This window comes from Vibrio sp. 10N.286.48.C11 (genome assembly GCF_041469805.1).
Lineage (GTDB): Bacteria > Pseudomonadota > Gammaproteobacteria > Enterobacterales > Vibrionaceae > Vibrio > Vibrio crassostreae_C.
In genome coordinates this window covers 1-57,671 of sequence record NZ_JBFRLK010000049.1, presented here as the reverse complement: position 1 = coordinate 57,671, position 57,671 = coordinate 1, and the positions used below count along the sequence as shown (strand labels likewise).

The following is a 57,671-nucleotide window of genomic DNA, read 5'->3' as shown; positions in this document are numbered from 1 at the left end:
ATAAAGCCGAATAGAATGATGGCAACCAAACTGACAGCATGTGGATCAGAGAAACGTCGTTTATACCAACGATTGACCATTTCAAGCATCTGACTGCGATTCCTTTTTAGTGATGAGGAGATGGTGGTAATTAGAACAAACCTCTGTCATGACAACATAAGCTTGCTTAGACAAAAAAGTAACAATATCTTTCATCGAGCTGTTATCAGAAACATAAATTGACAATGATTGGCCTACTTCTAACTTTACACTGTGACGCTTGGCTAATAATAACGCCATTGGGCATCGCTCTTGGCGTAAATCTAGAATATTAGGTGTCATTCTTGGGCTCGATGCTTATTATAAGGGTCGTATTGTAATCTGTTTTTGAAAACGCGCCATCATTCATTCATCTTCCTTCATGATAGCGCACGCACTTGGCAAAGGTTAAATCAGATAAAGAACCAATTTCCATTGCACTTGTCTTACTGTCAGAAGAAACGGAGTATTACTGACTAATATGTTTAAACGCGCTCGCTCAATTGCTTGCTTATGCATCGCAGCTACATTAAGCACCCCAACTATGGCGAATACCAATAGTTTGGAGCTACCAGATATCGGTACCGCTGCTGGCGGCACACTCACTATCGACCAAGAGCTTATCTATGGTGATGCCTACATGCGCATCATCAGAAGTAGCCAGCCTATCGTAAACGACCCAGTTCTAAATCTATATATTGATACTCTTGGCCATCGTCTGGTCGCGAACGCAAATGATGTAAAGACACCTTTCCAGTTCTTTATGATCCGTGACCGCAACATCAACGCCTTTGCTTTCTTTGGTGGTTATGTTGCTTTGCACTCAGGTCTATTCCTGCATGCACAATCTGAAAGTGAATTAGCTTCTGTATTAGCGCACGAAATCGCGCACGTAACCCAACGTCACTTAGCGCGTAGTATGGAAGACCAAGCGCGCCGCTCTCCAGCAACCATTGCAGCGCTAGCAGCCTCTGTATTACTGGCAATTGCAGCTCCTGAAGCCGGCATTGCAGCCCTAACGGCAACGACTGCGGGTAATATGCAAAGCCAAATCAACTACACCCGTAGTAATGAAAAAGAAGCCGACCGCTTTGGTATCAACACGCTAGCAAAAGCTGGGTTTGATGTGAATGCGATGCCACGTTTCTTTGGCCGTTTAGCTGATGAATATCGCTATGCGAGCACACCACCGCCAATGCTACTGACTCACCCATTACCAGAAGACCGAATTACCGATTCACGTGCTCGTGCTCGTAGTTACCCGCCACTGAAACTGGCTCCCTCTCTGGACTACCACCTAGCAAGAGCCCGCATTGTTGCGCGCTATGCTGGCATTAATAATGATGCTGCTCTTGATTGGTTTGAGCGTCAGCTAAAGAAAGCCCCTAAAGCTTTGGTTCCGTCATTAGAATATGGCCAAGCACTGGTTTACCTAGACTCTAAAAAATTAGACAAAGCAGAGCCCATCCTGAACAAGCTGATTAACAGCGATCCAACCAACCTGTTTTATCTAGATGCTATTTCGGATCTGCACATCGAGAAGAAGCAGCCTGAGATTGCGATTAAAGAACTTAAATCGGCACTGGTTCGTCAACCAAACAACCCGGTTCTGACCATTAACTACGCCAACGCACTGATTGAAAATGAAGATCTTCAAGAAGCGGTTCGCGTATTGCAGCGTTACACGCACGATAACCCGAATGACACCAATGGCTGGCACTTACTTTCAAAAGTAAATACGAGCCTTGGGAATAGCGACGAAGAACTGGCTGCTCGTGCAGAAATTTTGGCACTGCAAGCCAACTGGAACAAAGCGATTCAGTACTACACGCAAGCAAGCCAAATCGCAGAATTAGGAAGCCTAAAACAAGCACGCTACGACGCTCGAATTGATCAGCTAATGATTCAACGAGAGCGCTTCTTGTCGCTACAATAGAGTGTTTACTGGTAACAGCTCGTTACCAGAATAAAAAGAAAGCTCAACGTTACACAAAAAAGAAGTCACCCCTGGTGGCTTCAGCTAAACAACTAAATCAAAAATAATAATGAGGAAGAACCATGTCTGTCGTGATTTATCATAACCCACGCTGCTCAAAGAGCCGTCAAACTCTAGAAGTGCTTCAGGAAAACGGCGTACAGCCAGAGGTCATCAAATACCTGGAGACTCCGTTAACAGTTGAACAGCTGAAAGTACTGTTCACTCAGCTTGGTTTTGACAGTGTTCGCGACATGATGCGCACCAAAGAAGCGGACTACAAAGAAGCAAACCTTGGCGATGCTTCAGTTACTGATGAAGATCTTTTCGCCGCGATGGCAACCAATCCAAAACTGTTTGAGCGCCCAGTCGTTGTCGCGAACAACAAAGCAAAAATTGGTCGTCCACCAGAGCAAGTGCTAGAGATTCTGTAATCCAATATGAGCATTAACATTCTTGTTCTTTATTACAGTCGCCACGGCAACACACAAGCTCTAGCAAGGCAGATTGCACGAGGGGTTGAATCCATCCCGAACTGCGAAGCTATGCTAAGGACGGTGAACGACGTGTACACAGTAGAAGAGCAGCCTGATTCGCGTTATCAACCAACCGATCCTATTGCCTCGTTACAAGAACTTCGATCTTGTGATGGTTTGGCGCTAGGCAGTCCGGTTTGGTTTGGTAACATGGCCGGGCCAATGAAGCACTTTTGGGATAGCACGACATCAATGTGGATCAATGGTGATCTCATCGATAAGCCAGGTTGTGTATTTACCTCTTCTTCATCATTGCATGGTGGTCAAGAGACAACACAACAAAGCATGATGTTGCCCCTGCTTCATCACGGCATGTTAGTCGTGGGCATCCCCTACTCAGAACCGGCGCTGCACACCACTCAAACTGGTGGTACGCCTTATGGTGCAAGCAGTACTGGAGAGAGCGCTTCACTTAGCAAAGAAGAGATTGAGTTGGCGCAAAACCTAGGTAAACGCCTAGCGCGCATCGCAATAAATCAGAAGGGAATTTCTCAATGATGTATATGCCAGAGAAGGCTATGTCTCCCAAAACCAAGCTATTTCGCTACCTTACTTTAGCGGGCAACTTGTCGCTTTTATTCTGGGTGGTGGCTTGGCAGATGACGCTTTCACCGCACCCTCATCTCAGTAATGTCACACTGGCGATTGCTTGGGCTATCCCGCTGTTATTGCCATTACCGGGCATTTTAGCAGGAAAACCTTATACGCACGCATGGGCAAATTTCGTCTTGATGCTCTATTTCCTACACGCATTAACTATCTTGTATGTAGACGATGGTGAACGTTTATTAGCGGCTGTAGAACTGCTTCTGACGACTCTAGGTTTCGCGGGCAATATCTTATTTACTCGCTTTAGAGCCAAAGAGTTAGGCATCAAGTTGAAGCGTCTTTCTGAAGTAGAAAAGAGAGAAAAAGCTAAGTTCGAGCAATAATATTGAGCCCATGCTTTTAAACTGACCGCTTACAAACAAAAAGCCCTGCGAGATTGCTCTTGCAGGGCTTTTTTCAAGTTTTCATTTCAATCAGTCATGTCAGCTGACAATTATGAGCGAACCCACTCGTATACCAAGCTTGGCTTAGCATGTACTGGCGCAGTGATGGTTAGATCTTCTGTACTAGAATCCTCTAACGTTGCGTCAGGCGTATTCGTTAGCTCAGCATCCTCAGATACCTCGTTGCCCTTAATCACTTGTACGCCTGAGTCAGTTTCGTCACCAACGACTTCAGCAGCGTCTGTTGAATCATCACCTACAGACATTGTGTTGTCTTGAGTTTCAAATTCAGGGCTCACTTCAGGCTCAATGTAAGATTCTTCAACCTTCGCAACTTGGCGAATACTTGCTACTTCTTGCTCAAACTCTTGTTGAGTCGACAATAAGTGAATTCGGAAAGTTACTTCGTTGTTCTGAATCTTCAGAATATCTAGGCTTGCCACCGAGTTTAGACGCTTAAGTGCGTTCTCTAACTGGAAGAAGTCTTGAGCATTATTCAGGCTAATAAACTGCGTTAAAATCGATTCTGATGACTCACTCGCTACCGTCACAGCACTTTTGCCTGCGTAGTAGTTACTGATTTGGTCAACTAACTTCTTAGAAGTCGTGTCGCTGTTACCCGATAGTGAACCACTTACAGGCGATGTTGGTGCACTCGTCAATTGACTTGGCTTTTGATCGTATAGAGCCCAACGTAGGCCTGAAGATTGAGCCTTTATCACCAACACAGCATCAACAGGATAACGCTGACTCGCTTTACTGATTGGCGTAACAAAGCTACCCCACAAATCAGAAGTCGCAATACCCGTAATATCGTCAAAGTCACCCACAGGCAGCGTTAGAGGCAAGCCACGCTCTTTTGCGTTAGCTTGTAAGCTAGCTGCTAACTGTGAGTTAGAGTGTTCCCATACGATGTTCTTGTCGTAGTTGTCCTCTTCCACCAGCCAAACAAGGATGTTTGAACGCGTGTCAGGCCAGTAAGGTAACTGTGCTTGAGTCAACAGAGAACGGATTTGAGCACCGTTAAAACGCATACGCAATGTTGATTGGTCATTGCTTTCGCCAAAACTCATTTGAGACATGTACTGCGAACTCTTGCGCATCGCCTTTTGAATCGTCTCATTCGAAGCGACATCAGTTTGGCCAGTCGCACGTATCAATACCTGCTCCATACCTGTATTTCTTGCCACTTGTTCTGGCTGTTTGTCTTCAGCGTTAATCGCAACTTCAGCACTAAAAATATCTACTTGAGTTAAGGCATAACTCGGAGAGGCTAATAGTCCCATCAACAACAATGCTATGTAGCGCATACTGATCCTAATATTCAAATCTTGTGCCTAGATGATAAGCAACTATGGATTAAGGGGCAAGGTCGTTAGCGCCCACTGTGTTTAATAACCACAAAATATCACCTGGCCATGATAAATCGCTCACTTATAAACTGAATTTCTAGGGCTTAGATGGATATAAAACATCACTAAGAAAAATAAATTTGATCTATCTAGTGTAGCAATCGATTGCTAAGTGATAGAATCCCGCGAATTTTATTTTTCACTTTTCATATAACGACCATTTTTAAGGACATATCATGAAAAATGCTTTGCAAGGTGCGCAAATGCTGTTCGTAGCTTTTGGTGCGCTTGTACTCGTGCCGCTACTAACAGGGCTTGATCCTAACGTTGCACTCTTTGGCGCAGGTATCGGTACCCTTTTATTCCAACTTATTACACGCCGTTCAGTGCCAATCTTCTTAGCGTCTTCTTTCGCATTCATCGCGCCTATCATGTTTGGTATTCAAACATGGGGCGTTGGCGCAACCATGGGTGGCCTAATGGCGGCAGGTGTTGTGTATGTATTGATGGGGGCATTGATTAAAGTAAGAGGCGTTGGCTTCATTCATAAGCTACTTCCACCCGTCGTGGTTGGCCCTGTAATCATGGTTATCGGTTTAGGTCTTGCGCCTGTTGCGGTAAACATGGCGCTTGGTAAGACTGGCGACGGCGCAGTTCAGCTCGTTGATGCAGACGCAGCACTGTGGATCTCTTCGATTTCACTGCTAGTAACGATTGTCATCAGTGTATTCTCGAAAGGCTTCCTAAAACTGCTGCCTATCTTTGGTGGTATTGTTGCGGGTTACATCACTAGCTTGGTATACGGCGCGGTAGACTTCACACCAGTGGCTCAAGCGTCTTGGTTGGCACTACCGAACTTCACTGCACCTGAGTTCAACATCAACGCTATCTTTTTTATGGTATTTGTCGCGATTGCACCTGCCGTTGAGCACGTTGGCGACATGCTTGCTATTTCTAATGTAACCGGCAAAGACTACCTTAAGAAGCCAGGCCTGCACCGCACAATCACAGGCGATGGCGTGGCAACAATCGCAGCTTCTATGCTGGGCGCGCCACCAAACACTACTTACAGTGAAGTAACAGGCGCAGTAATGCTGACGAAAGCATTCAATCCAGTAATCATGACTTGGGCTGCTGTTACTGCCATCGTTCTTGCATTAGTTGGTAAGCTAGGCGCACTACTTCAAACGATTCCGGTTCCAGTAATGGGCGGCATCATGATTCTACTGTTTGGCTCTATCGCAACCGTTGGTCTTAACACGCTAATCAAAAACAATGTTGACCTACACAAATCACGTAACCTTGTGATTGTGGGCATTACTTTAGTCTTTGGTATTGGCGGCATGGCCTTTGGTATCGGTGACTTTAGCCTACAGGGCGTAAGCTTGTGCGGTATCGTTGCGATTCTACTTAACCTAGTACTTCCAGAAGAGCTAGGTGACAACACTGTGGTAGATAAAGCTCAAATCGATTAATGAGTCGGTAAGGCTAGATTCCAAAGAATCACAACCTAACAAGATCAAAAAAGGGAGAGCATCGAATGCTCTCCCTTTTTATTAATACGGTTAATTCAGCGAGTTAAGGAACTGTTTAGAGTCACTTAAGCTGAAACCGAATTACTTAGTACCGAAGATCTTATCGCCAGCATCGCCAAGACCAGGAACAATGTAGCCCTTGTCGTTTAGCTTCTCATCGATTGCAGCCGTGTAAAGCTCAACATCTGGGTGCGCTTTTTCTAGAGCAGCGATACCTTCAGGAGCAGCAACAAGCACAAGAATCTTAAAGTGCTTACAACCTTTCTCTTTCATCAGGTCGATAGTCGCGATCATAGAACCACCTGTCGCAAGCATTGGGTCTACCACTAGAGCAATACGCTCATCGATGTTAGATGCAAGCTTGTTGAAGTATGGTACTGGCTCAAGTGTTTCTTCGTCACGGTAGATACCAACAACGCTGATACGTGCACTTGGGATGTGCTCAAGAACGCCGTCCATCATGCCTAGACCAGCACGTAGGATTGGCACTACCGTTACTTTTTTACCTTTAATTTGGTCAACTTCTACTGGACCGTTCCAACCGTTAATCGTCACACGCTCAGTTTCAAAGTCTGATGTCGCTTCGTATGTTAGAAGGCTACCCACTTCTGTCGCTAGCTCACGAAAACGCTTAGTGCTAATCTCACCTTCACGCATCAGGCCAATTTTATGTTTTACTAGCGGGTGTTTCACTTCAACAACTTTCATTTCCAACTCCGGCAATATTTAAACAAACCTGTAGATTATACACGAACTCTAGGGTTATTTCAGAATCTTTATTCTAATAAAAAAAACCGCGCAAACGTTTGCTCTTCATATTCAAGCCCTGTTAGAATAGCGCCGTTTTCACATCCAACTTAAGTTCGAGGACTATCCCGTGAGTGGTAATACTTCTTCTCTAAGCTACAAAGACGCTGGTGTTGATATCGACGCAGGTAATGCACTAGTAGACCGTATCAAAGGTGCTGTTAAACGCACTCGTCGCCCTGAAGTAATGGGCGGTATTGGTGGCTTTGGCGCCCTATGTGAACTTCCAACGAAATACAAAGAGCCGGTACTTGTTTCAGGTACTGATGGTGTTGGTACTAAACTTCGCCTTGCTTTGGATCTGAAAAAACACGACACCATTGGTATCGACCTAGTGGCAATGTGTGTGAACGACTTAATCGTTCAAGGTGGTGAACCGCTATTCTTCCTAGACTACTACGCAACAGGTAAGCTAGATGTAGATACAGCAGCAGACGTTGTTTCTGGTATTGCTGAAGGCTGTGTTCAAGCTGGCTGTGCACTAATCGGTGGTGAAACTGCTGAAATGCCAGGCATGTACGAAGGCGACGACTACGATGTAGCTGGCTTCTGTGTTGGTGTTGTAGAAAAAGCGGACATCATTGACGGCACTAAAGTAGCAGCAGGCGACGCACTTATCGCTGTTGGCTCAAGTGGTCCACACTCAAACGGTTACTCTTTAATTCGTAAAGTCCTAGAAGTTTCTGGTGCTGATAAGAGTGAAGAACTAGAAGGTCGCACTATCGGTGAGCACCTACTAGAACCAACTAAGATTTACATCAAATCGGCACTTAAGATGATTGCAGAGCATGACATTCATGCTATCTCACACATCACAGGTGGTGGTTTCTGGGAAAACATCCCACGCGTACTTCCTGAAGGTACTAAAGCAGTCATTGATGGCAAGAGCTGGGAATGGCCTGCTATCTTCAACTGGCTACAAGAGAAAGGTAACGTGGAGACATTCGAAATGTACCGCACTTTCAACTGTGGTGTAGGCCTAGTTGTTGCTCTACCTAAAGATCAAGCAGACGCTGCTGTTGAACTACTGAAAGCTGAAGGCGAAAACGCTTGGGTTATCGGTGAGATCGCAAACGCTGAAGCTGGCGAAGAGCAAGTTGAAATTAAATAAGTGATACGCTCACTTACTTAGTTAATCAATGAGGACCTAATGGTCCTCATTTTGCTATTTAGCCCGCAGAAAACCTTAGTTTATGTAGGTACATTGTAAACAATTCAGTTAATCAATCGTATGACCCACTCTATGAAAAACAATCACTCAAATAAAACCAGTCACTCTCAGAAAAACATCGTTGTGTTAGTTTCAGGAAGCGGAAGTAACTTACAGGCTATTTTAGATGCCTGCGATAGCGATATGATTGATGCATCGGTTAAAGCTGTCTTCTCAAACAAAGCAGAGGCTTTTGGATTAGAACGAGCGAAAACCGCAGGTGTTGACGCTCATTCAGTGAATCCAAAAGACTTTGGTTCACGTGAAGAGTTTGACCATGAATTGATGGTTCAGATCGATGCTTACCAGCCAGATTTAATCGTACTCGCTGGCTACATGCGAATCCTGAGTTCAGAGTTTGTTCGTCACTATGCAGGGAAAATGGTCAACATCCACCCTTCTCTGTTGCCGAAATACCCAGGCCTACACACCCACCAGCGTGCCATTGATGCGCAAGACAAAGAACACGGTACTAGCGTCCACTTTGTTACCGAGGAGCTCGATGGCGGCCCTGTGATCTTGCAAGCTAAGGTGCCGGTATTTGAAGATGATGATGCTGATATGTTGGCAAGCCGAGTGCTGACTCAAGAACACTGCATTTACCCTATGGTCTGTAAATGGTTCGCCGAAGATCGTTTATCAATGCTAAATGGGCAAGCTGTCTTAGACGGTAAGGCATTAGGTAAACACGGTTACGCAGAAGAGTAATTCTTCAGAAACTAAATCAAATCCAAAAAAAGACCGCTTACTGATTCATTAGTTCAGTAAGCGGCCTTTTTTATGAGGTTCAAATCATACTATTCGGGATACTTAGCTCAGCTCAATGGTTCAGTTGGCGCTTGGCTTGCTACCTTCTTCGGCGCATAAGCGACATCTTCCAATGCTTTATGATTGTTGCCTATCAGCTCACCAAAATGAAACAGCGCATATTCGCCCGGCTTCATTCTAAACCACTCTTCATTGTCTGTTAGAGGCTGGGTTGCCACCACTGTAACCACATCATTAGGTGTAGTTTCTTCTTGGAAGTTAATCTCAACATCTTCATCAATCAGGCTCGCTTTACCAAAAGGTGCGCGCCTTGTTATCCAGTACAAATGGTTGGTACAGAAGGTCATCACATACTCACCATCACTGAGTAACATGTTGAAAACGCCTTTCTCACGCAGCTTGTCACAACACTCAGCCACAAAGCGAAACATACCTTCCATATCTTGAGGTGGCTCAGGAAAACGCTCTTCGAGTTGTTTGAGTAACCAACAGAAAGAGAGCTCACTGTCTGTCTCGCCGACCGGTCTGAAACGACCACTGATCAGATCGTCGTAATCCGTTAATTGACCATTGTGAGCGAAGGTCCAGTATCGCCCCCAAAGCTCACGAGTAAAAGGGTGTGTATTTTCTAGATTAACACCACCACGGTTCGCTTGACGGATATGACTGACAACGGCTTGGCTTTTAATTGGGTAGTTTTGAACCAACTCAGCGATCTTAGATTCACAGCTAGGGTTAGGATCTTTAAATGTACGAAAACCCTTTCCTTCATAGAAGGTAATACCCCAGCCATCGCGGTGCGGGCCAGTATTGCCTCCACGCTGCATAAGACCAGTAAAGCTAAAACAAATATCAGTTGGCACATTCGCGCTCATACCGAGCAATTCACACATGGTTTAATCTACTCCCTATTAAAACCAATGGAGCCTAAGCTGGGCTCCAAATGTCTGTAAAACTATTATTCCATCTCTTTTTCAACAAGCTGAATCACAATATGAATGATCTTAATGTGAATCTCTTGGATGCGATCTGCGTAACCAAAGTGTGGCACTCGGATTTCGATATCAGCACAACCCGCCATTTTGCCGCCATCTTTACCCGTCAATGCAATCGTCTTCATGCCTTTAGCTTGAGCAGCTTCAATCGCTTTTAGAATATTGGCAGAGTTACCTGAAGTCGACAGACCGAACAACACATCACCTTTACGACCTACCGCTTCTACATAACGAGAAAATACGTGGTCGTAGCCAAAATCATTACTCACGCAAGACAAGTGGCTTGGATCTGAAATCGCAATACCAGCGTAACCTGGACGGTTTTCACGGTATCGGCCTGTTAGCTCTTCCGCGAAGTGCATTGCATCACAGTGTGAGCCACCGTTACCACAAGAAAGCACCTTGCCTTCTTGCTTGAATGAGTCAGCAATCAGTTTTGCCGCCGCTTCAATTTGAGCGATGTTATGGTCGTCACTCAAAAACTTGTTAAGAACGTCAGCAGCTTCGTTTAATTCACTTTTGATTAGGTCTTGGTACATAAGGCTTATCTCTTATTTTTTTTAACGCAACTTAAAGTGCGTGAAATGAGAACTGAGGGTTTTCCCCTCTTTATAACTGAGTTTACCCACAAACATGAAATAGTGTCGACACTTAAGCCCAAAGATTGCCACCTTTATTAGGGTCTCACTGCCGATCCGTCCAAATATTCGCCACCAACCTCTCACAATTAAAACTTTAACTCTATTGAGATCACTTTTTACTCACTTTGGAGTTTTACAAATATTTAATATTTTGTTTACACTTGACTGGTTAGACCTCTTACCTAAAACTTAATAACAATAAGTGATCTCTGAAAAGGAAATCGATCATGAACATATTGCTCTCCCTACTCGGCATGACCGCCATCTTAGGCGTCTGTCTTTACCATAGAGTTAGTCTGGTACGTGCATTAGTTGTATTAACCGGCGCAATGGTAGCATTAACACTGCTTGGCGGCGTGGCTGTTACTGGCTGGCTTTGCTATCTATTAGCCGTTGCGATCTTTGCTGTACCGACCATTCGTCAGACACTGATCAGCCAAAAAGCACTCTCTTTATTTAAGAAAGTTCTACCGGCGATGTCTCAGACAGAAAAAGAAGCACTAGAAGCTGGCACAGTATGGTGGGAAGCAGAGCTGTTCAAAGGCAAACCTGAATGGAAGAAGCTTCAGAACATTGCTGATCCGAAGCTCTCTGAAGCTGAGCAAGCGTTTTTAGATGGCCCAGTAAATACCGTGTGTGAAATGGTCAATGATTACCAAGTGACACATGAGCTTGCTGATTTGCCACCAGAAGTATGGCAATACCTGAAAGACCATAAATTCTTCGCCATGATCATCAAGAAAAAATACGGCGGCTTAGAGTTCTCAGCTTACGCTCAATCTTTGGTTCTACAGAAGCTAACGGGCGTTTCTAGTGTATTGTCATCGACGGTTGGCGTACCTAACTCATTAGGCCCTGGTGAGCTTTTACAACACTACGGTACAGAAGAACAAAGAAACCACTACCTGCCTCGCCTAGCGGAAGGTAAAGAGATCCCTTGTTTCGCACTAACTAGCCCAGAAGCTGGCTCAGACGCTGGCTCTATTCCAGATTACGGTGTGGTTTGTAAAGGCGACTGGCAAGGCGAAGAAGTACTCGGCATGCGCCTAACTTGGAACAAGCGTTACATCACTCTCGCGCCTGTCGCGACGGTATTAGGCTTAGCTTTTAAACTTCGTGACCCGGATGGCCTGCTTGGTGATCAAAAAGATCTTGGTATCACTTGTGCGCTTATCCCAACGGATTTAAAAGGCGTAGAAATTGGCAACCGCCACTTCCCACTAAACGTACCTTTCCAAAATGGCCCGACGCAAGGCGACGATATCTTCGTGCCTATCGATTTCATCATTGGCGGTCAGAAAATGGCCGGTCAAGGCTGGCGTATGCTGGTTGAGTGCCTGTCGGTTGGTCGTGGTATCACACTGCCTTCAAATTCAACTGGTGGCATCAAGTCTGCCGCGCTTGCAACTGGCGCTTACGCTCGTATCCGCCGTCAGTTCAAACAGCCTATTGGACGCATGGAAGGGGTTGAAGAGCCACTTGCACGCCTTGCAGGTAACGCTTATGTAATGGACGCTGCAAGTAACCTAACCGTTGCGGGCATCGACCTTGGTGAAAAGCCTTCGGTTATCTCTGCAATCGTTAAGTACCACTGTACTCACCGTGGCCAGCGCAGCATCATTGATGCGATGGATATCGTCGGTGGTAAAGGCATTTGTTTAGGCCCATCGAACTTCCTAGCTCGTGGCTACCAAGGCTCGCCTATCGCGATTACGGTTGAAGGCGCAAACATCCTGACTCGTTCAATGATCATCTATGGTCAAGGTGCGATTCGCTGTCACCCTTACGTACTGAACGAAATGGAAGCGGCTTATTCTGAAAGCAGCGATGCGCTTGATAAGTTTGATTCAGCGTTAGCAGGGCACGTTAGCTTTACGATGAGCAACCTAGTCCGCAGCTTGTGGTTTGGTTTAACCGATGGTCGTGGTTCTGATGCGCCAACACCTTCAAATAAAACAGATAAACAGACACAGCGTTACTACCAACAGCTAAACCGCTACAGTGCAAACCTAGCGCTACTGTCTGATATTTCAATGGCAGTTCTAGGCGGATCACTGAAGCGTAGAGAACGTTTATCAGCAAGACTGGGTGATATCTTAAGTCAACTTTACCTCGGTTCAGCAACGTTGAAGCGCTTTGAAAGTGAAGGCAGCCACGCTGAAGATCTACCGTTAGTACATTGGGGGATGCAAGATAGCTTACGTCAGACTGAAGTGGCGATTGATGAGTTCTTAGCGAACTTCCCTAACCCTGTGATTGGTCGTCTGCTTCGTGTTGTGCTAATGCCATTTGGTCGTATCCGTCGTGCTCCAAACGACAAGCTCGATAGCAAAGTTGCGCACATTCTACAAACACCAAGCGAAACACGCTCTCGTATCGGTCGCGGCCAATACTTAGAAGCGACGGAATACAACCCAGTAGGTAAGATTGAAAAAGCGCTAGAAGTGATTCTTCAAGCTGAACCTCTGTTCGACAAAGTCTGCAAAGAGACACATCAAAAACGTGCCTTCTTACGACTTGATCTTGTTGCTCAGTTGGGACTTGAGAAAGGTATCTTAACGCAAGACGAAGCAAATCTTCTGATTAGCGCTGAGGAACATAGACTGTACACGATTAACGTGGATGACTTCTCACCAGAGGAGCTTGCAGCAAAGTCTCAGTACCCAGACCAATCGATTGATAACGTCGCTTAAGGTTAGAAAAAGAAACAAAAACGGGACTCCTATGAGTCCCGTTTTTTTTGTTCATGACATCGTTGTCACAAATTTTAATGCTTTATCTAGCGGCTTATTCTCTCAAGACAATCTAATCATCTAAGCGAGTTACTTGGGCGCCTTGAGCTGCATCTCAGGTAACGCTTTTTTCTTCGCCTTGACCTTACGAACCACAAACCAAATCAATAAGCCCAATAGAATAGCGACCACATTACCCACCGCAATAATGATCATACTGCGCTGTCTGTCATCTTCACGTTTTTGAAGGATCATCAACTCTGTTGCGATACGCTTCTGTTCAGTAAGAGCTTCTTCTTGAAGACGTCGTGACTCTGCTAAGTCGATATCTTCAACAACGCTGTACGACTGCTCGGTAATTGGAAAAATCAGCGGGCGCTGACTTGAAGCATCAGTGGCATAAACCATCCCTGACCAATTATAAATTCCTAAATCGCCATTATAAGGCACCTCTAAAGCGACTTTCATTGCGTCGACTTCAGCTTGCCCCTGCTTGTACATCACATATTCATCAGGAGCCTTGTGCTCAACATGAACCGCTAACGAGCTCGGTGCGATCATCCCCTGTTCACCAGACACCACAATAGTATGAGGTAAACCCTCTTTTCGTGATTGAATGAAGGTGCTAGTGATCGGTGTTGGGTAAACCAAGACTTCTTGCTCTTGCGCTCGCAGGAACACGCCATTACCAGAGGTAATACGCGCTCGGTATTTACCGGGCTCGATATCAATTGGCAAAGAGACAGTGAACACACCATCTCCGGCCTTTTCATCAAGATCAGCGCCATCATCGGCAAACTCGCCCATCACAACCGGCACCGGGCGCGCTTCTCTCACCAAAGACTCTTCGTTTTCAACAAACTTAGTAAAGGTAACCTTAAGCTTCACGCGATCGAGAAAATCGCGCAGCACCAGCGGCTTGCCATCAGAAGTCAGTCGAGCGGTAAATTTGATGCGCTCTGTTTGATACAACTTATCTGGGAACTCATTAGCATCCAAAACAAGATGAGACAGTAGCTTGATATTGTTCTTAGGGGAAACTTTACCTATCGCTTGCCAAGGGCCGGGCATCGGATTGTCGATAGAGATAATGTCCATGGACGATTCTTCGTACCAACGGACATTATCAGCATTGCGCCAAGAGTAGTATTTCTTGCCATCAGGGCGAACCAAAACGACAGGTTTAGAGTTATCGGTTCGATAAATCACAAAGGTGACTTGTTCAATACTGGGATCAACTCTAAAACGGTTGTCCAATAAACTCATAACGGATTCTGTTGCTGCATGTAAGCCAAAACTTAACAGCAATAAGCAACCGGTAGCCAATACCCTTAACATACTTTCTCCCTACTGACGCCAGAGGCAGCTTCCGCTTTTCTCGACGAGATCTAAACGACTTTGATGCGCTTCTACTTCATCGGCCGTAGCTCGTAAAACCTTTAGGGATTTTCGACCACTTTCTACTCTTCGTATGCTTTCGGCTTCACCTTCCTGTTGACCAGCGTTAAATTGCAGCGAAGTTTGACCACCCGTCATCAATAAGTAGACGTCGGCTAGGATCTCCGCATCGAGCAATGCGCCGTGGAGAGTGCGGTGCGAGTTATCGATACCGTAACGGTCACATAAGATATCTAGGTTGTTTCTTTTACCTGGGAATATCTTCTTCGCCATTGCCAAGGTATCGGTAACTTTACAGTAGTCATCCGTTTTACCTATCGCTGGGTTGAGCTTCTCAAACTCATAGTCCATGAAGCCCGTATCGAAGGGCGCGTTATGAGCCACCAGCTCCGCACCTTTGATAAAGTCGAGAAACTCTTTATGAATGTCTTGGTATTCAGGCTTATCAATCAAGAATTCATCGGTAATACCGTGAACGCCAATCGCCTCTTCTTGAATCGCACGATCGGGCTTGATGTAGACGTGGAAATGACGCCCGGTCAGCCTACGGTTGATGATCTCTACTGCACCAATTTCAACGATGCGGTGACCCATATAGTGAGGGCCACCTTCTGTATTCATACCGGTGGTTTCGGTATCGAGTACAACAATGCGCTTATTTTCGTTCGAACTGTTTTTTTCGTTCGTGCTTTGTTCTGGAGTGCTACTGGTATTCATAAGGATAACTGTGTCAGACTATGCCGATAATGTGCTTGAGGTAATAGTATCAAATCATGACGAAACAAGTTGAAATTTTCACTGATGGTTCTTGTTTAGGCAACCCTGGTCCCGGCGGCTATGGCATCGTACTTCGCTACAAAAAAGTCGAGAAGACGCTAGCAGAAGGTTTCACGCTAACAACCAATAACCGTATGGAAATGCTCGCCGCTGTCGTTGCTCTCCAAGCCCTCAAAGAACCTTGCTCTGTGATTCTGACCACAGATAGCCAATACGTGCGTCAAGGCATCACACAGTGGATTCATAACTGGAAAAAGCGTGACTGGAAAACAGCCGACAAGAAACCGGTTAAAAATGCCGATCTGTGGCAAAGGCTCGATAAAGAAACCGCTCGCCATAGCGTTGATTGGCGCTGGGTAAAAGGACACGCGGGACACAGAGAAAACGAAATGTGTGATGATTTAGCGCGAAATGCAGCGGAGAATCCGACTCTAGAAGATACGGGCTATCAACCAAGCTAATCGTCTTTTTAATTAGACGCACATTTCAGAAAGCGATTTATAATTTCTTAAACTAATTGACAATTTCTCAATCGAATTGATAGATGAAAAGCCGACAACTAATCGGCTTTTTCTGTTTTTAGCGGATATGACGCTTTGGCTGAATCCATTGTACGGCGCGTATTGGTTCTAAAACTTGCCCCAACAGGCGAGAAACGTCGCTTGAGGTGCCAATGTGGTTTGATGGGTTTTAGCGGGTAAGTACGCTTACGAGCAACAATAAAGTATTGGCTTCCGGCGAAGGATGCACAACCACCTAAGCTGTTCTCCAACCACATCCACATCGCTTGATACTTACTCATCGGAAACAGCGCGTAGGTGTCACAATGAATTACTTCATAGTTAAGTACACCTAACCAGTCTTTAATTCGACTTGGCGTGTACATACGCCCACTCCAAGGCAAGCTGTTCTTTCGCCAAGGCATCAAACTGGCAAGCCCAGTGACACTGATTGGGTTGAAGCCCGTGATAATGATATAGCCATCGTCCATCATCACTCGGTCGACTTCTCTCAATAAGCGATGCGGGTCATTGCTATAATCTAGCTGATGACTCAGTACTACAACATCAAAGCTTTTCTCCAAAAAGGGTAAATTATAGCCATCCGCTATCACATTATGTAATGGGTTCTGGATATCTAGGTTTACTTGATGTTGAATGTTGCATGTGCAGCTAGAAATCTCACTACTGAGGCCACCGAGCTTGAGCATATGGTAACCAAATAGCTTTGGGCACCACTCATCGAGTCGAGTTTGAATAGATTCTCTCAACCAGTCCCCATTGTGCAATTGCGCCCAAGTGTAAGGACGTTCAAACTTCTTTCTGCTACGTGCTGGCTTCATCAATAATCTGTCTCACTTATTCTGTCGCACTAATAGTGACTGGAGAACCAATAATGTTACATATCAAAAGCATACCTGCATTTAACGACAATTACATCTGGCTGATTCAAAATAGCGATCGCCGTTGTGCTGTCGTCGACCCTGGTGATGCGGCTCCAGTATTAGAGTACTTGGCACACCATGAGCTAACTTTAGATGCAATCTTGATTACACACCACCACCACGATCACATTGGTGGTGTTCCAGAACTCGTTAGACAATTTCCCGGCGTGGATGTTGTCGGTCCAAGGAATGAACCTATCCCTACCTTAACTCATCCGGTCGATGATGGTGATCAATTAGAACTGTTTGGCGAAGTATTCCTCGTCCTAGGGCTCAGTGGCCATACTGCGGGTCATATTGGTTATGTGGGCGATGCCAAACTGTTTTGTGGTGATGTGTTGTTCTCTGCGGGCTGTGGCCGAATCATGGAAGGCACACCACAACAGATGTTCGATGCACTGAATAAGATCACGGCTCTGCCTCAAGAAACCGAAGTTTATTGTGCACATGAGTACACTGCAGCCAATATCGCTTTCGCATTAGCCGTAGAGCCTGATAACCAACATTTGCAGCAATATCGCGACCAAGTGAACCGACTTCGCGCTCAAAATAAGTCGACCATCCCCACAAATTTGAGACAAGAGAAGTTTGTGAACCCCTTCCTGCGCTATACCGAGCCAAGTGTAGTGAAATCAGTGTCTAATCGCACCGAGCAGACCGATCCTTTATCGGTATTCACCGCTTTACGTGCGTGGAAGAACGAATTTTAACAAATACAGACTTGTCACTCATAGGGGGTGGCAAGTATTATCATCGGCCGTTAATTAAAAAGGCTGTAACATGCGAGTTAAGTACAGCTGGGCTTTGGTATTACTACTTTCTGGTTGCCAATTAACTCAGTCAGAGAATCCAGACCAAGCTTCCGAGCAAACCAACACATCTCCTACTAAAGAAGTTTCTCAAGCGAACGTTTCATCAGAAGCAACAGCCAAAGAAGATCAAAAAGTTGAAGCACCTGTCGTTACTCCACAAACACAAGAAGATGTTTGGAAACGCATTGCGATGCAACTTGAAATGGAAGTGCCAGACCAAAAGAAGATCGACTACTACCGAACTTGGTATCTCAAGCACCCGAGTCATCTAAAAACAGTATCAAAGCGTGCTGAACCTTTCTTGTATCTGATCACGACTAAGATTGAAGAAAAAGGCTTACCACTAGAATTGGCACTACTACCCGTTGTAGAAAGCTCTTTCGATGCGTTTGCCTACTCTCATGGCAGTGCTGCTGGTCTATGGCAATTCATTTCAGGCACTGGCAAAGACTACGGGCTTGAACAGAACTTTTGGTATGACGGCCGCCGCGATGTTGCCGCCTCTACCGACGCCGCATTGGACTTCCTCTCAGATCTTAACCGACGTTTCGATGGCGACTGGAATCATGCGATTGCTGCCTATAACAGTGGTGGTGGTCGAGTAAACAGCGCAATCCGCAAGAACAAGAAGCTTGGCAAGCCAATCGACTTTTTCTCTTTGGACTTACCAAAAGAGACCAGCAGCTATGTACCTAAACTGCTTGCTCTAGCAGATGTCATTGCCAACCAAGAAAAGTATGGCATCGATATTCCGGCGATCCCGAATAAGCCAGTGCTGACTCTGGTTAACCCTGAAGAACAGCTTGATTTAGCCATTGCTGCGAACTACGCAGGCATTCCTGTCAAAGAACTTCAAGGTTACAACCCGGCTTACAACCAATGGGCAACGGCACCAGAGAAACACCAACAACTATTACTTCCTTTAGATTCAGTTGAGAAATTCAACAAAGAAGTCGCTGCCAATAAAGGCAAAGGCATGAAGTTGGTGCGTTACAAGGTTCAATCTGGTGACAGCATTAGCGTACTGGCAAGCAAATATAACACCACCAGCAAAGTGATCCGCTCTGCGAACGGTTTGAGCAACAACAATATTCGTATTGGCCAGCACTTACTTATCCCAACATCCACCAAAGACGACAAGACATACGCCCTAAGCGCTTCAAATCGCCTAGCAAGCACACAGTCAAAGAGTCGTGGTCAATATAAGCTTAGCCATACTGTAAGAAGTGGGGACAGCCTATGGACGATTGCACGCGCAAATAAGGTCTCTCATCAATCACTGGCTAAGTGGAATGGCATGGGACCACGCGACACGCTTAGAGTTGGTCAAGAACTGGTCATTTGGAAAAATGGCTCAGACGGCGCCATCATCCGTACGATCTTTTATAACGTAAGATCAGGTGACACAGTCAGCGGTATTGCATCAAAGTTCAAAGTAAAAAGTACAGATGTTGTAAAATGGAACACTTTGCAGAACAAAAAATACCTACAGCCAGGACAAAAACTGAAGCTGTATGTTGATGTAACTAAGGTAAGTGTATGAACCCGTCAAGTAACCCACTCGTCATGCTGTTGGATATATTCCGTTCACCAACAGCTTGTTTCTTAGCGCTTTATCAACGAAGTGCTTGGGGATGGCAACCCTACGTCGTATTAATGCTCAGCCCATTTTTGTTTTGGGGTGCTTATTTTTCGAATGTAGATTTTGCCTGGTTAAGTGCAGAGCTATCGCAGCAACTGGCTCAAACGAACCCTGGCCAATTGGCGTTACTTGACAGCAATACCTTACTCGCAAGTGAAATCATCAGCGACGTATTTGGCCGAACATTAACCATCGTTCTATTGGCATTCTGGTTTAACCTAGCAACCAAGCCAAGCCAACATCAGCACAGCTTTTGGCGATGGTTTGCAGCGGCATCTGTTGTTATATTCCCAGCTGTTTTAGGTGATGTAGCAAGCTACGCAAGCCTGATACTCAAGCATGGACATGTGATGAACTACGCTGCCGACTTGAACAGCTTAAATGGCTTGATCAAGTTACCGTTAACCAATGATTGGTCGCAGTTTGCTAGCTCATTACCACTGCTTCTGCCATGGTACATCGTGCTAGGTTATGCTGCGGTATTAACGTGGACTGAGTTTGAACGCGGGCAAGCGCTTGTGATTTCAGGCTTACCATGGGTTGGCTACTACCTAATCTGGGCGCTCTACATTTTAATCTTTTAAGTTGAAGAGATAAGGCTAGCGAAAACTCTCTAGCCTAATGTTCCGTTAGATTTCCCAAGGTAACCACCGTGCGAATGGTTAAGTTCCAATGACTAATAGCTAATCACTATTTAGCCTTAAAGGTCACTCGCATAGGGTTATGATCAGAAGCGTCCGTAATGGGCGCTTTTGCTTTTTCTACCAATAGCCCTCGATAAAACACGTGGTCGAGCACCAGTCCTGTAATGAACTGAGTTCTGTTATCTGGCTCAAAGGCAACTTCCGTCAAACCAACCTTCTCCAACGCATCTTTCAATACAGCAAAGCGAGCTTCACTCCAGCTATTAAAGTCCCCAGCAAAAATAACCGGCCCACGATACTTTTGCTGATTGTCAGTTAAGCTCTTGAGCTGAGCCTCGTAATCTTCGGTACCAAAGGTAAAGTTCACAGCGTGGATATTAATCACAGCCAGCTCTTCGCCATTGCTTAGTTGGTAACGCGACCAAAGCGCAGATTTAGGTAGTTGAAGCCAAGGTTCTTCATGAGTATAAGCACACGCTTCAATCGGCAAATGAGTTGCTAGGTTGAGTACCCCAGCACTTTGCTCAAAGGCCTCAAACGCATTAACACGTGTGCTTCCCCACTGGCCGCTCGTTACCCATTGGCGAAGTCCTTCTGTCATACTCGCTTCTTGCAGCAAGACTAAATCGCTACCTGCCGACAGCTTATTTAACTCACTCTGCCAATTATTTCGGTTTTGCTTGTAGATATTCCACACCGTAATGTCTAAGCCATCAGACACATCAATCGCTTTCGGTGCAGAGTTTTGGTAGCAACTGTAGATGTCGTTACTGGTACTTTGAGAGGAAGTGATTAGATTGGGTTTATTCGGGATCACGAAGATAAAATGAAAACTAACGACAGCAAGCGTTATCAATAACGTGATAACAATGATGGTTTTCTTAAACATACAACACCCTACCAGAAATGAAAAAGGAGCGATAAACGCTCCTTTTAGGGTAATAGTTTTTTTATACGGCGTCTTCGTCTTCTTCGCCAGTACGAATACGTACCACACGTTCAACTTCAGTAATGAAGATCTTACCGTCACCAATTTTACCTGTTTGAGCCGTCTCGATGATGGTATCAACACATTGGTCAGCCACTTCGTCGGTCACAACGATTTCTAGTTTCACTTTAGGTAAAAAGTCGACCATGTACTCTGCGCCGCGGTATAGCTCAGTATGACCTTTTTGACGTCCAAAGCCTTTAACTTCAGATACTGTCATACCCGTAATACCCACTTCTGCAAGTGCTTCACGTACATCATCAAGTTTGAATGGCTTGATAATGGCTTCAATCTTTTTCATGTTCATCCCTTAAACTGTGCGAATGGCTCATTATCGGTTAGCTATAGTAAACATTCAATGAAAAAAGCCAGAGCTTTAAAGCTCTGGCTCGAAATTTATCATCTTGTTTAATCAGCGCTTTGAGAAGGTTTTACTTAAGGCTTGCGTAGTAAGCGGCTAGATTCGCGATGTCTTCATCACTGAGCATTGAAGCTTGAGCCTGCATTACAGCGGCTAAACCACCAGTGCGCTGGCCGTTCTTGTAAGCCTTAATCGATGAAGCGATGTATTGCTCGTTTTGACCTTTAAGGTTTGGATAGCCAGGGATCACTGCGATGCCGTCTGCACCATGACATGCCGCACAGATTGCTGCTTTAGCTTGACCCGCAGCAACATCAGCCGCAAGAGCGTTACCACTCAATAGTCCAAATCCAAGAACTAATCCTAGTGTAATTTTCTTCATTGCATATTCCATTAATTATTTTTATTAAAGTGACGTCGAATTGTGACACAAACTTTTTCTACTTGCTCCAAAGCGCTTCACAATCTTGACCTTCGTAGTTTTTATCTACGAATAAACCTAAAACAGCGATCACTCGATCGCCATCCATTAATATCGGCGTTCTGCGTCTTAACCAACTGGGTACTTGGTACTCTTGAAACAACTTCTTCAGCTTCCTGCTATGACCGCGCCCAACAGGGTGTGCTGACAATCCCTCAGGGTTAAAGATCACTCGCAATGTTCTGCTCGCTGTGTTGAGACTAAAACGTAAACGTTGCACATCACGGTGGTTAGACACACCATCACTCGCCGCTGAAGTTAAGTTTAGCTCCCCTAAACCATCAGGCAGAACTAAGCTCTCTTCCATCGAGATATCGCTTTGCCAGTTCGACAAGTCTTTGGTCTCTTTGACGACATAGAGCTGATGATTAAAACGTCTAACCTCAACCTCATTCAACACTAACTTAGGATTGGCGTCCGCCTGAGCACATGCCACCTCATCCCATATAAGTTTGAGCTGCTTTTGGCTCGGCATCGGTTGATTACAGTGGCTCAGCCACATTCTTAATAGGCGTGCACGCAGTAAATCAGAGTGCTGAGATAATACCTCAATACTTAAGCTGTGCTTCTCAGTTAAAGCTTGTTGTAAGTGAGACTCAAGCAACTCATCCAACAGTAACTCTTGCTCTGCACATAGCTGAGCGCTGCGACTGACCGACTCTCGGAAACTAGGCCAACGCTCGGTCAGTGTCGGAGTGACTTGATGACGAATAAAATTGCGGTCAAAGCGAACGTCTTGATTACTCTCGTCTTCTACCCAAGTTAAAGCCATATCGCGCGCCGCCCCTTCAATATCCGTTCTCGTCACCGACAGCAGTGGGCGAACGATATGAGCATTAGCAAACGGCATCATTTTCGCCATTGAAGAGAGCCCTTTCGGACCACTGCCACGCTTCAACGCCAACAAGAAAGTCTCTACTTGGTCATCGATGTGCTGGCCTGAGACTAATACATCGCCTTGTCTAATATGCTTTTTAAAGGCTTGGTATCGCGCGTCTCGAGCCAGCTTTTCTACGCTCTCTCCACGGCTAATATCTAGCGAAACTCGTTCAATGAACAAGGGCACCGACAAAGCATCACACCATGTTTGGCATTGCTCTGCCCAGTAATCAGCATTGTTGCTTAAGCCATGATGAACATGTACCGCGCAGCACTCAATGTGATGGGACTTAGCGTATTGCGCAGCCAACTCCAACAACACTCGTGAATCGACACCACCACTGAAAGCGACGATCAACCGACAAGGCTTAAGCGCGCTTTGATCAAGTACAGATGTGAAGGTATCAATTAAGTGTGTCATGAGGCTAATAAACCAAGAGATCGTGTGTGAAGGGATAATGTTTTAATAATAAAAAAGGGTTGGCACTGAGTCCAACCCTTTCATCATTTGTTCGTATAGCTAGCCTTATCGCTAAGGCAAGTTATCAGCAGTAGCCGTAGCTCATTAGACGCTGGTAACGACGCTCAAGCAGCGTTTCGTTATCAAACTGCTCTAGCTCTTCTAGCTGTTTAACTAACATGTCTTTCATGTTCTGAGCTGTTTGTGCAGGGTCGCGGTGCGCGCCACCTAGAGGCTCAGGAATGATTTCGTCGATAAGCTCAAGCTCTTTCAGACGAGGAGCAATCAGGCCCATAGCTTCAGCAGCTTGTGGTGCTTTATCTGAATCGCGCCATAGGATTGAAGCACAACCTTCTGGAGAGATTACTGAGTACGTAGAGTACTGAAGCATGTTCACGTAGTCACCAACACCAATCGCTAGTGCACCACCAGAACCGCCTTCACCCACAACGTTACAGATAACAGGAACTGAAAGGCCAGCCATCACTTTTAGGTTTTTAGCGATAGCTTCAGATTGACCACGCTCTTCAGCACCAACACCTGGGTATGCGCCCGCTGTGTCGATGAAAGTAATAATAGGCATGTTGAAACGCTCAGCAGTTTCCATTAGACGTAGCGCCTTACGGTAACCTTCTGGCTTTGGCATACCAAAGTTACGGATCACTTTCTCTTTAGTCTCACGACCTTTCTGGTGACCAATAACCATAACAGGACGGCCATTTAGACGAGCCATACCACCCACAATAGCTTTGTCGTCAGCGTAAGCGCGATCGCCCGCCATCTCTTCAAACTCTGTGAATGCATGCTCCAGGTAATCTTTGGTGTAAGGACGTTGAGGGTGACGAGCAAGTTGAGCTACCTGCCATGCACCTAAGTCACTAAAGATTTTCTGTTTAAGCTCTAAGCTTTTTTTCTCTAGTTGTTCGATTTCTTTGTCTAGATCTACCGCTGTGTCACCACCGTGACGCGAAACGTCACGTAGCGCTTCGATTTTTGCTTCAAGTTCAGCGATAGGCTTTTCAAATTCTAGAAAGTTCAGGCTCATCTATGAATCCTTGTTGATTCAGCTCCGCATTCGCGAAGCTAAATTTTAGTTAAATTCGAGTTCTACTTGGCTATTTCCAAGCAGCTGTTTTAATTCGTCTAGTAATGTATCACTTGGCGTCACGCGCCATTCTGTGCCCAATGTTAACCGCGCTCTAGCGTCGGCACGCTGGTAGTATACATTGACTGGGACCGTTCCGGCTCTATAAGGTTCTAAGATTTGACTAAAGCGTTCAAAAAATTGACCGTTAATTTGGGATTGGTCGATAGATATCGACACCCCACGAGCATATTTCTCACGGGCGCTTCCTAAGTCCATGACCTCGCGCGCGGACATTTTAAGCCCGCCATTGAAATCATCAAAGCTGACCTGTCCGGAAACGACCACAATTTTGTCTTTTTCAAGCAATTCTGCGTAGCGATCGAGCGCATCCGAGAACAACATCACTTCCATTCGGCCCGAACGGTCATCAAGTGTCATCAAACCAATTCGCGTGCCGCGCTTCGTCGTCATCACTCTCGCAGCAATCACCAAGCCTGCAATTGTTAGTGATTGGTCACGACGCGTTGGCGTGGCATCTTTCAAACGACAGCTGGTGTATTTCGCTAACTCTTTGATGTAAGCGTTAACCGGGTGACCCGTTAAATACAAACCAAGCGTTTCACGTTCACCTTCAAGCCAAACCTTCTCAGGCCATTTAGGCACTTGGGTATACTTGTGTTCAACCTCTTCCGGAGCGTCGGTCAACACGCCAAACATATCAGATTGACCAAAAGACTCGGCATGATGATGTTGACTCGCCGCCTTCACCGCATCTTTCAAAGATGCCATCATTGCCGCTCGGTGAGGACCTAATCTATCTAAGGCTCCGGATAGAATCAACTTTTCGATAACACGTTTGTTGACCTTCTTCAGATCAAGGCGTGCACAGAAGTCGAATAAGTCTTTAAAGTAACCGCCTTTATTTCGCGCTTCAATGATCGCTTCAATAGGGCCTTCACCGACCCCTTTGATCGCACCGATGCCATAAACAATCGCGCCATCTTCATCCACATTGAAACGGTATAAACCTGAGTTGATATCTGGTGGTAAAAGCTTGAGCTTCATACGGAAACATTCATCAACAAGGCCGATAACCTTCTCGGTGTTATCCATATCCGCTGTCATTACCGCAGCCATAAATTCCGCTGGGTAGTGCGTTTTCAGCCATAGCGTTTGATAAGAAACCAGTGCGTATGCGGCCGAGTGAGATTTGTTAAAGCCGTAGCCCGCAAATTTCTCTACCAAGTCAAAGATCTTCATGGCCAGTTCGCCATCAACACCATTGGCTTCAGCGCCCTCTTTAAAGGTACCACGCTGCTTTGCCATCTCTTCTGGCTTTTTCTTACCCATAGCACGACGCAACATATCCGCTCCGCCAAGCGTATAACCAGCGAGGATCTGTGCGATTTGCATTACCTGTTCTTGGTACAGGATGATGCCGTACGTAGGTTCTAGTGTCTCTTTAAGCGATTCGTGCTGCCACGTTTCATCTGGGTATGAAACCGCTTCTCGGCCGTGCTTACGGTCGATAAAGTTATCTACCATGCCTGATTGCAGAGGACCCGGACGGAACAAGGCTACCAATGCGATAATATCTTCAAAACAGTCCGGTTGTAGACGTTTGATCAGGTCTTTCATACCACGCGATTCCAGCTGGAATACCGCGGTGGTTTCAGAATTTTGTAATAGGTTAAATGACGCTTGGTCATCAAGAGGAATCGACTCGATACGAACCGGCTCTTTGCCTTCTTTCTTCAGGCGAGGGTTTACAAGGCCTAACGCCCAATCGATGATGGTCAGAGTACGTAGACCCAAGAAGTCGAACTTAACCAAACCGGCGGTTTCAACGTCATTCTTATCGAATTGCGTTACTGGGAAGTTACCTTCTGCATCGGCATAGATTGGCGCAAAATCGGTGATCGTGGTGGGTGAGATAACAACACCGCCCGCGTGCTTACCGGCATTTCGCGTACAACCTTCAAGGATGCGACACTTATCGATCAGCTCACGAACTTCTTCATCGCCATCGTAAAGCTCTGGCAATGCAGGTTCAGCAAGGAATGCTTTCTCTAGCGTCATACCCGGATCTGGCGGTACAAGCTTTGAAATTCGATCGACGAAACCAAACGGGTGACCCAGTACACGGCCTACATCGCGGATTACCGCTTTTGCCGCCATGGTACCAAAGGTGATGATCTGAGAAACGGCATCACGACCGTACATTTCAGCCACGTGATCAATAACTTGGTCACGCTTATCCATACAGAAGTCGATATCGAAATCGGGCATGGATACACGTTCTGGGTTCAAGAAACGTTCGAAAAGTAGATCGTATTCAAGTGGATCGAGATCGGTGATATCCAAGGCGTAAGCTACTAGAGAGCCGGCACCAGAACCACGGCCAGGACCTACTGGCACATCGTTGTCTTTTGACCACTGGATGAACTCCATTACGATCAAGAAGTAACCTGGGAAACCCATGTTGTTAACAACTTCGAGCTCAATCTTGAGTCGCTCATCGTATTCCGGTCTGCGCTCAGCACGCACTTTTTCATCTGGGAATAGGAACGCTAGACGTCGCTCAAGGCCTTCTTCAGATTTCTTGATCAAGAAGTCTTCAATCGCCAAACCTTCCGTTGGGAAGTTAGGCAGGAAGTACTCGCCCAGACGAACCGTTACATTACAACGCTTAGCAATCTCAACACTGTTCTCAAGTGCTTCAGGGATATCGGAGAACAACTCGCACATCTCTTCTTCGCTACGAAGATACTGTTGCGCGCTGTAATTTTTAGGACGACGAGGATCGACCATAGTGAAACCATCATGAATTGCCACGCGGATTTCATGGGCATCAAACAGGTCTTCAGTTAGGAATACTACTTCGTTGGTTGCAACAACAGGCAAGTCTTCCTGCTCAGCCAGTTCCAACGCAAAGTGCAGGTAAGACTCTTCATCCGGACGTCCGGTACGAATCAGCTCAAGGTAAAAACGATCAGGGAAGTATGTTTTGTAAAACTTGACATTGCTTGCAACCAGTTCACGGTTACCTTTCAGTAACGCTTTACCGATCTCACCTTCCTTCGCACCCGATAGAATGATCAGGCCTTCTGCATTCTCAATCAGCCACTCTTTATCAATAACAGGCTGATGCTGAACGTGACCACGAAGGTAAGCTTTCGAGATAAGTAGCGTTAGGTTGTTATAACCTTTGTTGTCCGTTGCGATAACGGTGAGCTTGGTCAACTCGTCACCGAACTCCGGAGACTGCATCAAGAAGTCAGCACCAATAATAGGTTTAACCCCACACCCATGGGCAGTACCGTAAAACTTCACCAAACCACACAGGTTGGTAAAGTCGGTCAATGCTAGAGCAGGCATACCCATTTCAGCGACTTTTTTAACTAATGGTGGCACCTTGGATAGTCCATCCACCATCGAAAAGTCACTGTGTACGCGTAGGTGAACAAATTTTGGATCTGACATTATTTTTCCTGAGTTCTAGGTTTGAGCCTAGGATTACAACTGTGTGTATTCTATTTTTTTCTAATACAAGTTAGCAACTTTATTAGATGCCAAGCTCTAGTTAACGTAAAGCTCTAATCTATACCAAGAATACGTTTTACTGGCTTAAAGCTCTTGCGGTAATGCTCGGTTACACCATGTTTTTCAATCGCTTCGAAATGCGCTTTGGTCGGGTAACCTTTATGCTTAGCAAAACCAAACTCTGGATGAAGTTTATCAAGATCTTCCATCTCTTGGTCACGAACGACTTTTGCGATAATAGACGCCGCACTGATTTCAGCCACTCGCAAGTCACCCTTCACAATCGCAAGACCATCCATCGGCAGTTCTGGGACACGGTTTCCATCTATCAACGCCATATCAGGTTGAACGCTCAAACCTGCGATAGCGCGCTGCATAGCTACCATCGTCGCTTGCAGAATATTCAACTCATCAATTTCTTGTGGAGAGCAACGACCGACAGACCACGCTAAAGCTTTCTCTTTGATTTCTGGAAGCAGCGCAAGACGCTTTTTCTCAGATAATTTCTTTGAGTCGTTCAAGCCTTCAATTGGGTTGTTTGGATCGAGGATAACCGCAGCAGTCACCACGTCGCCAACCAAAGGCCCGCGCCCTACTTCATCAACACCAGCAAATAACGGGTAGCCTTGAGGATACTCAAAAGGAGGAAGCTCTTTTTTCTCTTTTACTGCCATAATTCTTCTCTTAATGTTCTGTAAACAAGCACTTTATGACTCAACACATGGTCGATCTATCAATTTCAATACCGCATTAGCGGCTTGTTTATCCGCGTCTTTACGAATCCAATGATGCATCTCGGTAAAGCGTTCGATTAATGCGCTGTTATCAGCGGATAGCATCTTATCGACAGACGGAAACAAGAAATCTGGGTGACACTCTTCAAGAATATGCTCTTTCACAATCTCTTCGCCAGCCAAAATGTTCGGCAACGATACGAACTCAGTAATCGATAATTTCTTAACAATATAACCCGTCAGTTTATTTACTTTGTAGCCAACGACCATTGGGCGTTTCAGCAACATGCATTCGAGAGCAACAGTACCCGAAGCTAACAGAACAGAATCAGCAGCGGTAATCACGTTGGTGGCGGTATCTTCTACCAATGTAAATTCAAGTTCAGGTGCCGTCGATTGCCAAATTTCAGTGAACTGCTTTTTACGTTGCTCATTAACGAGCGCAACAACAAAGTTGATATCAGGGTATTTTTGCTTAATACGCTGGCAAGTCTCAATAAAGGGTTGAGCAATCAAACTCATCTCACCACCGCGACTACCCGGTAATACGGCTAACCAAGGCTTATCTTGATCTAAACCTAAAAGCTCGCGAGCTTCTTTTTTATTCGGTTCGAGTGGAATGGTGTCTGCCAATGTATGGCCAACAAATTCACAAGCAACATTATATTTATCATAAAACGCTTTCTCAAATGGCAAGAAAGCCAGTACCAAGTCGGTTGCTTTGTCGATTTTAAAGATACGCTTTGGACGCCATGCCCATACTGAAGGGCTGACATAATGAACGGTCTTAATGCCGGCGTTCTTAAGATCCAATTCAAGTCTTAGGTTGAAATCTGGCGCATCGATACCAACGAAGACATCTGGCGGGTTTTGAGTGAAATACTTAACCAGTTCCGCTTTCACTTTTAACAAACGAGGTAAACGACCAAGCACTTCTACAAGCCCCATCACGGCAAGCTCTTCCATTTCGAAAAGAGACTCACAACCAAGCGCTTTCATTTTTGGTCCACCAATACCCACGAATTCAGCATTCGGATATTGTGATTTGACCGCTTTAATAAAACCCTCGCCAAGCGTGTCACCAGAGAGTTCTCCGACGACGATACCTACGCGTAGAGGTTCATTCGAAACAAAGTCCGAGCTATTGGTTGCTGCTTCTTGCTGTGCCATAGTTTTCCAATTCCCTTCTTGCCTAAAACAAAAAAGACCGCCCAATGAGTAGCGATCTTTTTGTTATACCAATCTGATTAAGTCATTATTGTCGTACTTGCGCTGATTGGTAAACAATCATATCAAGTATTAACGAATAATACCGCGCTCAGAGTTCTCTAGCATTTCTAGCATAGGAGTAACCGAAGTAAACTCTTTCGCCATTTCAACTAAAGCCGCTTTCGCTTCTTCAAGTGTTTTACCTGAACGGTATAACTCTTTGTACGCTTTCTGTAGTGCACGAATTTCTGGTTTCTCAAATCCGTTACGCTTCAGGCCCACTAGGTTAAGACCAAATGGAGCCGCATGGTTACCCTGTGCAAGCACGTACGGCAGTACATCTTGAACAACTGCAGAACAGCCACCAATGTAGGCGTAAGCACCTATTGAACAGAACGGGTGAATCGCAGATAGCGCCATTACACCAGCGTAGTCACCCACTGTTACGTGACCGCCAAGAATAGCGTTGTTACCAATGTGAGTATGGTTACCAACAATAACATCGTGTGCTACGTGAGCATTAACACAAAGTAAGTTGTCATCACCGATCACTGTGGTTGCTTTGTCTTGAGTTGTACCACGGTGGATTTGAACCGCCTCACGAATCACGTTGCGATCACCGATCACAACTGTTGTCTCTTCGCCACCGTATTTCTTATCTTGGTTCTCTTCACCGATAACTGCGTGTGGGAAGATGCGGTTTTCTTTACCAATGGTTGTGTGACCTTTGATCACCACATGCGACATCACTTCAGTGTCGTCACCAATTGTCACGTTACCAGCAATGTAAGTGAAAGGCCCAACCGTCACGTTAGCACCGATAGTTACATCACCTTCGATTACTGCTGCCGGGTGAATTTTCGCTGTTTCATGAATCATATTAAAACTCTCTACGAGCACATTTAAGTTCAGCTGAACATACAACTACGCCGTCAACCTTAGCAACACCATTAAACGATGCGATGCCACGACGTTCTTTTAAGAATTCAACTTCGATAACCAGTTGGTCACCAGGTACTACTGGCTTACGGAATTTTGCTTTATCAACACTTGCAAAGTAGTAAAGCTCGTTGCCAGAAGGCGCACCAAAAGATTTAAATGCTAGAAGGCCTGTTGCTTGTGCCATTGCTTCTAAGATCAACACGCCTGGGAATACAGGAAGTTGTGGGAAGTGGCCTGTGAACTGAGGTTCGTTAACAGAGACATTCTTAATCGCAGTCAGTGTTTTTTCTTTTTCAAAGCTAGTCACACGATCAACCATTAAGAATGGGTAGCGATGAGGTAATAGTTCCTGAATTTCAGTAATGTTCATCGTTGTCTGTTCAGTAGTCAAAGTCGTATTCCTATATATATTCTTTATTTAATTAGAAGGATTATAAACGAAAAAGACTCGCTGTACGCGAGCCTTTTATTAGAAATGCTGGAATTATGATTCCGCGCTCTTCTCGATAAGTTTTTCAACGGTTTTCAAACGCTTGTTCATTTCATCAATTCGATGAACACGCGTTGCTGTTTTACGCCAATCTTTATTTGGCTGTAAAGGAATACCTGAAGAGTACATGCCTTTCTCAGTGATGCTGCGCATTACCATCCCCATACCGGTGATTGTAACGCCATCAACGATTTCAATGTGACCATTAATCACACTGCCGCCACCAATAATACAGTACTTACCTATCGTCGTGCTGCCTGCGATGATAGTACCACCCGCAAGAGCAGAACCATATCCGATGTGAACATTGTGAGCAATTTGAAGTTGGTTATCTAAGATAACGTTATCTTCAATGATTGTGTCATCTAATGCACCACGGTCAATGGTAGTACACGCGCCGATTTCTACGCGGTTACCAATGCGAACAGAACCCACTTGCGGGATCTTAACCCACTCACCTTTCTCGTTCGCATAGCCAAAGCCATCAGAGCCAATAACAGTACTTGATTGGATCAGACATCCTTCACCAATCACAACTTCATGGTAAACACTTACGTTAGCCCACAGCTTAGTGCCTGCGCCAATTTTTGCATTTTTACCAATAAAGCAACCAGCACCGATGATCACATCATCACTAAGTACTACACCAGACTCAATCACAGCGTTCGCGCCAATAGACACATTTTGTCCAATGGTTGCTTCGCTAGAGATTGAAGCAGAATCAGCAATAGCCGCTGCGGGAGCAGGAGTAGTATCAAGCGCTTGAGCAACTTTAGCAAAAGCAACATAAGGGTCATTAACCACAATCACGTTAGTCTTGCACAGTTCACGCTCACTCTCTTTAACCATAATAGCGGACGCTTTACAGTCACCTAGGTGCTTGCTGTACTTCACGTTAGAAAGGAACGTAATGTTACCTTCTTGCGCTTTATCCATCGGAGCGACTGCTGAAACGGTAATTGTACCATCTCCGTGTAGCTCTCCCCCGGTAATCGTTGCCAATTCGGCTAAAGTCAGATTCTTCATAAAACTTATTTCAGTGCTTTAATTACTTTCTCAGAGATGTTGTATTCTGGCTTGCCGTATTGCAGAGCTTGAATATCAACGATCATGTCGTAGCCTTCTTTCTCTGCAACTTTCGTTACAGCATCTTGAATCACTTTGAATAGCTTCTGCTTCTCTTGTGCTTCACGACGTTGGCTTGCTTTTTCTAGTGCTTGAGCTTTGATTTTGTACTTGCTGTCTAGTTGGCCTACTTCGATACGTAGCTTCTCAACTTCGTCAGGACCTAGTAGCTCGCCATCACGCTTAAGCTTTTCAATCTTCGTTTTAGCTTCAGCTTGAATGCTCTGTAGCTCAGCCGCTTTATCTTTGAACTCTTCCTGCATTTTTTGAAGAACAACTTCACGCTGAGGTAGAGCCTGGAATACTTGTGCAGTGTTTACATAACCCACTTTTTGCGCAGCTTCAGCAGCTGTTGCAAAGAAAGAAGAGCTAAGAACTACAAGGCCTAAACCTGCTGCTTTAATCATATTTTTCAAAATATTGTCCTTTAAATATTAGAAAGTTCTACCAATGGTAAATGTGAAGAACTCTTCATCATCACCTTCGTAAACTTTAATTGGTTTCGCTAGAGAGAAAACCAGTGGGCCCATTGGTGACATCCATTGAAGAGCGGCACCATAAGATGAACGGTAATTTGTTGGGTCAGAGTAATCGTAGTAGTACTGGCTGCCACTATTTGGTGCGCCGCGGTCTACGAACTCTGTGTCCCATACACTTGCCATGTCGAAGAAAACACTGGTTCGAATCTGGCTGCGCGCTTCATCAGAAGCAAACGGCGTTGGTACAATTAACTCTAAGCTTGCTAAGGCAACCGCGTTACCACCCACTGAATCATCAGTAGCGGTATCATAGGTTGGGTTATTACCTGTGCTGCTGCCGTAAACGGCTTTCGGGCCAGCTGAGTTAGAGCCAAAACCACGTAGGGTTGTAAAACCACCTGCGTAGTAGTTCTCGTAGAATGGGAACAAGTTATCGTTACCATTTGTTTGACCATAACCATTACCATAGCCTAATCGGCCGCGCATCAATAGTGTGAACTCATGCTTTTTGGTCAGCGGGATGTAATGTTTTACATCGTACTGCATTTTGAAGTACTGAGCATCAGAGCCTGGTACCGTCATTTTAGCGAAAGCACGTTGGTGGTTACCCTCTGTTGGGAAGAAACCACGGTTCAAGTTGTTACGCGTCCAAGAGATATTGATATCGAAGTCATCAGTTAAGATGTGCTCATCACCGTATTGGTCGATACTTCTCGCAAACTGTTCAACCTGGATATAAGTCGGTACGTTACCGATCTTGTTGTGCGTATAGCCAACACCGAACTCAATGCGGTTCAGCTCATCCATAGGGAAACCCCAGGTTAAGCTCGTACCATAACTTTGGTTGGTATAGTCGACGATGCCCGCTTCAGAGGCTTCAAATTCGTTGTAGAAGATCTTACCGCCTAAGCTCACACCATCAAGGTTCCAGTATGGGTCACGGTAGTCTAAGCTCACGTTCTTTTGGTAATCATTCATCATGGCACTTACGCCAACACGGTTACCTGAACCTGCAAAGTTATCTTGTTGCAAACCAACTTGGAAACTAACACCTGATTCAGTACCGTAGCCAACACCAAAGTTGATACTGCCTGAGTTCGCTTCCTTAACGTTGTAAACCAAATCAACTTGGTCTTCACTGCCAGGAACACGCACTGTTTGTACATCAACCGTTTCAAAGAAACCTAAACGGTTAAGACGGCTCTTACCGGTATCAATGGACTTAGAGTTAAGCCAGCTGCCTTCCATTTGACGCATTTCACGACGCAGTACTTCGTCTTTCGTTGAGTTGTTACCCGTGAATCGAATATCACGAACATAGATACGGCTGCCCGCTTCTACATTGATAACCAACGACACTTCTTTGGTCTCATCGTCAAATTCAGGAATCGTGCGAACTTGTGGGTACGCGTAGCCAGATTCACCAAGAATTCGTTTTACGTTCTCTTCCAAAGACGTTACCGAAGAACCGTTGTACGTATCGCCGTCTTCGAATGGCACTAACGCTTCGAAGTCAGCCTCACGACCGATTAATTCACCACGGAAAGAGACATCTTTAACGGTGTAGGCTTCGCCTTCATCGAGGCCAAGCGTGATGTAAACACCTTTTTTGTCTGGAGAGATCGCCACCTGCGTAGAGTCAACCTTAAACTTAAGGTAACCACGGTCAAGGTAGTAAGATTTCAGCGCTTCGATATCACCGGCTAATACTTGCTTTTGGTATTTTTCATCCGCAAGGAAATTCCACCATGCAACATCAACATTCAGATTGAAACGACTAAGCAGTTCAGAGTCAGAGAAGACTTCATTACCGATAAAGTTGATTTGCTGAATCTTAGCGGATACGCCCTCAGTAAACACAAACTTAAGGTCAGAACGGTTACGTGGCAGAGGTGTCACAACCGCTTTTACTGTCGCGTTGTACTTACCAACACTGTAGTAAAAATCTTCAAGGCCTTTTTCAATGTTACTCAGCGTTGTACGGTCAAGAGCTTCACCTTCACGAACACCAGACGCATCTAGATTCTGCTGAAGCTGTTCTTCTTTAATCGCTTTGTTACCAGAGAATGAGATGCTTGCGATGGTCGGTCGTTCTTGAACTTGAACAATCAATACACCTTCATCACGCAGTACTTTAACGTCCTCGAAGTTACCTGAAGCATACAGTGCACGAATGATCTCAGATACATCGCTTTCATCCACTTCATCGCCAATACGCACTGGCATTTTCAGTAGAGCAGCACCAAGTGCAACACGCTGTAAACCTTCGATCTTGATATCTTGAACCACAAAGTTTTGTGCTCCGTTCGCAGCCACACTAGTGGCCAATAGACTTGCGAACAGAATTTGCTTAATCGCCATACTTATTCTAATTATTCCTTGCTACTACCAATGCCTGTGAGAAACCATTCACAGACGAGTAAAATCATTAAATATTGCCAGAGCCATCAAAGAGAAGAGGATTGCACCTCCCACTCTGTATCCCATTTCCTGAACTTTTTCAGGCACCGGTTTACGAGTAACGGCCTCAATAGCGAAAAAGAGCAAATGTCCGCCATCAAGCATAGGCAGCGGAACCAAATTAATAATCCCCAAGTTAACACTAATCAGAGCCAAAAAGCCTAAGAAGTAAACCAAACCGTAATCGGCGGTTGTCCCTGCACCTTTAGCTATTGAAATCGGGCCACTCAAGTTATTTAAGCCAACATCACCAACGATGAGCTTCTTAAGCATTGTCAGCGTCAAACCAATGATTTGACCTGTTTTATCAAATGCTTTTCCTACAGACTCAATTACACCAAATTGTAACTCAAAGCGATAATCTTCTGGCCATTCTGCGACTTCCGGAGCAATACCTGCATAGCCGATTGTCGAACCATCAGAAAGCTCTCGACTTTTTGGTGTCATAACCAATGACTGCTCGGCACCATTTCGCAATACGACCAAGTCCAATGATGTCATTGGATTAGCACGAATTAACTCAACAACCGACTGCCACTGTTCAATAGGTTGCCCGTTAATCTCAACAATTTTATCGCCAGCTTCAAGACCTGCATCGTATGCAGCGCCATCATCAATGATTTGAGCCAGTACGGTCGATATCTCTGGAGAATACGGTCTAAAGCCCAGCGTTGTCATTGCAGATTCAGTTTCTGGGTTGAACGACCAGTCTGAAATATCCAATGTCATTTGTTGCTCAAAGCCGATGTCGTCTTGAGAAGCAACCGTCACTGTCATGGATTGATCACCAATGTGCGATATCAACCCCATATTGACTGATTCCCAATCTGCGGTTTTGATTCCTGAAATAGATTTAAGTTCCATTCCAGTTTCAATTCCGGCTTGTGCAGCAATAGATTGTGGAGTGACTTCACCAATCACGGGCTTAACCGCGGGTACGCCAATCAAAAATACTAACCAATACGCGAACACCGCAAAGATAAAGTTGAATGCAGGGCCTGCACCCACAATCGCCGTTCGTTTCCAAAGCGGCTTCTTGTCGAAAGCGTATTGCTGTTGATCTTCAGAAAGATCGTCAACACGACCATCGAGCATCTTAACGTAGCCGCCCAGTGGAATCACTGACAAGCTGTATTCAGTACCATCACGGCCCACTTTACTCCAGATTGATTTACCAAAACCAATCGAGAATTTTTCAACTTTCACACCACAACGACGAGCGACCCAGAAGTGTCCAAACTCATGAACAGCAACCAGAATGCCAAGCGCTACGATAAAAGATGCGAAGTTCCACAGAATTCCACTCATGCTAGCTGCTCTTTAATAAATTGAATGGCTATTTGACGAGACATATTATCGAGCTCGAGAAGGCTTTCCAAGCTATCTAAACCCTCAGAGTTATGTTGTTCACATACTTTGCTCATAACGTGTTCGTTAATGACAGCAATATCGGTAAACTTCACCTGATTGTTCAAGAAAGCATCGACCGCGATCTCGTTTGCTGCATTAATGGCTGTTGTCGCATGCTGACCTAAGTAGCACGCTTCAATCGCTAACCTCAAACACGGGTAACGACTGAAATCTGGTTCTAAGAAGGTAAGCTCACCCACTTTAGTAAAGTCTAAAGGCTTAACACCCGCCTCGGTACGATTAGGGTAAGACATCGTCAAAGCGATTGGCGTTGCCATATCTGGTTCGCCCATTTGAGCAAGCACAGAGCCATCCTTGTACTGAACCATCGAGTGAATCACAGACTGCGGGTGAATGATGACCTTTAACTGCTCCTGAGAAGCATTAAATAGCCATTTCGCTTCAATGTACTCTAGCCCTTTATTCATCATAGTCGCAGAATCGACAGAGATCTTAGGCCCCATAGACCAGTTAGGGTGTGCAATTGCGCGTTCAGGAGTCACTGATTCGAGTTCAGCCACATCGGTATAACGGAAAGGACCACCAGAACCAGTCAGAAGAATATGGTTAATGCCGTTTTCTTCAAGGTTACAGCGGCCTAGGTTAGTTTGTACGTTCTGCGGAAGGCATTGGAAAATAGCATTATGCTCGCTATCGACAGGAAGCAGCTCTGCACCGTATTTTTCCACGGCGTCGATAAACAACTGCCCAGACATCACCAAAGCTTCTTTGTTTGCAAGCAAGATACGCTTGCCCGCTTTAACCGCAGACATAGTAGGAAGTAAACCAGCGGCACCAACAATCGCGGCCATTACCGTGTCCACTTCCTCTAGAGAAGCAACCTGACACATGCCTTCAGTGCCTGAAAGTACTTTTACGTTAGGGTAACTCACGGACAACACTTCAGTCAGTTGAGACGCTGCATCAGAGCAAGCCATAGCAACATAGCTTGGTTGCCACTTTTCAACTAACGCCAGCATCTTTTCAACATTCGAGCCTGCAGCCAGTGCAACCACTGAATAGAGATCTGGGTTTTGCTCAACGACTTTTAGTGTACTTGCACCAATTGAGCCGGTAGCGCCAAGGATAGTTAGATTTCGCATCACATATGACCGTAGAAATGTAATAAAGGGCAGAATCACTGCCCTTTTTTATTAGAATGCTAAATAAAGCAGAGCAAAGACAGGGAATGCAGCCGTTAAGCTATCTATTCTATCTAGTATACCACCATGACCAGGAATCAGATTACTGCTGTCTTTCACCCCAGAAACACGCTTAAACATGCTTTCAACAAGGTCACCTAGAACAGAAATAACAACGGTCACAAGGGTAATAACAATCATGTGAAGTGGGCTTGTGAATTGGATGTCAAACAAGTCAGCAAAGATCCAAGCCACGATCACCGCAGTAATAATGCCACCGATAAGACCTTCAATCGTCTTATTAGGGCTTACCGCTGGTGCCATTTTACGCTTACCAAAACTCTTTCCTGAAAAGTATGCGCCGCTATCTGCAGCCCAAACAAGCAAGCAAACAAACATCACCAGTTTAGCACCGTGGTAAGGATCAGCATCGATACCGTTAGCACGCAGGATAACCACACTCCAGAAGAATGGCAGCAGAGTCAGCACACCAAAGGCGTGACGAAGAAGAGAAGAGTCTTTCCATGCAGGCATAGACTTAGGATAAGTCACCGCCATGCCACTCGCGATTACCCACCAAATCGAGCCAATCGTTAGAATGGCGTAGTGAGCAGTAGACAAGTTATTAAGGCTAAATGCATCAAAAGGGATAAAAGCAAAACTTGCAGCACTTACCACAACCGTTGGAATCAACGCTACATAACGTGATTTGCTTTCAACAAACTGAGTCCACTCCCAAAAACCCAATAGCGAGATTACCGCTAGTGAAAGAATAAATGTAGGAAGTGATAACTCGAAAATACCTAGAATAACTAGGGGAGCTAAAATCAACGCCGTAATAATTCGTTGTTTCAAACCAAAAAATCCTTATTAACTGTCCATCAGAGCTTTAATTTGCTCACCGGTGCATCCAAAACGACGCTCACGGTTAACAAACCAAGTCACAGCTTCTACTAAGCTGTCTTCATTAAAGTCTGGCCAGAATTGTTCAGTGAAATACATTTCGGCGTAAGCCAACTGCCAAAGCATAAAATTACTAATGCGGCATTCGCCACTGGTACGGATAAGTAGATCGACTTCAGGAATATCTGCCATTGTCAGGTGCTGTGTAATCATAGCTTCATCAATGTCATCTACATTAATATCACCAGACTTTACCTGTTGAGCAATAGAGGTCATTGCTTGCTGAATATCCCACTTACCGCCGTAGTTAGCTGCAATATTAATAACCATACCCGTATTGGTGCTAGTCAAAGCTTCCGCTTCTTCTATCTTCTTTTGTAGTCGATCATTGAAACGACTTTTATCACCAATAACACGAAGTTGTAGATTATTTTTATGAAGCTTTTTAACTTCACTCGACAGCACTGAAATAAACAGTTCCATCAAGATACCGACTTCTTCTTCAGGACGACGCCAGTTTTCGCTACTAAATGCAAAAAGAGTAACGGCTTTGATGCCAAGTCTGGCTGCAGAAGAGATAGTTTTACGAACGGCTTGAACACCGTTTTTATGGCCAAAGACGCGAGGCTTGCCCTGAGCTTTTGCCCAGCGACCATTACCATCCATAATGATAGCAATGTGTTTAGGAAGAGAGTCTGTGAACGCTTGAGAATTATGCATAAAAGAGTGAATCAAATTCTAATAGTCGAACAGAGTAGCATAAAAAAACGCTGCACCGTGAGTACAGCGTTTTTCCGGAAAGAAAAGAATATGGAAAATTAAACTTCCATCAACTCTTTTTCTTTAACAGCTAGAACTTCGTCTACGTTCTTAACCGCAGCGTCAGTTAGCTTTTGAATTTCGTCTTGTGCTTTACGATCTTCATCTTCAGAGATTTCTTTATCTTTAAGAAGTGCTTTTAGATCGCCATTCGCGTCACGACGGATGTTACGGATAGCAACACGGCCACCTTCAGCTTCGCCACGAACGATTTTAACTAGGTCTTTACGACGCTCTTCCGTTAGCGGTGGAAGTGGAACACGGATAACCGTACCAGCAGACATAGGGTTTAGGCCTAGGTCAGATGTCAGGATTGCTTTTTCAACTAGAGGAGTCAGTGTTTTATCAAACACTGTAATAGCTAGTGTACGTGCATCTTCAGCGATAACGTTAGCTACTTGAGTCAAAGGCGTTGGAGCACCGTAGTACTCAACAGTAAGACCAGAAAGTAGGCTCGGGTGCGCACGGCCTGTACGAATCTTTTGCAGGCTGTTTTTTAGTGCATCAACACTTTTTACCATGCGCTCTTGAGCGTCTTTTTTGATTTCGTTAATCACAATTTCACCTTGATTATGTTCTTTCTTCAAGAAAGCTTTTTATTTGGAGTGATAAGGATAAGCTTACCAAGGTACAACACCTCAGTAAGCCCGAAAAATTAGTCAGCGTCGCTGATTAATGTACCTTCAGTTTCACCCATAACCACGCGACGTAGTGCGCCTGGTTTATTCATGTTAAATACACGGATTGGCATTTTGTGATCACGTGCTAGCGTAAATGCAGCCAAGTCCATTACTTTAAGTTCTTTATCAAGAACCGTGTTGTAAGACAACGTATCATACAACTCTGCGTCTGGGTTTGCTACAGGGTCAGAAGTAAATACACCATCTACTTTTGTCGCTTTTAGAACTACGTCAGCTTCGATTTCGATACCACGTAGACATGCAGCAGAATCCGTAGTGAAGAATGGGTTACCCGTACCAGCAGAGAAGATCACAACGCGACCTTGACGTAGTTGGCTGATTGCATCTGCCCAGTTGTAGTCGTCACACACACCTTTAAGAGGGATTGCAGACATTACACGTGCGTTTACGTAAGCACGGTGAAGAGCGTCACGCATTGCAAGGCCGTTCATTACCGTTGCAAGCATACCCATGTGGTCACCAACAACGCGGTTCATGCCAGCTTCAGCAAGACCAGCACCACGGAACAAGTTACCGCCACCGATAACAACACCAACTTGAACGCCTAGTTCAACCAATTCTTTTACTTCTTGAGCCATACGATCAAGGATCGTTGGGTCAATACCAAAACCTTCTTCGCCTTGTAGCGCTTCACCGCTAAGTTTTAACAGAATACGTTGATACACTGGTTTAGGGTTCGTAGTCATGGAGTTTACCTTCCAAAGAGTTGATGATTAACAGTCATGGATAAAAACTGAGTAAGTCAGTTTGCATTCATAACCACTAACGTTGCCTTCAAAAATAGTTCACTATTCATAAAAAGACCGCAGCATTTGCCACGGTCTTTTTTCAAACAATACGCTAAGGATTAACCTTTTTGTACCGCTGCAACTTCGTCAGCGAAGCTCATTTCAGCAGCTTTCTCGATACCTTCACCAACTTCTAGACGTACGAAGTTAGATACTGCAGCGCCTTTTTCTTTAAGGATTTCGCCAACAGTTTTCTTAGGTTCCATGATGAAAGCTTGACCAGTTAGAGAGATTTCGCCCGTGAATTTCTTCATACGGCCGATAACCATTTTCTCAGCGATCTCTTGAGGCTTGCCTTCGTTCATAGCGATTTCAACTTGAACTTCTTTCTCTTTAGCAACTACGTCTGCTGGTACGTCTTCTGGGTTAACAAACTCAGGACGAGAAGCAGCAACGTGCATAGCAACGTGCTTAAGAGTTTCAGCTTCGCCTTCACCAGCTACAACAACACCGATTTTCTCACCGTGACGGTAAGAAGCTAGTGCAGCACCTTCAACGTAAGCTACGCGACGGATGTTGATGTTTTCGCCGATTTTAGCAATTAGAGCAACGCGAGTTTCTTCGAACTGTGCTTGTAGCTCTTCTACAGAAGCTTTAGAAGCTACTGCTGCAGCTGCAACTTCTTCTGCAAACGCAGTGAAGCTAGCATCTTTTGCTACGAAGTCAGTTTGGCAGTTAACTTCAAGAAGAACAGCTACACCGTTCTCTTCTTTGATGATGATTGCGCCTTCAGCAGCAACGTTACCAGCTTTCTTAGCTGCTTTCGCTGCGCCAGATTTACGCATGTTTTCAATTGCTAGTTCGATGTCAGCGTTTGCTTCTACAAGCGCTTTCTTACATTCCATCATGCCAGCGCCAGTGCGCTCGCGAAGTTCTTTAACTAGAGCAGCAGTTACAGTTGCCATTCTCTATTCCTCGGTTGATTCGAAAATAAGGTAAAAATCAGGGGCCAAAATGAGGCCCCCGATCTAACTATAACTTAGCTTACATTTAATAAAGATTTCAAAATCTATATTAGCTAAGCCAAGCGTGATTCAGAGCCGCTATTATTCAGCTTCTACAAAACCATCTTTTTCAGCAGCTACAGCAGCAACGTCTTTGTTACGACCTTCTTTAACCGCGTCTGCAGCAGCGTTTAGGTAAAGCTGTACTGCACGGATTGCATCGTCGTTACCTGGGATAACGAAGTCAACGCCGTCTGGGTTAGAGTTAGTATCAACTACAGCGTAAACTGGGATACCTAGGTTGTTTGCTTCTTTAACTGCGATGTGTTCGTGATCAGCATCGATTACGAATAGAGCGTCTGGTAGGCCGCCCATGTTCTTGATACCACCAAGAGACTTCTCTAGCTTCTCCATTTCACGAGTGCGCATTAGAGCTTCTTTCTTAGTTAGCTTGTCGAAAGTACCGTCTTGAGCTTGCGCTTCAAGTTCTTTCAGACGCTTGATAGACTGACGAACAGTTTTGTAGTTCGTTAGCATACCGCCTAACCAGCGGTTGTTAACGTAGAACTGGTTGCTGTTTACAGCAGCTTCTTTAACAGCTTCAGATGCAGCGCGCTTAGTACCAACGAAAAGAACTTTACCTTTCTTCTCACCAACTTTAGCGATTTCTGCTAGAGCTTCGTTGAACATTGGTACAGTTTTTTCTAGGTTGATGATATGTACTTTGTTACGAGCACCAAAGATGAATGGCTTCATTTTTGGGTTCCAGTAACGAGTTTGGTGACCGAAGTGAACACCAGCTTTAAGCATATCGCGCATTGATACAGTTGCCATTTTAAAATCCTCTATGGGGTTAGGCCTCCACATCCCCCATGAATCCGACCCCTAACAACTAACCACTTTTCAGCCGTTATCTGTGTTGTTGAGGCACCCCGGAACATGTGTCGGAATGTGTGTGATTTAAAGAAATAAGTTAGTGGACATAAAGCTTGTTTCGCCAATTGGAGAAAACAGTCCTGATGTCCGGCGCGCTTTATACCATATTTTGTCTATCTATGGCTAGAAAAAATTCTAAAAATGGCGACTGCTATACTGATCTCTAAAGGTAAATTTTCTCTATAAAATAGTGTCTATATCAAGCAGGTTCTGCATCTGTTAACCGAACATTATTTAATCACGTTAACAGTATCCTCCAGTATTGTACGGACATGGTAATGTTGCGCTAAATTGCTGCACTGATAGAATAGCCCCAATATGCACACTTAGGTGCTACCAAATTAAGAGATATGCAATGGCTGTAAAAATTAAAACTGCTGAAGAAATTGAAAAAATGCGCGTCGCCGGCAAGCTGGCCGCTGACATTATTGAGATGATCGAACCTCACATCCAAGTGGGTACCACGACGGAAGAGCTCAATACGCTTTGTCATGAGTACGCTCTAGAAAGAGGTGCATACTCTGCGCCACTCGATTACCACGGTTTCCCTAAGTCTATCTGTACGTCTATCAATCATATTGTGTGTCACGGCATTCCCGCGTCACAAGACGAGACGGGTAGCACAGGTCAATTCAAACCTGCGGTACTCAAAGATGGCGACATTCTGAACGTTGATATCACAGTTATCATCCCTGATGACGCAAATGCCGATCTTAGTACTCGCCCTCAAGGCTACCACGGTGACACCTCTAAGATGTTCCTAGTGGGTGAGGTTTCACCTGCAAACAAGCGTCTGTGCATGGTGGCTCAAGAAGCACTTTACGAAGGCATGCGCCAAGTTAAGCCAGGTGTTCAACTTGGTCAAATCGGTACTGCTATCGAGAAGTACATCAAAACAAACAACAAGAACAACCCACGCGCTAAGTTCTCTATTGTTAAAGATTACTGTGGTCACGGCATTGGTTCTGAATTCCACGAAGATCCACAAGTAGTTCACTACAAGAACAGCGATCGCACCGTGCTAAAAGCAGGCATGTGCTTCACTATCGAGCCAATGATCAACGCGGGTAAGTTTGGCTGTCGTCTTGATGACGAAGATAGCTGGACAGTATACACAGCAGACAGCAAGAACTCGGCTCAATGGGAGCACACTCTGGTTGTAACTGATACTGGTTGTGAAGTACTAACACTGCGCAGCGATGATACAATCCCACGTATCATGAAGAACGCTTAGTTCACCGAACTGAGCGCATCAGCCTTTTAAAAATATCCTCGCATTGTCGAGGATATTTTTTATCCACTCAATTTCGATTTTCCATCAGCTTCTGTTAAATTGTTTACTATTCTCATTTGCTTGCACGGATAGCAGACTATGCCTTATCAATGCCCTCTTACGTTCAATGACGAACAAATTGAAATCTGCGAATTAAAAAATCAGCTCGAGATCTTCACGCAGTATCAAAAAAATGAATTTCTGAACCACCATCCCGTCACCGATTTGGTTCTACTGCGCTCCGAATACATGGATTTACTTCTCAATCGTTTGTGGGAAAATTTCGGATTCAACAAACTGCCTCATATTTCACTTGTCGCAGTGGGTGGTTATGGTCGTGGCGAACTGCATCCTTTGTCTGACATTGATATTCTCATTGTCTCGCAAAAAACACTACCACCAGCTCTTGGTGAAAAGGTCAGTCAATTCATTACTCTACTTTGGGATTTAAAGCTCGAAGTTGGCCATGCTGTGCGAACTATTACTGAGTGTCTCGATATCGGCACCGATGATTTAACCGTCGCGACCAACCTACAAGAGTCGCGATTGTTATGTGGTAGTGAAGACACTTTCCAAGAACTAAAACTGAAGATTCATTCCGATTCATTTTGGCCAAGTGAGACGTTTTACAAAGCCAAGATTCAAGAACAGAGAGAGCGTCATGCTCGCTACCACGACACCACCTATAATTTAGAACCGGACATCAAATCGACTCCGGGAGGGCTCAGAGACATCCATACCCTGAGCTGGGTTGCGCGTCGCCACTTCGGCGCGACCTCTTTGTTAGAGATGAGCAAATACGGCTTTCTGACCGATGCTGAATATCGTGAGCTCGTTGAGTGCCAAGATTTTTTATGGCGTGTTCGCTTTGCATTGCATATTGAACTGCGCCGTTACGACAACCGTTTAACGTTCGCGCATCAAGCTCAAGTCGCTGAACATCTGGGTTATACGGGTGAAGGAAACCGTGGTGTTGAGATGATGATGAAAGAGTTCTACCGAACCCTTCGTCGTGTTGCTGAACTGAATAAGATGCTGCTTAAGCTGTTCGATCAAGCGATCATCAATGGCGGTCAAACCCAAGACGCTGAAATTCTCGATAGTGATTTCCAACGTCGAGGTTCGTTGATCGAAGCGCGCAAGCCTGCCCTATTCCAAGCAAGACCAGAAACCATTCTCGATATGTTCATCCATATCGCCAATGACTCGACTATCGAAGGGGTAAGTCCACCAACATTGCGACAACTGCGTACGGCACGCCGTCGATTGAACCGATTCCTGCATACCATTCCTGAAGCTCGTGACAAGTTCATGGATCTAGTTCGCCACCCTAATGCCCTGCACAAAGCCTTTAGCTTAATGCACAAACTGGGCGTGCTCTCTGCGTACTTACCGCAGTGGAGCCAGATCGTTGGTCAGATGCAGTTTGACCTATTCCATGTTTACACCGTGGATGAGCACAGTATCCGCCTGCTCAAGCACATCAACCGCTTTGGTCAAATCGAAAACCACGATAAGCACCCTATCTGCTGTGAAGTCTATCCTCGAGTACAGAAGAAAGAGTTGCTGATCCTTGCCGCTATCTTCCATGACATCGGCAAAGGCCGCGGCGGAGACCACTCTGAGATAGGTGCGGTTGACGCTTACTCTTTCTGTATTGAACACGGGCTATCGAAGCCTGAAGCCAAACAAGTCGCGTGGTTGGTACAAAATCACCTATTGATGTCAGTAACGGCTCAACGTCGTGATATCTACGACCCAGATGTGATCACCGAATTCGCCAAAAAAGTGCGTGATGAAGAGTCACTCGAGCTACTGGTTTGTTTAACCGTTGCCGATATCTGTGCGACTAACCCTGAGCTATGGAACAGTTGGAAACGAACCCTGTTAGCTGAGCTGTTCCACTCAACGCAGCGAGCACTGCGCCGCGGCTTGGAAAACCCTGTCGATGTCAGAGACCGTATTCGTCACAACCAACAAATGGCATCAGCACTGCTGCGTAAAGAAGGCTTCACCGCTCGTGAGATTGAAGTGTTGTGGCAACGCTTTAAGGCCGATTATTTCTTGCGTCACACACATAAACAAATCGCTTGGCACTGTGAGCACTTACTTCGCCTAGAAGACCCAAGCCAACCGTTAGTGCTGATCAGTAAGAAAGCGACGCGCGGTGGCACAGAAGTGTTCGTTTATTGTAAAGACCAAGCAGCACTGTTTGCGACCGTGGTTGCCGAACTCGACAGACGTAACTTTAACGTTCATGACGCGCAGGTCATGGTTAGCAAAGATGGTCATGTTTTGGATACCTTTATCGTACTAGACCAGCACGGCGAAGCGATTGATGAAGCAAGACACAAAGCCGTTGCTAAACATCTGACTCATGTATTGACTGATGGCCGCCCGACTAAGATTAAGACGCGTCGCACGCCACGTAACTTGCAGCACTTTAAGGTCAAAACCTTAGTTGAGTTCCTACCAACCAAGAGCAAAAAGCGCACCTTGATGGAGTTAAGAGCGCTCGATACGCCGGGGTTATTGGCTCAAGTCGGTGCAACCTTTGCGGAGCTAGACATCAACTTGCACGGTGCCAAAATCACCACCATAGGTGAGCGAGCAGAGGATTTGTTTATTCTGACCAGTGAAGCCGGGGGAAGACTGTCTGAAGAGCAAGAGCAGGCGCTAAGAGAACGATTAACCGAGCACGTTTCTGAACTCGCACCTTAGAAAGCGAATTCAGTCTAAAAGCAGGTTTAATAACCAAATAAGTGTGGGCAAAGATAGAGAGCGATCTTGCCCACAACTTACAATCAATTCACAGATATCAACTATCTAGCTCGTCGTTAGGCTGCTACATTGATCAAGTCAATTACATAAAAGTATTACATTCATAACCTAGAGGTCGCTTATGTATCCAAACCTCACTGGCTTAGGTATCCACGAACCTAAACAGATTGAACGTTACTCCCTTCGCCAAGAAGCGCACAAAGATATCCTGAAGATTTACTTTCGTAAGCAGAAAGGTGAACTGTTCGCGAAAAGCGTTAAATTTAAGTACCCACGACAAGTAAAAAGTGTGCTTGTTAGCGGTGGCAATAATCAATACAAAGAAGTGACTGAGATTAACCGCAACCTCACTCTTGTGATTGATGAACTCAACAAAATCACCAAACCGACGCCAACGGCTGAGGTGGATGTGAAGCAGAAGATCCTTACCGACTTACGCCATCTAGAGAAAGTGGTATCAAGCAAGATCGCTGAGATCGAAGCTGATCTAGAAAAGCTAAAATGATCCCGCGACTAACTATTACTGTTAACTAACCAACATTAGTTATGCCGTTAAGGTTATACAGATACAAAAAGGGCTGATATCACTATCAGCCCTTTGTTTTTTATTCTATTTTCTCTATTCACTTAGACTGGAGATTGCCTAAACACGCGAGACTTACTTAGACAAGCAAGTTTGAGCATCGATTAAGTTAGTATCCCACTCAAAGGTTTCAAACAACCTTAGCCAAGTTTCATCAAGGTTGGCCTTCATCACCAACTCTTCTTTTGTGAAAGGATGGATAAAGCGAAGCTCAGAAGCGTGCAACAACAAACGATGCGAATCTAAATCATCACGGAACAGTCGATTGTGCTTACCATCACCATGTGAAGTATCACCGACAATCGGATGTCTTAGATGAGCCATGTGACGACGCAGCTGATGTTTGCGACCTGTCTTTGGCATCATCTCAACCAAGCAGTAGCGGCTCGTAGGAAAGCGTCCTGTTGAATATGGCACTTCTACTTTTGCTAGCGGTTCATAGACTGTCACTGCCTCTTGCGCTTCTTTGTCTTCTTTCGCGAACTTATCTGCGATCTTATCCAGCTCAACCTTAAGTGCATAATCGAGCGTATCGCCCTCTTCTATCCAACCACGGACAATCGCATGATAGGTTTTTTGCATCTCATGATTAGCGAACATTGGCATCACCTGTGAAGCAACCTCACTCGACAACGCAAACACCAACACACCCGATGTCGGTCTGTCTAAGCGGTGTAATGGAAATACATGCTGACCAATTTGATCGCGCAATGTCTGCATAACAAATTGCGTTTCGTGTTTATCCAACCATGAACGATGCACTAGCATGCCAGCGGGCTTATTCACCGCGACAAAGTACTCATCTTGATAAATGATCTCTAACATTACGCACATACCTCATCAATGCTCTGAATTGTCACTAGCAGTTCGACTTTGTCTGCCTCATTTTTCCACACTTCACCAAAATAAGGATGGATAGCAAAGCCTTTCGGTAGGCTCATTTGGGCATCCATCATTGCGTTGATCTTAACGATAAAGATCCACTGCAACCACTCTTCCGGTTGTAACGAATCAATCCCGAAAGGTTCAACGCTCGCCAGAGCTTCATCCGAAGGCGGAAGCGTGCTCCATAGCGAACATTGGCGCATTTGTTCTTCTAGTTGTTGAAGTAAAAGAGGTAACTTTGTGGCTGCTGTCATTTTTCACCAAGTTATTTATCTAGTGACCTTGAAATTGGGGCATAGAGTACCATCTATTTAGGAAAGAAAGTTAGGAGCTTTATTACTATGGAAACGATTCACACGCTCACTCAGTTACTAAAGAATAGCGGTTGCCAGTACGATATCTACGACCTAGGTCGCCGTATTCAGAAGATCGACAACACCTTATTCTCTGATGTTGAGCAAGGGAAACAGCCGTACCCATTTCCACTTCAGAAACAAGCTCACTTAGCGATTAGTTACTGGAACGAACACAAGCAACCTTGGATCTGGTTCCTAAAATTCAAACTGGACGAAAGAGGCCTATTACATCAAGGTGATGTCGGCAATTTCCTTAAGTTTGTTATCGAAGCGATGGGCACACGTTTGAACGGTGAGATCAGCGAAGAGCAACAACAAAAGCTGTCAAACAACCCATATACCTTCAAGCCTTCAGAAGACAAAATGGCCGTGTTCCATAGCCAAGTAAGAGCAGGTTTAGACCTTGCAACGAGCCAATACTACGAACACGCTCAACACTACTTCACAGGCGATCTAGGCTGGGACAACTGGAAAACCGTTGGCCTACAAGGCATCACTGATATGTGTGCTCGTTTAGGCAGCCAACAAAATGGTGTCGCGATTCGCAAAGCATTGAATAAGCTGCCTTCAGAACCTCTATACGCGACTCTCGGGGCGCTTGAGCATACGCAAATCAATGACAAGCTCGCTCAACGCTTACAAGAAATGGCAGAGAATGAGATTAACAGTCAAGAGCCAGATCTGTTCTTACTGTCAGCACTGGTACGTGCCCTTTCTGGCGCAGAGCAAAGCACAACCAACGCCGTAATTAACCAAGTTCTGGCTAGCCCGCGCTTAAGCCACCAAGAAGTATTGATTGGTTTGGCTGGTCGCAGCTGGCACGCACTGCAAGATCCTGCGATTGCTGAGCAGTTCTTGCTGCGTCTCGCACAAACGGGCAACCAAAACTTGTTCAATCAGTTATTTGCAGATTTAGTGATGATTCCGACACTGAGAATGGTATTTTTACCATTATTGAACTCGAACCCATCACCAGAACTCGCCAATGCACTTGTAGAATTACAACAAGCGGCTAAGTCGCAATAGATACCAGACAGAACAGCTCAGTAGCTCATAACAAAAAGCTCAAATCACGAACGGAATAGAGAGATAAAAGGAAGTATGGATTAAATGATAGATAACTTATTGGCTATTTTGATGCTGTGCTTCTTTTGCTTTCTGTTTTGGCAACAGCGCAGGCAATCCGAGCTTGCGAAAGCTGCCATTGCGAGAAAATGTAAAGAGCTCGACTTACAGCTATTAAGTGTTGCCTTTAGTGGTCATAAACTTAAGATGCGCCATGAGCTCACCACCATTTGGCGCTGGCACACCGTGTATCAATTTGAGTTTTCAGCGTTAGGTGATGACCTGTACCAAGGGAAACTGACCATGGTGGGCTTCCGTTCTATGCGGTTTGAGCTACAGCCTCATAGAATGTAACGTCGCAATACGCGGTATAACTATATTCATGATAAGGGCCAAACTGATCTTGTTTGGTCTCTTTAAATGCAAAGCCTAACTTTTCAAGTAACTTAATTGATGGGTTATGACCAACATTAACGGTCGCGACAACATTCGTTAGGTGTTCTTCAAAACAAACCAAACTAAAGAAAGGTTTTAGCACTTCACTAGCAAGGCCTTGATTCCAAAACTCCTTGTCCAGAATAAATCCCAGTTCATGCTTCCCTTCTTCAGACGAAACAAACAAATGCCCGAGGTATTCGCGGGTTTGGTTGTGGATAATGGCTCGGCAAAAACCAACGTTGTCGTTCAGTATTTCTTGAAATAGGTGTTTTGCAGAGGCAATAGAATGCGGCCCGTTCATTTCAGCACGATTGATGGGGCAGCAATTCAACTTGATAAAGTCATGTTCTAACTGCTCGGTATAAGGTACCAACAGCGTTCTTGAGGTTGCTATCGTCATAAAACACTCCTTGTGTTGACCATTAGCAGAAAAGCAGATGTCGCGTGCTTAGATAAAAGCTCCTGAATTAAAGAGAGCCCCTAGATAGAGAAAAAGCCTTAGGAAAAGAAAAGCCCCGACACCGAAGTGTCAGGGCTAGGGTCTTACTCGCAGCAGTCCGGCTACTAATTAATGCTCCATGCATCATCCATAATAGTGGCTGTAATCCTTCAGCTCTTTCCTTTACTTCGCCGTCCTAGCGGTGTCCAATCATCCTGAAAGCTAACAATCCTAGTTAGCGCACATCACTTGTTCCGTGAGCGGTGTCCTTTACATCGTCCTGATGCTAATCCAACCCTTTAATCCTAAAGGTGTCCATTGTCATTCCGTTGCAGCTAACTTCCTGTTAACTGACTGTATCCCTACAATGTCCTTACGCTCCATGCTTGATCACTCAATCCTAAGTAACCAAATCTTCATCCTGAAGATAACCAAATCCTTGGTGCTTTCCTGTTCCGTGTCAGAATCCTTCCGACAAGGTTTAATTTACGCGATTTAGGATTTCGGACAATAGATTTGCATCACATTTTGAATTCAAGAAAGTTGTTAATTATATAAAACAATTAAAATTCAACACCTTAACCATGTGCACATCAATCTCTCTAGCGATGTATTCGTGTTATCTCACAACCTTTGTAAGAGATCTCTTACAAGCCATGGGCGGTTTTATGATTCGCTATCATTCACCAGAGCGAGTAAAATGACTAAAGACTAAAAATGGAGATCAACATGCTGACAAAAGATGTTTCTGAAGAGTTGAAATCAGTGCTTGAAGGACTGCAAGCGCAAGGGAAAGAGCCGACAGTTGCTTTAGTTAAGGCTCGTATGAGCACATCCGTTCCGATGCCCGCTTTAATCACGACCATCAAGAGCTGGAAAAGCGCAAATCGTGTTCCTAAAGTTGAAGTCGCGACACAAGAAGAGCCAGCACTTGATCGTGTTAGCCAACTGGAAAAGCAAATCCTTGAACTCACTGCTCGCGTTGCCATGCTTGAAGCTAAACTAACTGATCAATAAGGCAACTGAGCAATAAGTTGACCGATAAATAAGCTAACAGAGAAATTAGAACACTATGAAGATATGGGTTGATGCGGACGCTTGTCCAAAGGTTATCCGAGAAACAATCGTACGCGCAGCTGAGCGCACAGGGGTTGAATGTACCTTTGTGGCAAACCATCTGGTTCCCGTTCCTAAACGCAATAACATTCACTCAATTCAAGTGCCAAGCGGGTTTGATATTGCTGATGATGAAATCGTAAAGCGCACTGAACCCGGCGATCTTGTGATTACATCCGATATCCCTCTGGCTGACGAAGTGATCACTAAAGGTGGGCAAGCACTCAGCTCTCGTGGTGAGCTTTACACCAAAGAGACCATTAAAGCGCGTCTGAACATTCGTGACTTTATGGATACCATGCGCTCAAGTGGCATCCAAACGGGTGGACCAAGTGCCCTTTCTCAAACCGACCGTCGTGAGTTTGCCAACCACTTAGATAGAATTCTAGCCAAACGCTAGCTGGCTCATCCGAGCTTAACCTAGTTCTATCTCTCCATAAAAAATCAAAAAACCTGCAAACAATGCAGGTTTTTTTAATATCAATTAGAAGAAGGTTTCCCCTACTCTACAACTAAGGCGTGTAGTACGTTGCAGCACCTGGACCTACTGGTAGGCCAAATACGAATACCCAAACGTAGAACATTAAGCTCCAACCAACCAAGAATACGATTGAGTATGGAAGCATAGTTGCAATCAGAGTACCGATACCTAGGTTCTTCATGTAACGCGTCGCTACAGCTAGGATAAGACCAAAGTAGCTCATCATTGGTGTAATGATGTTGGTTGTTGAATCACCGATACGGTAAGCCGCTTGAATCGTTTCAGGTGCGTAGCCTACTAGCATTAGCATTGGAACGAAGATTGGCGCTGTTACTGCCCACTGTGCAGAAGCTGAACCGATCATCAGGTTAATGAAACCACACATTAGGATGAATGCGAAGAACAACATTGGACCCGTTAGGCCGATATCCTGAAGGAATGTTGCGCCGCCTACAGCAACCACTTGACCAAAGTTCGTCCACTTAAAGAAAGCAACAAACTGTGCAGCAAAGAATACAAGAACGATGTACATGCCCATTGAAGACATCGACGTTGCCATTGCATTAATCACATCACGGTCATTCTTCATTGAACCGGTAATTTTGCCGTAAACAAAACCAGGAATAGCAAAGAATACAAAGATAAACGCGACGATACTTTTCAGGAATGGAGAGCCTGAAATCGTGCCCGCCTCTGAACGTAGAACACCGTCAGCAGGAACAACAGTCCAAGCTAAAAGCGCACTCACGATTAATACAGCGACACCCGCCAATCTAAGGCCTTTCTTCTCAATAGCAGTAAGCTTACCCATTGAGTCATTTGAAAGATCTTCAGACGCGTCTTCGACATTGTATTTACCCAGTTTAGGTTCAACAATCTTCTCTGTTACCAATGCGCCGGCAATCGAGATAAAGAAGGTCGAAATAAACATGAAGTACCAGTTTGATTCAGGGCCAACAGAGTAAGATGGATCAAGCATTTGTGCTGCTGTTTCTGTGATACCAGAAAGCAGTGGATCAACCGTACCGATAAGTAGATTTGCAGAATAACCACCAGATACACCAGCAAATGCTGCCGCTAGACCTGCTAATGGGTGACGACCCAATGAGTGGAAAAGCATTGCTGCAAGAGGGATAAGTACTACGTAACCCAGCTCTGAAGCCGTGTTAGAGATAATACCGGCAAATACCACGGTTACAGTAACCATGCGCTGAGATGCGCCCATTACCATGCCGCGCATTGCCGCAGATAATAGACCTGAGTGCTCAGCAATCGCAACACCTAGCATTGCAACAAGTACAGTACCAAGTGGCGCAAAGCCAACAAAGTTCGAAACTAGATTCGTTACGATGAGTTGTAAGCCTTCAGCATTAAGTAAGCTTACAACGTGGATCATACCATCAGCAGCACGACCACTAGCACCTTCAGGGCGAGGGTCCATGACAGACACTTCAAAGTAACCAGCAATACCTGAAGAAACTAGGATTGCGACACAGAAGATAGCAAAAAGAGTGATTGGGTGGGGTAAAAGGTTCCCCAAATATTCAACGCTGTCTAAAAAGCGTGTGAAAATAGGTTTTTTTGGTGCGTTGTTTTTTATTGAAGCAGATGAACTCATCTGTTCCCTCCTTGTGTAGTTATTCCTGTGCAATTGTGACAAAGATGTTCAAATTGCCAGCGAAGGGTACGCGACAAAAATATCAATTAGAAATTCAAAATGTTACAAAGTGTGTAACAAACGACGACTTTTAACTCTATTTGAACAATTAATTAGCAAATAAATCTATATTAAACACAAAAACTAGATTTATAATTTACAACAACGCATTCACTAGAAATATAACTCACAATATAACCCATTGATTCACTTGAAAATAAAACACATCGTACGTTAAATACACACTCGATATCCGGTTAAGTTCCTCTCGAAGGAAAAGAAAAACAGACAAATGAATGAAGTTTGACTTTCCCCTCGTTTTTACACACATGTCACATCATATTGACGGTTATTTTTGAACCGCTTTAAATCTTGGATTGGATTTACAGATCACATAGTGACGCCCTCTACGCTTAACTATCTGGCAATCAGGGTGACGGCTTTTCGCACTTTTAAGTGATTTAACAACTTTCATTATTTAGCTCCCTTACCTAATTGACCAAAACGACGAGTGAAGTTCGCAACGCGTCCCTCTTTATGTAGCACTCGTTGTTTGCCCGTATAGAAAGGATGCGACTTTGGCGACACCTCAATCGTGAAGTAAGGGCAAGTATTGCCGACTTCCCATTCGATAGTACGGTCTGTTTTTAGCGTTGAGCCGATTAAGAAGTACTCATCGACACTGGTGTCATGAAAAACCACGGGACGGTAATCTGGATGGATATTCGGTTTCATTGTATTCCCCTTAAATAACCAACTTGATATGTTATAACACTACAAGTGACAATTGTTATCAAAAGAAAAACAAGCGATTTTATGATATTTTTCCGTCTTAATCGTAATCAGAGAACACCCAACTATGTACACAATTGAACCTGTTGGCTTTATTGAGTCTCCTTATAAAGAGAAGTTCGCTGTGCCAAGGCAGCCCAGGTTGGTACCCACATCCACCTCAAGAGTCAGATTGGTTGATGCAGCAAACTGCCTTGAGTCTGTTCGTGATATAGAGCAATTTAGCCATGTTTGGTTACTATTTCTGTTCGACAAGAACCTTGAAGCAGGCTGGAAACCAACTGTGAGGCCACCTCGCCTTGGCGGGAATGAACGTATTGGTGTATTCGCGTCACGTGCCACATTCAGACCAAATGGAATTGGCATGTCTGCGGTTGAACTAAAAGGTGTGTCTCAAGAGAAAGGACAGACTTGGTTGGATCTCGGCAGCGTCGACTTAGTAGACGGTACACCGATCATCGACATCAAGCCTTATATCCCCTATTCAGATTCGATTCCGGATGCATTGGGAGGGTTTGCCGCCGATGAACCAGAAGTGCTCGACGTTAACTTTTCGCAGCAAGCTCAAAGTAAGCTCGCAAGCCATCCACAAGCGCGCCATATCATTCAGGTGATCAAAGAAGTATTAGGCCAAGATCCGCGACCTGCCTATAAAAAAGGCAAGCCTGACAACAAGGAATATGCGGTAAATTTGTTCAATCTTAACGTGAAATTCGTGGTTGAAACGCTTTTCATCAATGTAACTGACATTGAACGCTTTTGAGATCCCAAATAGGCTGATATTATATGCGGCTATATCAGATTTGCTGTGGTTACGAACGACAGCAAGTTTTCTTTTATCAATGATGAAACGGATACCATAGAATGCGTACCAGTAACTACCTTCTTTCTACTCTGAAAGAGACTCCAAACGACGCAGAAGTTATCAGCCACCAGCTGATGCTACGTGCAGGTATGATCCGTAAGCTAGCTTCAGGTTTATATACTTGGCTACCTACTGGTCTACGTGTACTGCGTAAAGTCGAAAATATCGTTCGCCAAGAGATCGATAATGCAGGTGCCGTTGAAATCTTGATGCCCGTAGTTCAACCGTTTGAGCTTTGGGAAGAGACTGGCCGTTCTGAAAAGATGGGGCCTGAGCTACTTCGTTTCACAGACCGTCACTCTCGTCCATTTGTTCTTAGCCCAACAGCTGAAGAAGTGGTAACGAGTCTAGTACGTAACGAGATCAGCTCTTACAAACAGCTACCTCTAAATCTGTACCAAATCCAGACTAAATTCCGTGATGAGCGCCGCCCTCGTTTTGGCGTAATGCGTGCACGTGAATTCTCTATGATGGATGCGTACAGCTTTGATATCGACAAAGAAGGCTTAGAAAAGTCTTACCAAGCGATGCACGATGCTTACTGTAAAGCATTCGACCGCATGGGCCTTGAATACCGCCCGGTATTAGCAGACTCTGGCGCAATCGGCGGCAGCGGCTCTCAAGAGTTCCACGTTCTTGCTGAAAGCGGCGAAGACCTAATCGCATTCTCTTCTGAATCTGATTACGCAGCGAACATCGAGAAAGCAGAAGCACTAGCTCCTACTGAAGAAGTTGCAGCGCCTACTCAAGAGATGGAATTGGTTGATACGCCAAACGCAAAAACAATCGCAGAACTTGTAGAGCAGCACGGTCTAGCAATCGAGAAGACAGTTAAGACTCTATTCGTTAAAGCATCTGATGAAGTAGAAGCAGATATTATTGCTCTAATCATCCGTGGTGACCACGAGCTTAACGAAGTGAAAGCAGAAAACCTTCCACAGGTTGCTTCTCCGCTAGAGATGGCTTCTGAAGAAGAAATCCGCGCACTTGTTGGTGCAGGTCCTGGTTCACTTGGACCTGTTGGCCTAGAGCTACCATTCATCGTTGACCGCTCTGTTGCTGTAATGAGTGACTTCGGCGCTGGCGCAAACGTAGATGGTAAGCACTACTTCGGCATCAACTGGGGTCGTGACGTTGAGCTTGCTCAAGTTGAAGACCTACGTAACGTTGTTGAAGGCGACCTTAGCCCATGTGGTCAAGGTACTATCCAACTTAAGCGTGGTATCGAAGTTGGTCACATCTTCCAACTAGGTAATACTTACTCTAAAGCAATGAACTGTAACGTGCTTGGTCCTGATGGTAAGAGCGTAATCCTAGAAATGGGTTGTTACGGTATCGGTGTTTCACGTGTTGTTGCATCTGCTATCGAGCAAAACCACGATAAATTCGGTATCACTTGGCCAGACGCACTAGCGCCGTTCCAAGTTGCTATCGTACCAATGAACATGCACAAATCGGAGCGCGTTAAAGAAGCAGCTGAGAAGCTATACGCTGAATTAACAGCTATGGGTATCGAAGTTTTATTCGATGACCGTAAAGAGCGCCCTGGTGTTATGTTTAAAGATATCGAGCTTGTGGGTATCCCTCACACTATCGTTATCGGCGATCGCAGCATGGACGAAGGTAACTTCGAATACAAAAACCGTCGTACTGGTGATAAAGAAGCTATCGCAATGGACACGGTTATCGAGCACCTTAAGGCTCAACTAGCTTAGTAATCCGATTACTGACTAGATAAACATTGAAAGGCTGCCGTTAGGTGGTAATGCCGTTCACTTAAG

Annotated in this window: 57 protein-coding genes (1 of these 57 running past the window's edge); 21 read left to right on the top strand and 36 right to left on the bottom strand. The window is 45.0% G+C overall.

Annotation, left to right across the window (positions count from 1 at the left end; translation table 11 throughout):
- Positions 1-89: the beginning of an AI-2E family transporter gene (locus AB4209_RS14040; protein ID WP_372056238.1), read on the bottom strand. 988 nt of this gene lie to the left of the window's left edge; 89 of the gene's 1,077 nt are visible here — the first part of the coding sequence; it begins with the start codon at positions 87-89; the stop codon falls past the left edge of the window.
- Positions 82-321: a sulfurtransferase TusA family protein gene (locus AB4209_RS14035; protein ID WP_010436581.1), complete on the bottom strand. Its 240-nt coding sequence runs from the start codon at positions 319-321 to the stop codon at positions 82-84. The genes AB4209_RS14040 and AB4209_RS14035 overlap by 8 nt, the downstream gene beginning before the upstream one ends.
- Positions 322-499: 178 nt before the next feature.
- Between AB4209_RS14035 and AB4209_RS14030 the strand changes: the two genes are divergently transcribed.
- From AB4209_RS14030 to AB4209_RS14015, 4 genes are all read left to right on the top strand, one after another.
- On the top strand, positions 500-1,954 hold the full coding sequence (locus AB4209_RS14030) for a M48 family metallopeptidase (protein ID WP_017060710.1): 1,455 nt from the start codon (positions 500-502) through the stop codon (positions 1,952-1,954).
- Between the two features lie 122 nt (positions 1,955-2,076).
- Positions 2,077-2,427, top strand: coding sequence for an arsenate reductase (glutaredoxin) (arsC, locus tag AB4209_RS14025; protein ID WP_017060711.1), 351 nt, complete (start codon positions 2,077-2,079; stop codon positions 2,425-2,427).
- A 6-nt stretch (positions 2,428-2,433) separates the two neighbouring features.
- A complete protein-coding gene (wrbA, locus tag AB4209_RS14020) occupies positions 2,434-3,027 on the top strand; it encodes an NAD(P)H:quinone oxidoreductase (RefSeq protein ID WP_017060712.1) in 594 nt (197 codons plus the stop codon).
- Positions 3,024-3,461 carry a DUF2069 domain-containing protein gene (locus AB4209_RS14015; protein ID WP_372056236.1) on the top strand — a complete coding sequence of 146 codons (438 nt, stop codon included), beginning with the start codon at positions 3,024-3,026 and terminating at the stop codon, positions 3,459-3,461. Before wrbA ends, AB4209_RS14015 begins: the two co-directional genes overlap by 4 nt.
- 110 nt (positions 3,462-3,571) lie before the next feature.
- Here the strand turns inward: AB4209_RS14015 and AB4209_RS14010 are convergent, their stop codons facing one another.
- Complete coding sequence (locus tag AB4209_RS14010) at positions 3,572-4,831, bottom strand: DUF2066 domain-containing protein (protein ID WP_017060714.1); 1,260 nt, start codon at positions 4,829-4,831, stop codon at positions 3,572-3,574.
- A 278-nt stretch (positions 4,832-5,109) separates the two neighbouring features.
- Here AB4209_RS14010 and AB4209_RS14005 point away from each other — a divergent pair, with 278 nt between their 5' ends.
- A complete protein-coding gene (locus AB4209_RS14005) occupies positions 5,110-6,348 on the top strand; it encodes a uracil-xanthine permease family protein (protein ID WP_065583985.1) in 1,239 nt (412 codons plus the stop codon).
- A gap of 141 nt (positions 6,349-6,489) precedes the next feature.
- Here AB4209_RS14005 and upp read toward each other — a convergent pair whose 3' ends face one another.
- A complete protein-coding gene (gene upp / locus AB4209_RS14000; protein WP_017060716.1) occupies positions 6,490-7,116 on the bottom strand; it encodes a uracil phosphoribosyltransferase in 627 nt (208 codons plus the stop codon).
- 169 nt (positions 7,117-7,285) lie between these two features.
- Here upp and purM point away from each other — a divergent pair, with 169 nt between their 5' ends.
- Together purM and purN are read left to right on the top strand one after the other, a co-directional pair.
- Entirely contained in the window at positions 7,286-8,326 is a 1,041-nt protein-coding gene (gene purM, locus AB4209_RS13995; RefSeq protein ID WP_008222945.1) for a phosphoribosylformylglycinamidine cyclo-ligase, read from the top strand.
- A gap of 132 nt (positions 8,327-8,458) precedes the next feature.
- The gene (purN, locus tag AB4209_RS13990) at positions 8,459-9,133 is read left to right on the top strand and encodes a phosphoribosylglycinamide formyltransferase (protein ID WP_102333440.1); all 675 of its coding nucleotides are present in this window, start codon (positions 8,459-8,461) and stop codon (positions 9,131-9,133) included.
- Between the two features lie 107 nt (positions 9,134-9,240).
- Here purN and AB4209_RS13985 read toward each other — a convergent pair whose 3' ends face one another.
- Complete coding sequence (locus AB4209_RS13985) at positions 9,241-10,086, bottom strand: class II glutamine amidotransferase (protein ID WP_102333435.1); 846 nt, start codon at positions 10,084-10,086, stop codon at positions 9,241-9,243.
- A 65-nt stretch (positions 10,087-10,151) separates the two neighbouring features.
- Entirely contained in the window at positions 10,152-10,727 is a 576-nt protein-coding gene (lpcA, locus tag AB4209_RS13980) for a D-sedoheptulose 7-phosphate isomerase (RefSeq protein ID WP_017063379.1), read from the bottom strand.
- A 329-nt stretch (positions 10,728-11,056) separates the two neighbouring features.
- On the opposite strand from lpcA, the gene fadE reads away from it, so the two are divergent.
- Positions 11,057-13,522, top strand: coding sequence for an acyl-CoA dehydrogenase FadE (fadE, locus tag AB4209_RS13975; protein ID WP_059019960.1), 2,466 nt, complete (start codon positions 11,057-11,059; stop codon positions 13,520-13,522).
- A gap of 129 nt (positions 13,523-13,651) precedes the next feature.
- On the opposite strand, the gene AB4209_RS13970 is transcribed toward fadE, so the two are convergent.
- Complete coding sequence (locus AB4209_RS13970) at positions 13,652-14,899, bottom strand: TIGR03503 family protein (RefSeq protein WP_372056234.1); 1,248 nt, start codon at positions 14,897-14,899, stop codon at positions 13,652-13,654.
- A 9-nt stretch (positions 14,900-14,908) separates the two neighbouring features.
- A complete protein-coding gene (gene dnaQ, locus AB4209_RS13965) occupies positions 14,909-15,676 on the bottom strand; it encodes a DNA polymerase III subunit epsilon (RefSeq protein ID WP_017060722.1) in 768 nt (255 codons plus the stop codon).
- A 56-nt stretch (positions 15,677-15,732) separates the two neighbouring features.
- On the opposite strand from dnaQ, the gene rnhA reads away from it, so the two are divergent.
- A complete protein-coding gene (gene rnhA / locus AB4209_RS13960) occupies positions 15,733-16,197 on the top strand; it encodes a ribonuclease HI (protein ID WP_017060723.1) in 465 nt (154 codons plus the stop codon).
- Between the two features lie 98 nt (positions 16,198-16,295).
- On the opposite strand, the gene AB4209_RS13955 is transcribed toward rnhA, so the two are convergent.
- Positions 16,296-17,078 carry a class I SAM-dependent methyltransferase gene (locus AB4209_RS13955; RefSeq protein WP_372056232.1) on the bottom strand — a complete coding sequence of 261 codons (783 nt, stop codon included), beginning with the start codon at positions 17,076-17,078 and terminating at the stop codon, positions 16,296-16,298.
- Between the two features lie 53 nt (positions 17,079-17,131).
- On the opposite strand from AB4209_RS13955, the gene gloB reads away from it, so the two are divergent.
- The 3 genes from gloB (at position 17,132) to AB4209_RS13940 (ending at position 20,218) form a co-directional block, all read left to right on the top strand.
- Positions 17,132-17,890, top strand: coding sequence for a hydroxyacylglutathione hydrolase (gene gloB, locus AB4209_RS13950; protein ID WP_017060725.1), 759 nt, complete (start codon positions 17,132-17,134; stop codon positions 17,888-17,890).
- Between the two features lie 70 nt (positions 17,891-17,960).
- Positions 17,961-19,535, top strand: coding sequence for a LysM peptidoglycan-binding domain-containing protein (locus AB4209_RS13945; RefSeq protein WP_372056230.1), 1,575 nt, complete (start codon positions 17,961-17,963; stop codon positions 19,533-19,535).
- Positions 19,532-20,218, top strand: a complete 687-nt coding sequence (locus AB4209_RS13940; protein ID WP_372056228.1) for a YIP1 family protein — start codon at positions 19,532-19,534, stop codon at positions 20,216-20,218. The genes AB4209_RS13945 and AB4209_RS13940 overlap by 4 nt, the downstream gene beginning before the upstream one ends.
- Positions 20,219-20,324: 106 nt before the next feature.
- Here the strand turns inward: AB4209_RS13940 and AB4209_RS13935 are convergent, their stop codons facing one another.
- From AB4209_RS13935 to rpsB, 21 genes are all read right to left on the bottom strand, one after another.
- On the bottom strand, positions 20,325-21,167 hold the full coding sequence (locus AB4209_RS13935) for an endonuclease/exonuclease/phosphatase family protein (protein ID WP_372056227.1): 843 nt from the start codon (positions 21,165-21,167) through the stop codon (positions 20,325-20,327).
- A gap of 61 nt (positions 21,168-21,228) precedes the next feature.
- Entirely contained in the window at positions 21,229-21,567 is a 339-nt protein-coding gene (gene glnB, locus AB4209_RS13930; RefSeq protein ID WP_017063373.1) for a nitrogen regulatory protein P-II, read from the bottom strand.
- Positions 21,568-21,697: 130 nt separating this feature from the next.
- Positions 21,698-22,021: a cytochrome c gene (locus AB4209_RS13925; protein WP_170791809.1), complete on the bottom strand. Its 324-nt coding sequence runs from the start codon at positions 22,019-22,021 to the stop codon at positions 21,698-21,700.
- Positions 22,022-22,067: 46 nt separating this feature from the next.
- Entirely contained in the window at positions 22,068-23,408 is a 1,341-nt protein-coding gene (gene tilS / locus AB4209_RS13920) for a tRNA lysidine(34) synthetase TilS (RefSeq protein WP_372056225.1), read from the bottom strand.
- A gap of 124 nt (positions 23,409-23,532) precedes the next feature.
- Entirely contained in the window at positions 23,533-24,492 is a 960-nt protein-coding gene (gene accA, locus AB4209_RS13915) for an acetyl-CoA carboxylase carboxyl transferase subunit alpha (protein WP_017060731.1), read from the bottom strand.
- Positions 24,493-24,537: 45 nt separating this feature from the next.
- Positions 24,538-28,017 (bottom strand): DNA polymerase III subunit alpha, encoded by a 3,480-nt coding sequence (dnaE, locus tag AB4209_RS13910; protein WP_017063372.1) that lies wholly within the window; start codon positions 28,015-28,017, stop codon positions 24,538-24,540.
- Positions 28,018-28,130: 113 nt separating this feature from the next.
- Positions 28,131-28,751 (bottom strand): ribonuclease HII, encoded by a 621-nt coding sequence (gene rnhB / locus AB4209_RS13905; protein WP_372056223.1) that lies wholly within the window; start codon positions 28,749-28,751, stop codon positions 28,131-28,133.
- Positions 28,752-28,784: 33 nt separating this feature from the next.
- Positions 28,785-29,981, bottom strand: a complete 1,197-nt coding sequence (gene lpxB / locus AB4209_RS13900) for a lipid-A-disaccharide synthase (RefSeq protein ID WP_004734339.1) — start codon at positions 29,979-29,981, stop codon at positions 28,785-28,787.
- 129 nt (positions 29,982-30,110) lie between these two features.
- Complete coding sequence (gene lpxA, locus AB4209_RS13895) at positions 30,111-30,899, bottom strand: acyl-ACP--UDP-N-acetylglucosamine O-acyltransferase (RefSeq protein ID WP_004734340.1); 789 nt, start codon at positions 30,897-30,899, stop codon at positions 30,111-30,113.
- Position 30,900: 1 nt separating this feature from the next.
- Complete coding sequence (gene fabZ / locus AB4209_RS13890) at positions 30,901-31,353, bottom strand: 3-hydroxyacyl-ACP dehydratase FabZ (RefSeq protein ID WP_009847408.1); 453 nt, start codon at positions 31,351-31,353, stop codon at positions 30,901-30,903.
- Positions 31,354-31,446: 93 nt separating this feature from the next.
- Positions 31,447-32,478: a UDP-3-O-(3-hydroxymyristoyl)glucosamine N-acyltransferase gene (gene lpxD / locus AB4209_RS13885; RefSeq protein ID WP_171732507.1), complete on the bottom strand. Its 1,032-nt coding sequence runs from the start codon at positions 32,476-32,478 to the stop codon at positions 31,447-31,449.
- Positions 32,479-32,483: 5 nt separating this feature from the next.
- On the bottom strand, positions 32,484-32,984 hold the full coding sequence (locus AB4209_RS13880) for an OmpH family outer membrane protein (RefSeq protein ID WP_017056311.1): 501 nt from the start codon (positions 32,982-32,984) through the stop codon (positions 32,484-32,486).
- Between the two features lie 27 nt (positions 32,985-33,011).
- Positions 33,012-35,417 (bottom strand): outer membrane protein assembly factor BamA, encoded by a 2,406-nt coding sequence (bamA, locus tag AB4209_RS13875; RefSeq protein ID WP_372056220.1) that lies wholly within the window; start codon positions 35,415-35,417, stop codon positions 33,012-33,014.
- Between the two features lie 48 nt (positions 35,418-35,465).
- On the bottom strand, positions 35,466-36,824 hold the full coding sequence (gene rseP / locus AB4209_RS13870) for a sigma E protease regulator RseP (RefSeq protein WP_017060736.1): 1,359 nt from the start codon (positions 36,822-36,824) through the stop codon (positions 35,466-35,468).
- Positions 36,821-38,029, bottom strand: coding sequence for a 1-deoxy-D-xylulose-5-phosphate reductoisomerase (gene ispC, locus AB4209_RS13865; protein WP_017060737.1), 1,209 nt, complete (start codon positions 38,027-38,029; stop codon positions 36,821-36,823). The genes rseP and ispC overlap by 4 nt, the downstream gene beginning before the upstream one ends.
- Before the next feature lie 51 nt (positions 38,030-38,080).
- Positions 38,081-38,923: a phosphatidate cytidylyltransferase gene (locus tag AB4209_RS13860; protein WP_017063365.1), complete on the bottom strand. Its 843-nt coding sequence runs from the start codon at positions 38,921-38,923 to the stop codon at positions 38,081-38,083.
- A 15-nt stretch (positions 38,924-38,938) separates the two neighbouring features.
- Positions 38,939-39,691: an isoprenyl transferase gene (locus AB4209_RS13855; RefSeq protein ID WP_017063364.1), complete on the bottom strand. Its 753-nt coding sequence runs from the start codon at positions 39,689-39,691 to the stop codon at positions 38,939-38,941.
- Positions 39,692-39,789: 98 nt separating this feature from the next.
- On the bottom strand, positions 39,790-40,347 hold the full coding sequence (gene frr / locus AB4209_RS13850; RefSeq protein ID WP_017060741.1) for a ribosome recycling factor: 558 nt from the start codon (positions 40,345-40,347) through the stop codon (positions 39,790-39,792).
- A gap of 98 nt (positions 40,348-40,445) precedes the next feature.
- Positions 40,446-41,177 (bottom strand): UMP kinase, encoded by a 732-nt coding sequence (gene pyrH, locus AB4209_RS13845; RefSeq protein ID WP_017060742.1) that lies wholly within the window; start codon positions 41,175-41,177, stop codon positions 40,446-40,448.
- Between the two features lie 161 nt (positions 41,178-41,338).
- On the bottom strand, positions 41,339-42,184 hold the full coding sequence (gene tsf / locus AB4209_RS13840; protein ID WP_372056218.1) for a translation elongation factor Ts: 846 nt from the start codon (positions 42,182-42,184) through the stop codon (positions 41,339-41,341).
- Between the two features lie 141 nt (positions 42,185-42,325).
- Entirely contained in the window at positions 42,326-43,057 is a 732-nt protein-coding gene (gene rpsB / locus AB4209_RS13835) for a 30S ribosomal protein S2 (RefSeq protein ID WP_032546326.1), read from the bottom strand.
- 457 nt (positions 43,058-43,514) lie between these two features.
- Here rpsB and map point away from each other — a divergent pair, with 457 nt between their 5' ends.
- The 3 genes from map to AB4209_RS13820 all read left to right on the top strand — a co-directional run bounded on the left by map (position 43,515) and on the right by AB4209_RS13820 (position 47,718).
- On the top strand, positions 43,515-44,393 hold the full coding sequence (map, locus tag AB4209_RS13830; protein WP_017060743.1) for a type I methionyl aminopeptidase: 879 nt from the start codon (positions 43,515-43,517) through the stop codon (positions 44,391-44,393).
- Between the two features lie 138 nt (positions 44,394-44,531).
- Entirely contained in the window at positions 44,532-47,153 is a 2,622-nt protein-coding gene (glnD, locus tag AB4209_RS13825; protein WP_372056216.1) for a bifunctional uridylyltransferase/uridylyl-removing protein GlnD, read from the top strand.
- Positions 47,154-47,334: 181 nt separating this feature from the next.
- Positions 47,335-47,718 carry a DUF3461 family protein gene (locus AB4209_RS13820; RefSeq protein WP_004734354.1) on the top strand — a complete coding sequence of 128 codons (384 nt, stop codon included), beginning with the start codon at positions 47,335-47,337 and terminating at the stop codon, positions 47,716-47,718.
- Positions 47,719-47,871: 153 nt separating this feature from the next.
- Here AB4209_RS13820 and truC read toward each other — a convergent pair whose 3' ends face one another.
- Together truC and AB4209_RS13810 are read right to left on the bottom strand one after the other, a co-directional pair.
- Positions 47,872-48,621, bottom strand: coding sequence for a tRNA pseudouridine(65) synthase TruC (truC, locus tag AB4209_RS13815; protein ID WP_017060745.1), 750 nt, complete (start codon positions 48,619-48,621; stop codon positions 47,872-47,874).
- On the bottom strand, positions 48,621-48,935 hold the full coding sequence (locus AB4209_RS13810) for a YqcC family protein (protein ID WP_017063358.1): 315 nt from the start codon (positions 48,933-48,935) through the stop codon (positions 48,621-48,623). Before AB4209_RS13810 ends, truC begins: the two co-directional genes overlap by 1 nt.
- Positions 48,936-49,022: 87 nt before the next feature.
- Between AB4209_RS13810 and AB4209_RS13805 the strand changes: the two genes are divergently transcribed.
- Together AB4209_RS13805 and AB4209_RS13800 are read left to right on the top strand one after the other, a co-directional pair.
- Entirely contained in the window at positions 49,023-50,063 is a 1,041-nt protein-coding gene (locus AB4209_RS13805; protein ID WP_017060747.1) for a DUF3549 family protein, read from the top strand.
- 84 nt (positions 50,064-50,147) lie between these two features.
- Positions 50,148-50,456: a DUF3301 domain-containing protein gene (locus AB4209_RS13800; protein WP_017060748.1), complete on the top strand. Its 309-nt coding sequence runs from the start codon at positions 50,148-50,150 to the stop codon at positions 50,454-50,456.
- On the opposite strand, the gene AB4209_RS13795 is transcribed toward AB4209_RS13800, so the two are convergent.
- A complete protein-coding gene (locus tag AB4209_RS13795; RefSeq protein ID WP_017060749.1) occupies positions 50,422-50,940 on the bottom strand; it encodes a GNAT family N-acetyltransferase in 519 nt (172 codons plus the stop codon). The two genes, AB4209_RS13800 and AB4209_RS13795, sit on opposite strands and share 35 nt — an antisense overlap.
- Positions 50,941-51,708: 768 nt before the next feature.
- Between AB4209_RS13795 and AB4209_RS13790 the strand changes: the two genes are divergently transcribed.
- Both AB4209_RS13790 and AB4209_RS13785 read left to right on the top strand, forming a co-directional pair.
- On the top strand, positions 51,709-51,996 hold the full coding sequence (locus tag AB4209_RS13790) for a hypothetical protein (protein WP_017069390.1): 288 nt from the start codon (positions 51,709-51,711) through the stop codon (positions 51,994-51,996).
- Between the two features lie 55 nt (positions 51,997-52,051).
- Positions 52,052-52,495 carry a YaiI/YqxD family protein gene (locus tag AB4209_RS13785; protein WP_017063355.1) on the top strand — a complete coding sequence of 148 codons (444 nt, stop codon included), beginning with the start codon at positions 52,052-52,054 and terminating at the stop codon, positions 52,493-52,495.
- Positions 52,496-52,607: 112 nt separating this feature from the next.
- Here the strand turns inward: AB4209_RS13785 and AB4209_RS13780 are convergent, their stop codons facing one another.
- From AB4209_RS13780 to AB4209_RS13770, 3 genes are all read right to left on the bottom strand, one after another.
- The gene (locus AB4209_RS13780) at positions 52,608-54,194 is read right to left on the bottom strand and encodes an AbgT family transporter (protein ID WP_372056213.1); all 1,587 of its coding nucleotides are present in this window, start codon (positions 54,192-54,194) and stop codon (positions 52,608-52,610) included.
- A 388-nt stretch (positions 54,195-54,582) separates the two neighbouring features.
- On the bottom strand, positions 54,583-54,708 hold the full coding sequence (ykgO, locus tag AB4209_RS13775; protein WP_010436457.1) for a type B 50S ribosomal protein L36: 126 nt from the start codon (positions 54,706-54,708) through the stop codon (positions 54,583-54,585).
- Positions 54,708-54,968 (bottom strand): type B 50S ribosomal protein L31, encoded by a 261-nt coding sequence (locus AB4209_RS13770; RefSeq protein ID WP_136982694.1) that lies wholly within the window; start codon positions 54,966-54,968, stop codon positions 54,708-54,710. The genes ykgO and AB4209_RS13770 overlap by 1 nt, the downstream gene beginning before the upstream one ends.
- A 124-nt stretch (positions 54,969-55,092) precedes the next feature.
- Between AB4209_RS13770 and tsaA the strand changes: the two genes are divergently transcribed.
- Both tsaA and AB4209_RS13760 read left to right on the top strand, forming a co-directional pair.
- Positions 55,093-55,788, top strand: coding sequence for a tRNA (N6-threonylcarbamoyladenosine(37)-N6)-methyltransferase TrmO (tsaA, locus tag AB4209_RS13765; RefSeq protein WP_017063354.1), 696 nt, complete (start codon positions 55,093-55,095; stop codon positions 55,786-55,788).
- A 101-nt stretch (positions 55,789-55,889) separates the two neighbouring features.
- Positions 55,890-57,605 (top strand): proline--tRNA ligase, encoded by a 1,716-nt coding sequence (locus AB4209_RS13760; RefSeq protein ID WP_010436451.1) that lies wholly within the window; start codon positions 55,890-55,892, stop codon positions 57,603-57,605.
- Positions 57,606-57,671 lie beyond the last annotated feature (66 nt).

Coding starts and splice junctions, on each gene's coding strand:
- AB4209_RS14035 (WP_010436581.1), bottom strand. CDS start 321: ATGACACCTAATATTCTAGATTTACGCCAAGAGCGATGCCCAATGGCG.
- AB4209_RS14030 (WP_017060710.1), top strand. CDS start 500: ATGTTTAAACGCGCTCGCTCAATTGCTTGCTTATGCATCGCAGCTACA.
- arsC (WP_017060711.1), top strand. CDS start 2,077: ATGTCTGTCGTGATTTATCATAACCCACGCTGCTCAAAGAGCCGTCAA.
- wrbA (WP_017060712.1), top strand. CDS start 2,434: ATGAGCATTAACATTCTTGTTCTTTATTACAGTCGCCACGGCAACACA.
- AB4209_RS14015 (WP_372056236.1), top strand. CDS start 3,024: ATGATGTATATGCCAGAGAAGGCTATGTCTCCCAAAACCAAGCTATTT.
- AB4209_RS14010 (WP_017060714.1), bottom strand. CDS start 4,831: ATGCGCTACATAGCATTGTTGTTGATGGGACTATTAGCCTCTCCGAGT.
- AB4209_RS14005 (WP_065583985.1), top strand. CDS start 5,110: ATGAAAAATGCTTTGCAAGGTGCGCAAATGCTGTTCGTAGCTTTTGGT.
- upp (WP_017060716.1), bottom strand. CDS start 7,116: ATGAAAGTTGTTGAAGTGAAACACCCGCTAGTAAAACATAAAATTGGC.
- purN (WP_102333440.1), top strand. CDS start 8,459: ATGAAAAACAATCACTCAAATAAAACCAGTCACTCTCAGAAAAACATC.
- AB4209_RS13985 (WP_102333435.1), bottom strand. CDS start 10,086: ATGTGTGAATTGCTCGGTATGAGCGCGAATGTGCCAACTGATATTTGT.
- lpcA (WP_017063379.1), bottom strand. CDS start 10,727: ATGTACCAAGACCTAATCAAAAGTGAATTAAACGAAGCTGCTGACGTT.
- fadE (WP_059019960.1), top strand. CDS start 11,057: ATGAACATATTGCTCTCCCTACTCGGCATGACCGCCATCTTAGGCGTC.
- AB4209_RS13970 (WP_372056234.1), bottom strand. CDS start 14,899: ATGTTAAGGGTATTGGCTACCGGTTGCTTATTGCTGTTAAGTTTTGGC.
- dnaQ (WP_017060722.1), bottom strand. CDS start 15,676: ATGAATACCAGTAGCACTCCAGAACAAAGCACGAACGAAAAAAACAGT.
- rnhA (WP_017060723.1), top strand. CDS start 15,733: ATGACGAAACAAGTTGAAATTTTCACTGATGGTTCTTGTTTAGGCAAC.
- AB4209_RS13955 (WP_372056232.1), bottom strand. CDS start 17,078: ATGAAGCCAGCACGTAGCAGAAAGAAGTTTGAACGTCCTTACACTTGG.
- gloB (WP_017060725.1), top strand. CDS start 17,132: ATGTTACATATCAAAAGCATACCTGCATTTAACGACAATTACATCTGG.
- AB4209_RS13945 (WP_372056230.1), top strand. CDS start 17,961: ATGCGAGTTAAGTACAGCTGGGCTTTGGTATTACTACTTTCTGGTTGC.
- AB4209_RS13940 (WP_372056228.1), top strand. CDS start 19,532: ATGAACCCGTCAAGTAACCCACTCGTCATGCTGTTGGATATATTCCGT.
- AB4209_RS13935 (WP_372056227.1), bottom strand. CDS start 21,167: ATGTTTAAGAAAACCATCATTGTTATCACGTTATTGATAACGCTTGCT.
- glnB (WP_017063373.1), bottom strand. CDS start 21,567: ATGAAAAAGATTGAAGCCATTATCAAGCCATTCAAACTTGATGATGTA.
- AB4209_RS13925 (WP_170791809.1), bottom strand. CDS start 22,021: ATGGAATATGCAATGAAGAAAATTACACTAGGATTAGTTCTTGGATTT.
- tilS (WP_372056225.1), bottom strand. CDS start 23,408: ATGACACACTTAATTGATACCTTCACATCTGTACTTGATCAAAGCGCG.
- accA (WP_017060731.1), bottom strand. CDS start 24,492: ATGAGCCTGAACTTTCTAGAATTTGAAAAGCCTATCGCTGAACTTGAA.
- dnaE (WP_017063372.1), bottom strand. CDS start 28,017: ATGTCAGATCCAAAATTTGTTCACCTACGCGTACACAGTGACTTTTCG.
- rnhB (WP_372056223.1), bottom strand. CDS start 28,751: ATGGCAGTAAAAGAGAAAAAAGAGCTTCCTCCTTTTGAGTATCCTCAA.
- lpxB (WP_004734339.1), bottom strand. CDS start 29,981: ATGGCACAGCAAGAAGCAGCAACCAATAGCTCGGACTTTGTTTCGAAT.
- lpxA (WP_004734340.1), bottom strand. CDS start 30,899: ATGATTCATGAAACAGCGAAAATTCACCCGGCAGCAGTAATCGAAGGT.
- lpxD (WP_171732507.1), bottom strand. CDS start 32,478: ATGAAGAATCTGACTTTAGCCGAATTGGCAACGATTACCGGGGGAGAG.
- AB4209_RS13880 (WP_017056311.1), bottom strand. CDS start 32,984: ATGATTAAAGCAGCAGGTTTAGGCCTTGTAGTTCTTAGCTCTTCTTTC.
- bamA (WP_372056220.1), bottom strand. CDS start 35,417: ATGGCGATTAAGCAAATTCTGTTCGCAAGTCTATTGGCCACTAGTGTG.
- rseP (WP_017060736.1), bottom strand. CDS start 36,824: ATGAGTGGAATTCTGTGGAACTTCGCATCTTTTATCGTAGCGCTTGGC.
- ispC (WP_017060737.1), bottom strand. CDS start 38,029: ATGCGAAATCTAACTATCCTTGGCGCTACCGGCTCAATTGGTGCAAGT.
- AB4209_RS13855 (WP_017063364.1), bottom strand. CDS start 39,691: ATGCATAATTCTCAAGCGTTCACAGACTCTCTTCCTAAACACATTGCT.
- pyrH (WP_017060742.1), bottom strand. CDS start 41,177: ATGACTACGAACCCTAAACCAGTGTATCAACGTATTCTGTTAAAACTT.
- tsf (WP_372056218.1), bottom strand. CDS start 42,184: ATGGCAACTGTAACTGCTGCTCTAGTTAAAGAACTTCGCGAGCGCACT.
- rpsB (WP_032546326.1), bottom strand. CDS start 43,057: ATGGCAACTGTATCAATGCGCGATATGCTTAAAGCTGGTGTTCACTTC.
- map (WP_017060743.1), top strand. CDS start 43,515: ATGGCTGTAAAAATTAAAACTGCTGAAGAAATTGAAAAAATGCGCGTC.
- glnD (WP_372056216.1), top strand. CDS start 44,532: ATGCCTTATCAATGCCCTCTTACGTTCAATGACGAACAAATTGAAATC.
- AB4209_RS13820 (WP_004734354.1), top strand. CDS start 47,335: ATGTATCCAAACCTCACTGGCTTAGGTATCCACGAACCTAAACAGATT.
- truC (WP_017060745.1), bottom strand. CDS start 48,621: ATGTTAGAGATCATTTATCAAGATGAGTACTTTGTCGCGGTGAATAAG.
- AB4209_RS13810 (WP_017063358.1), bottom strand. CDS start 48,935: ATGACAGCAGCCACAAAGTTACCTCTTTTACTTCAACAACTAGAAGAA.
- AB4209_RS13805 (WP_017060747.1), top strand. CDS start 49,023: ATGGAAACGATTCACACGCTCACTCAGTTACTAAAGAATAGCGGTTGC.
- AB4209_RS13800 (WP_017060748.1), top strand. CDS start 50,148: ATGATAGATAACTTATTGGCTATTTTGATGCTGTGCTTCTTTTGCTTT.
- AB4209_RS13795 (WP_017060749.1), bottom strand. CDS start 50,940: ATGACGATAGCAACCTCAAGAACGCTGTTGGTACCTTATACCGAGCAG.
- AB4209_RS13790 (WP_017069390.1), top strand. CDS start 51,709: ATGCTGACAAAAGATGTTTCTGAAGAGTTGAAATCAGTGCTTGAAGGA.
- AB4209_RS13785 (WP_017063355.1), top strand. CDS start 52,052: ATGAAGATATGGGTTGATGCGGACGCTTGTCCAAAGGTTATCCGAGAA.
- AB4209_RS13780 (WP_372056213.1), bottom strand. CDS start 54,194: ATGAGTTCATCTGCTTCAATAAAAAACAACGCACCAAAAAAACCTATT.
- ykgO (WP_010436457.1), bottom strand. CDS start 54,708: ATGAAAGTTGTTAAATCACTTAAAAGTGCGAAAAGCCGTCACCCTGAT.
- AB4209_RS13770 (WP_136982694.1), bottom strand. CDS start 54,968: ATGAAACCGAATATCCATCCAGATTACCGTCCCGTGGTTTTTCATGAC.
- tsaA (WP_017063354.1), top strand. CDS start 55,093: ATGTACACAATTGAACCTGTTGGCTTTATTGAGTCTCCTTATAAAGAG.
- AB4209_RS13760 (WP_010436451.1), top strand. CDS start 55,890: ATGCGTACCAGTAACTACCTTCTTTCTACTCTGAAAGAGACTCCAAAC.